The sequence below is a fragment of the Azospirillum sp. FG154 genome, assembly GCF_057809575.1.
The window spans coordinates 1-56994 of sequence record NZ_JBMDKF010000023.1 but is presented as its reverse complement, the minus strand read 5'-3'; the positions used below and the strand labels follow the sequence as shown (position 1 = coordinate 56994).

At 65.9% G+C, this 56994-nt stretch carries 52 protein-coding genes and 1 riboswitch (1 of these 53 only partly in view); of the genes, 29 read left to right on the top strand and 23 right to left on the bottom strand.

Annotation, left to right across the window (positions count from 1 at the left end; all coding sequences use genetic code 11):
* On the top strand, positions 1–292 hold the 3' end of the coding sequence (locus ACODS4_RS21860) for an amino acid ABC transporter ATP-binding protein (RefSeq protein WP_488867505.1). The gene continues 539 nt to the left of window position 1, outside the view; only the last 292 of its 831 coding nucleotides appear in the window; its start codon lies beyond the left edge, outside the window; the stop codon is at positions 290–292.
* 26 nt (positions 293–318) lie between these two features.
* Here ACODS4_RS21860 and ACODS4_RS21855 read toward each other — a convergent pair whose 3' ends face one another.
* On the bottom strand, positions 319–1602 hold the full coding sequence (locus tag ACODS4_RS21855; RefSeq protein ID WP_488867503.1) for an L-fuconate dehydratase: 1284 nt from the start codon (positions 1600–1602) through the stop codon (positions 319–321).
* Between the two features lie 110 nt (positions 1603–1712).
* Here ACODS4_RS21855 and ACODS4_RS21850 point away from each other — a divergent pair, with 110 nt between their 5' ends.
* The 3 genes from ACODS4_RS21850 to ACODS4_RS21840 all read left to right on the top strand — a co-directional run bounded on the left by ACODS4_RS21850 (position 1713) and on the right by ACODS4_RS21840 (position 4274).
* Complete coding sequence (locus ACODS4_RS21850; protein ID WP_488867501.1) at positions 1713–2531, top strand: IclR family transcriptional regulator; 819 nt, start codon at positions 1713–1715, stop codon at positions 2529–2531.
* Positions 2532–2665: 134 nt separating this feature from the next.
* Entirely contained in the window at positions 2666–3409 is a 744-nt protein-coding gene (locus ACODS4_RS21845; RefSeq protein ID WP_488867499.1) for an SDR family oxidoreductase, read from the top strand.
* A 22-nt stretch (positions 3410–3431) separates the two neighbouring features.
* Positions 3432–4274 (top strand): fumarylacetoacetate hydrolase family protein, encoded by an 843-nt coding sequence (locus ACODS4_RS21840; RefSeq protein ID WP_488867497.1) that lies wholly within the window; start codon positions 3432–3434, stop codon positions 4272–4274.
* Here the strand turns inward: ACODS4_RS21840 and ACODS4_RS21835 are convergent.
* A complete protein-coding gene (locus ACODS4_RS21835) occupies positions 4264–4956 on the bottom strand; it encodes a FadR/GntR family transcriptional regulator (protein WP_488867495.1) in 693 nt (230 codons plus the stop codon). The genes ACODS4_RS21840 and ACODS4_RS21835 overlap by 11 nt on opposite strands.
* A gap of 279 nt (positions 4957–5235) precedes the next feature.
* Here ACODS4_RS21835 and ACODS4_RS21830 point away from each other — a divergent pair, with 279 nt between their 5' ends.
* The 14 genes from ACODS4_RS21830 (at position 5236) to ACODS4_RS21765 (ending at position 19517) form a co-directional block, all read left to right on the top strand.
* Complete coding sequence (locus ACODS4_RS21830; protein ID WP_488867493.1) at positions 5236–6810, top strand: sugar ABC transporter ATP-binding protein; 1575 nt, start codon at positions 5236–5238, stop codon at positions 6808–6810.
* Entirely contained in the window at positions 6807–7865 is a 1059-nt protein-coding gene (locus ACODS4_RS21825; RefSeq protein WP_488867491.1) for an ABC transporter permease, read from the top strand. The genes ACODS4_RS21830 and ACODS4_RS21825 overlap by 4 nt, the downstream gene beginning before the upstream one ends.
* Before the next feature lie 65 nt (positions 7866–7930).
* Complete coding sequence (locus ACODS4_RS21820) at positions 7931–8875, top strand: ABC transporter substrate-binding protein (RefSeq protein ID WP_488867489.1); 945 nt, start codon at positions 7931–7933, stop codon at positions 8873–8875.
* Between the two features lie 130 nt (positions 8876–9005).
* Positions 9006–10034: an aldo/keto reductase gene (locus tag ACODS4_RS21815; protein ID WP_488867487.1), complete on the top strand. Its 1029-nt coding sequence runs from the start codon at positions 9006–9008 to the stop codon at positions 10032–10034.
* A 3-nt stretch (positions 10035–10037) separates the two neighbouring features.
* Positions 10038–10853 (top strand): amidohydrolase family protein, encoded by an 816-nt coding sequence (locus ACODS4_RS21810; RefSeq protein ID WP_488867485.1) that lies wholly within the window; start codon positions 10038–10040, stop codon positions 10851–10853.
* A gap of 11 nt (positions 10854–10864) precedes the next feature.
* On the top strand, positions 10865–11194 hold the full coding sequence (locus ACODS4_RS21805; RefSeq protein WP_488867483.1) for an L-rhamnose mutarotase: 330 nt from the start codon (positions 10865–10867) through the stop codon (positions 11192–11194).
* A 520-nt stretch (positions 11195–11714) separates the two neighbouring features.
* Positions 11715–12398, top strand: a complete 684-nt coding sequence (locus ACODS4_RS21800; protein ID WP_488867481.1) for an amino acid ABC transporter permease — start codon at positions 11715–11717, stop codon at positions 12396–12398.
* A gap of 11 nt (positions 12399–12409) precedes the next feature.
* Positions 12410–13063 carry an amino acid ABC transporter permease gene (locus ACODS4_RS21795; protein WP_488867479.1) on the top strand — a complete coding sequence of 218 codons (654 nt, stop codon included), beginning with the start codon at positions 12410–12412 and terminating at the stop codon, positions 13061–13063.
* Between the two features lie 31 nt (positions 13064–13094).
* Positions 13095–13835 (top strand): amino acid ABC transporter ATP-binding protein, encoded by a 741-nt coding sequence (locus ACODS4_RS21790; RefSeq protein ID WP_488867477.1) that lies wholly within the window; start codon positions 13095–13097, stop codon positions 13833–13835.
* Positions 13836–13891: 56 nt separating this feature from the next.
* A complete protein-coding gene (locus ACODS4_RS21785) occupies positions 13892–14677 on the top strand; it encodes a transporter substrate-binding domain-containing protein (protein ID WP_488867475.1) in 786 nt (261 codons plus the stop codon).
* Between the two features lie 79 nt (positions 14678–14756).
* Entirely contained in the window at positions 14757–15767 is a 1011-nt protein-coding gene (locus tag ACODS4_RS21780; protein WP_488867473.1) for a zinc-binding alcohol dehydrogenase family protein, read from the top strand.
* Between the two features lie 4 nt (positions 15768–15771).
* The gene (locus tag ACODS4_RS21775; RefSeq protein ID WP_488867471.1) at positions 15772–16899 is read left to right on the top strand and encodes a mannitol dehydrogenase family protein; all 1128 of its coding nucleotides are present in this window, start codon (positions 15772–15774) and stop codon (positions 16897–16899) included.
* A 15-nt stretch (positions 16900–16914) separates the two neighbouring features.
* Positions 16915–18435 carry a UxaA family hydrolase gene (locus tag ACODS4_RS21770; protein ID WP_488867469.1) on the top strand — a complete coding sequence of 507 codons (1521 nt, stop codon included), beginning with the start codon at positions 16915–16917 and terminating at the stop codon, positions 18433–18435.
* Positions 18436–18511: 76 nt separating this feature from the next.
* Positions 18512–18720: riboswitch (cobalamin riboswitch) on the top strand.
* Between the two features lie 140 nt (positions 18721–18860).
* Positions 18861–19517 carry an energy-coupling factor ABC transporter permease gene (locus ACODS4_RS21765; protein ID WP_488867467.1) on the top strand — a complete coding sequence of 219 codons (657 nt, stop codon included), beginning with the start codon at positions 18861–18863 and terminating at the stop codon, positions 19515–19517.
* Positions 19518–19576: 59 nt separating this feature from the next.
* Here the strand turns inward: ACODS4_RS21765 and ACODS4_RS21760 are convergent, their stop codons facing one another.
* Entirely contained in the window at positions 19577–20107 is a 531-nt protein-coding gene (locus tag ACODS4_RS21760) for a hypothetical protein (protein WP_488867465.1), read from the bottom strand.
* Between the two features lie 84 nt (positions 20108–20191).
* Complete coding sequence (locus ACODS4_RS21755; RefSeq protein ID WP_488867463.1) at positions 20192–21091, bottom strand: LysR substrate-binding domain-containing protein; 900 nt, start codon at positions 21089–21091, stop codon at positions 20192–20194.
* Between the two features lie 126 nt (positions 21092–21217).
* On the opposite strand from ACODS4_RS21755, the gene ACODS4_RS21750 reads away from it, so the two are divergent.
* On the top strand, positions 21218–22336 hold the full coding sequence (locus ACODS4_RS21750; RefSeq protein ID WP_488867461.1) for an S-(hydroxymethyl)glutathione dehydrogenase/class III alcohol dehydrogenase: 1119 nt from the start codon (positions 21218–21220) through the stop codon (positions 22334–22336).
* 8 nt (positions 22337–22344) lie between these two features.
* Entirely contained in the window at positions 22345–23202 is an 858-nt protein-coding gene (gene fghA / locus ACODS4_RS21745; RefSeq protein WP_488867459.1) for an S-formylglutathione hydrolase, read from the top strand.
* Positions 23203–23421: 219 nt separating this feature from the next.
* On the opposite strand, the gene ACODS4_RS21740 is transcribed toward fghA, so the two are convergent.
* From ACODS4_RS21740 to ACODS4_RS21680, 13 genes are all read right to left on the bottom strand, one after another.
* The gene (locus tag ACODS4_RS21740; protein ID WP_488867457.1) at positions 23422–24027 is read right to left on the bottom strand and encodes a hypothetical protein; all 606 of its coding nucleotides are present in this window, start codon (positions 24025–24027) and stop codon (positions 23422–23424) included.
* A gap of 19 nt (positions 24028–24046) precedes the next feature.
* Positions 24047–26641, bottom strand: a complete 2595-nt coding sequence (gene acnB, locus ACODS4_RS21735) for a bifunctional aconitate hydratase 2/2-methylisocitrate dehydratase (RefSeq protein ID WP_488867455.1) — start codon at positions 26639–26641, stop codon at positions 24047–24049.
* Between the two features lie 201 nt (positions 26642–26842).
* The gene (gene rraA / locus ACODS4_RS21730; RefSeq protein WP_488867453.1) at positions 26843–27337 is read right to left on the bottom strand and encodes a ribonuclease E activity regulator RraA; all 495 of its coding nucleotides are present in this window, start codon (positions 27335–27337) and stop codon (positions 26843–26845) included.
* A 125-nt stretch (positions 27338–27462) separates the two neighbouring features.
* Positions 27463–28374 (bottom strand): DMT family transporter, encoded by a 912-nt coding sequence (locus tag ACODS4_RS21725; RefSeq protein WP_488867451.1) that lies wholly within the window; start codon positions 28372–28374, stop codon positions 27463–27465.
* Positions 28371–29420 carry a histone deacetylase family protein gene (locus ACODS4_RS21720; protein ID WP_488867449.1) on the bottom strand — a complete coding sequence of 350 codons (1050 nt, stop codon included), beginning with the start codon at positions 29418–29420 and terminating at the stop codon, positions 28371–28373. Before ACODS4_RS21720 ends, ACODS4_RS21725 begins: the two co-directional genes overlap by 4 nt.
* Before the next feature lie 26 nt (positions 29421–29446).
* Positions 29447–30697 (bottom strand): Zn-dependent hydrolase, encoded by a 1251-nt coding sequence (locus ACODS4_RS21715; RefSeq protein ID WP_488867447.1) that lies wholly within the window; start codon positions 30695–30697, stop codon positions 29447–29449.
* 357 nt (positions 30698–31054) lie between these two features.
* On the bottom strand, positions 31055–32032 hold the full coding sequence (locus tag ACODS4_RS21710) for a ketopantoate reductase family protein (RefSeq protein WP_488867445.1): 978 nt from the start codon (positions 32030–32032) through the stop codon (positions 31055–31057).
* Positions 32029–33693 (bottom strand): ABC transporter ATP-binding protein, encoded by a 1665-nt coding sequence (locus ACODS4_RS21705; protein ID WP_488867443.1) that lies wholly within the window; start codon positions 33691–33693, stop codon positions 32029–32031. Before ACODS4_RS21705 ends, ACODS4_RS21710 begins: the two co-directional genes overlap by 4 nt.
* 46 nt (positions 33694–33739) lie before the next feature.
* On the bottom strand, positions 33740–34591 hold the full coding sequence (locus tag ACODS4_RS21700) for an ABC transporter permease (protein ID WP_488867441.1): 852 nt from the start codon (positions 34589–34591) through the stop codon (positions 33740–33742).
* Entirely contained in the window at positions 34591–35571 is a 981-nt protein-coding gene (locus ACODS4_RS21695; protein ID WP_488867439.1) for an ABC transporter permease, read from the bottom strand. Before ACODS4_RS21695 ends, ACODS4_RS21700 begins: the two co-directional genes overlap by 1 nt.
* Before the next feature lie 195 nt (positions 35572–35766).
* A complete protein-coding gene (locus ACODS4_RS21690; RefSeq protein ID WP_488867437.1) occupies positions 35767–37401 on the bottom strand; it encodes an ABC transporter substrate-binding protein in 1635 nt (544 codons plus the stop codon).
* Positions 37402–37490: 89 nt separating this feature from the next.
* Positions 37491–38267 carry a class II aldolase/adducin family protein gene (locus tag ACODS4_RS21685; RefSeq protein WP_488867435.1) on the bottom strand — a complete coding sequence of 259 codons (777 nt, stop codon included), beginning with the start codon at positions 38265–38267 and terminating at the stop codon, positions 37491–37493.
* Positions 38268–38315: 48 nt separating this feature from the next.
* Positions 38316–39665, bottom strand: coding sequence for a M20 family metallopeptidase (locus ACODS4_RS21680; RefSeq protein WP_488867433.1), 1350 nt, complete (start codon positions 39663–39665; stop codon positions 38316–38318).
* Positions 39666–39978: 313 nt separating this feature from the next.
* On the opposite strand from ACODS4_RS21680, the gene ACODS4_RS21675 reads away from it, so the two are divergent.
* From ACODS4_RS21675 to ACODS4_RS21640, 8 genes are all read left to right on the top strand, one after another.
* Complete coding sequence (locus tag ACODS4_RS21675; RefSeq protein ID WP_488867431.1) at positions 39979–40926, top strand: LysR family transcriptional regulator; 948 nt, start codon at positions 39979–39981, stop codon at positions 40924–40926.
* Positions 40927–41092: 166 nt separating this feature from the next.
* On the top strand, positions 41093–42112 hold the full coding sequence (locus tag ACODS4_RS21670; RefSeq protein ID WP_488867429.1) for an ABC transporter substrate-binding protein: 1020 nt from the start codon (positions 41093–41095) through the stop codon (positions 42110–42112).
* Positions 42113–42190: 78 nt separating this feature from the next.
* Complete coding sequence (locus tag ACODS4_RS21665) at positions 42191–42955, top strand: ABC transporter ATP-binding protein (RefSeq protein WP_488867427.1); 765 nt, start codon at positions 42191–42193, stop codon at positions 42953–42955.
* Positions 42956–42960: 5 nt separating this feature from the next.
* Entirely contained in the window at positions 42961–43839 is an 879-nt protein-coding gene (locus tag ACODS4_RS21660; protein ID WP_488867425.1) for an ABC transporter permease, read from the top strand.
* 43 nt (positions 43840–43882) lie between these two features.
* The gene (araD, locus tag ACODS4_RS21655; RefSeq protein ID WP_488867423.1) at positions 43883–45622 is read left to right on the top strand and encodes an L-arabinonate dehydratase; all 1740 of its coding nucleotides are present in this window, start codon (positions 43883–43885) and stop codon (positions 45620–45622) included.
* 27 nt (positions 45623–45649) lie between these two features.
* Entirely contained in the window at positions 45650–46366 is a 717-nt protein-coding gene (locus ACODS4_RS21650) for a ribonuclease activity regulator RraA (RefSeq protein ID WP_488867421.1), read from the top strand.
* Positions 46367–46569: 203 nt separating this feature from the next.
* Positions 46570–47268 carry a GntR family transcriptional regulator gene (locus tag ACODS4_RS21645; protein ID WP_488867419.1) on the top strand — a complete coding sequence of 233 codons (699 nt, stop codon included), beginning with the start codon at positions 46570–46572 and terminating at the stop codon, positions 47266–47268.
* Positions 47269–47804: 536 nt separating this feature from the next.
* Positions 47805–48506 carry a Crp/Fnr family transcriptional regulator gene (locus ACODS4_RS21640; RefSeq protein WP_488867417.1) on the top strand — a complete coding sequence of 234 codons (702 nt, stop codon included), beginning with the start codon at positions 47805–47807 and terminating at the stop codon, positions 48504–48506.
* A gap of 90 nt (positions 48507–48596) precedes the next feature.
* Here ACODS4_RS21640 and ACODS4_RS21635 read toward each other — a convergent pair whose 3' ends face one another.
* Positions 48597–49367 (bottom strand): DUF2076 domain-containing protein, encoded by a 771-nt coding sequence (locus ACODS4_RS21635; RefSeq protein WP_488867415.1) that lies wholly within the window; start codon positions 49365–49367, stop codon positions 48597–48599.
* Between the two features lie 285 nt (positions 49368–49652).
* Here ACODS4_RS21635 and ACODS4_RS21630 point away from each other — a divergent pair, with 285 nt between their 5' ends.
* Positions 49653–49979, top strand: coding sequence for a hypothetical protein (locus ACODS4_RS21630; protein WP_488867413.1), 327 nt, complete (start codon positions 49653–49655; stop codon positions 49977–49979).
* A gap of 409 nt (positions 49980–50388) precedes the next feature.
* Here ACODS4_RS21630 and ACODS4_RS21625 read toward each other — a convergent pair whose 3' ends face one another.
* From ACODS4_RS21625 to ACODS4_RS21605, 5 genes are all read right to left on the bottom strand, one after another.
* On the bottom strand, positions 50389–51459 hold the full coding sequence (locus ACODS4_RS21625) for a saccharopine dehydrogenase family protein (RefSeq protein WP_488867572.1): 1071 nt from the start codon (positions 51457–51459) through the stop codon (positions 50389–50391).
* A gap of 198 nt (positions 51460–51657) precedes the next feature.
* Positions 51658–53346, bottom strand: a complete 1689-nt coding sequence (locus ACODS4_RS21620; protein WP_488867411.1) for a methyl-accepting chemotaxis protein — start codon at positions 53344–53346, stop codon at positions 51658–51660.
* Positions 53347–53553: 207 nt separating this feature from the next.
* The gene (locus tag ACODS4_RS21615) at positions 53554–54684 is read right to left on the bottom strand and encodes an ABC transporter ATP-binding protein (protein ID WP_488867409.1); all 1131 of its coding nucleotides are present in this window, start codon (positions 54682–54684) and stop codon (positions 53554–53556) included.
* 6 nt (positions 54685–54690) lie between these two features.
* Entirely contained in the window at positions 54691–55542 is an 852-nt protein-coding gene (locus tag ACODS4_RS21610) for a carbohydrate ABC transporter permease (protein ID WP_488867570.1), read from the bottom strand.
* Positions 55543–55573: 31 nt separating this feature from the next.
* On the bottom strand, positions 55574–56524 hold the full coding sequence (locus ACODS4_RS21605; protein ID WP_488867407.1) for a carbohydrate ABC transporter permease: 951 nt from the start codon (positions 56522–56524) through the stop codon (positions 55574–55576).
* Between the last annotated feature and the right edge of the window lie 470 nt (positions 56525–56994).

Sequence of the window (56994 nt, the reverse complement as noted above, 5' to 3'; positions counted from 1 at the left end):
CGTCATCGCCATGGAACCGCATCTGATGCTGTTCGACGAGCCGACCTCCGCCCTTGATCCCGAATTGGTCGGCGAGGTGTTGCAGGTCATGCGCGATCTGGCCGCCGAGGGCATGACCATGGTGGTGGTGACGCACGAAATGGGCTTCGCCGCCAACGTGGCCGACCGCGTGGCCTTCCTCGACCGTGGCCGCATCGCCGCCTTCGGCCCGCCGCGTCAGGTCTTCCACGAAAGCCCGGAACCGCGTCTGACGCAGTTCCTGCAAACCTACCACGAGCGCAACAGCTTCTGACCGTCGCGCCCGTCGCGGTTTTGCCGTCACCCGCCGAACAGATGCGCGGCGATGGAGGGCGGCTTCATGGTGATGGAGAATCCCGGCGCGGTGGGCGCGCGGTAGCGGCCCTGTTCGACCACGCACGGGTCTTCAAAATGCTCGTGCAGATGATCGACGAATTCGGCGACCCGGCCGTCCCAACTGCCGGAGACGCACAGATAATCGATCATCGACAGATGTTGCACATACTCGCACAGCCCGACGCCGCCCGCGTGCGGGCAGACGGGTTTGCCGAACTTCGCCGCCATCAGCATGATCGCCAAATTCTCGTTCAGCCCGCCGACGCGGGCGGCGTCGATCTGCACCACGTCGATGGCGTCGGCTTGCAGGAACTGCTTGAACATGATGCGGTTCTGGCACATTTCGCCGGTGGCGACCTTGATCGGGGCCACGCCGTCGCGGATCGCCCGATGGCCCAGAATGTCGTCGGGGGAGGTCGGCTCCTCGATGAACCAGGGATTGAAGTCGGCGAGATCGCGGACCCAACCGATGGCCTCGTCCACCTCCCAAATCTGGTTGGCGTCGATCATCAGCACGCGATCCGGGCCGATTTCCTCGCGCACCACGCGGCAGCGGCGGATGTCGTCGGCGCGGTCGCGCCCGACCTTCAGCTTGAAATGGCTCCAACCCGCCGCCACGCCTTCGCGGCACAGACGGCGCACCTTATCGTCGTCGTAACCCAACCACCCGGCGGACGTGGTGTAACTGGGATAGCCGTCGGCCAACAGCCGCGCCCGGCGTTCCGGCTCGCCCGCCTTGGCGCGGGTCAGGATGGCCAGCGCCTCCGCCGGAGTCAGCGCGTTGGTCAGATAGCGGAAGTCGATCAGGCGGAGGATTTCCTCCGGCGTCATGTCGGCGACCAAGCGCCAGACCGGCTTGCCCGCCTGTTTGGCCCACAGATCCCAGACGGCGTTGACCACGGCGCCGGTGGCCAGATGCATCACGCCCTTGTCCGGCCCGACCCAGCGCAGATGCGAATCGCCGGTGACGTGTCGCCAGAAGGCGCCCATGTCGGCGGTGATGTCCGACAGGCTCAGCCCGATCAGGCGGGGCATCAGCAGATCGATGGCCGCCCGGCACAGATCGTTGCCGCGCCCGATGGTGAAGGTCAGGCCATGGCCTTCCAAGCCGCCCGACGTCTCCAACACCACATAGGCGGCGGAATAGTCGGGATCGGCGTTCATCGCGTCCGATCCATCCTTTTGCGAGGAGGTGGGAAAGCGAATATCGTAACTGCGGTGGCCGGTGATGCGGAGTTCGTCGGGCATGTCGCCTCCCCGTGATTTTTGATGGAGTGTTTTCTCTGTGAAATGGATAATCATATATGAAACGATCCGTCAAGACGTCATGCCCGTCAAACCATCATGAGGGTTCCCGCGTGAGCGAGTCCGACATCGACCCCATTGACCCGCCCGACCCCGCCAACCCCGAATCCGGCGACAAGGAGCGCCGTTACTCCGCCCCGGCGCTGGAAAAGGGCCTCGACATACTGGAATTCCTGTCCGAACGCCGGGATCCGCAATCGCTGCAACAGATCGGCGAGGGGGTGGGGCGGACCAAGGGCGAAATTTTCCGCATGGTCTCGGTGCTGGCCGAACGCGGCTACATCGAACGCACCGAGGGCGACGACCGTTTCCGCGTCACCGACCGGCTGTTCCGGCTGGGAATGAACCGCCCGGTCAACCGTTCGCTGGTGGAAATCGCCCTGCCGACGATGAACGCCTTCGCCGAAAGCACCGGCTACGCCTGTCATCTGGCGGTGCAATCGGGAACCCAGATCGCGGTGATCGCGCGGGTGGAAAGCACCAGCCACATCGGCTTCACCGTGCGCATCGGCTACCGCCAGCCGCTGGTGCTGACCGGATCGGGCCATTGCCTGTTGGCCTTCATGAGCGCCCGCCGCCGCCATCGCGTCTATGAGGATCTGCGCCGCGAGGATCCGTGGATTGATCTGGACGCACTGACCCAAACCCTGGACGGCGTGCGCGCCGCCGGGCATGTCCGCCGCCCCAGCGGCATTTCCGAGGCGGTGGTCGATCTGTCCCATCCGATTCTGGACAGCCATGAAGGCGGCGCGGTCGCCGCCCTGACCTGCCCCTATCTGCGCACCCGGCAGAATCCGAAGGAGCCGGACGAGCTTTTGGCGGCGCTGGGCGAAGCGGCGCGGCGCATCTCCGACGCGCTGTCCCTCGATTGAAAGTGCGGCATCAGAATGAAATGACGATTTACAGGTAAAGCAATGTTGTGTATGCAGGACCCAACGATCCGTGACGCGGATCACCGGAAGCGGCCCGGACCATCGGGCCGCGCAAGGGGAGGGGAGCGCCAGCCATGGCCGCCAGACTGCACGGCAAGACCGCCATCGTCACCGCCGCCGCCCAGGGCATGGGCCGGGCCGCCGCCCTGGCCTTCGCCGCCGAAGGCGCGCGGGTCATCGCCACCGACATCAACGACGCGCTGTTGGCCGAACTGGCCGACGTGCCGGGCGTCACGCCGCAACGGCTCGACGTCTGCGACCCGGCGGCCATCGCCGCCTTCGCCGCCGCCACGCCCGCCCCGTCGGTGCTGTTCAACTGCGCGGGCTATGTCCACGCCGGAACGATTCTGGATTGCGACGAGGACGCCTTTGACCGCTCGGTCACGCTGAACGTCCGCTCGATGTACCGGATGATCCGCGCCTTCCTGCCCGGCATGCTGAATGCTGGCGGCGGGTCGATCATCAACATGGCCTCCGTCGCCTCCTCGATCATCGGGGCGCCGAACCGCTTCATCTATGGAACGACCAAGGCCGCCGTGGTTGGCCTGACCAAATCGGTCGCCGCCGATTACGTGACGCGCGGCGTCCGCGTGAACGCCATTTGCCCCGGCACGGTGGACAGCCCGTCGCTGCACGACCGCATGCGGGCGCTGGGCGATTATGACACGGCGCGCGCCGCCTTCATCGCCCGCCAGCCGATGGGCCGTCTGGGCACCGCCGACGAGGTCGCGGCGCTGGCCGTGTTCCTGGCCGCCGACGAATCCGCCTTCATGACCGGGCAGGCCATCGCCATCGATGGCGGCTGGTCGAACACTTGATTTTGCGAACGGGAAGCAGACGATGAAACTGTTGCGTTATGGTCCGCCGGGGGCCGAGAAGCCGGGCGTTCTGGACGGCGAGGGCCGCATCCGCGACCTGTCGGCCCATGTCGCCGACATTGCGGGCGCGACCCTGTCGCCCGACGGGTTGGCCGCGCTCGCCGCGCTGCCGTTGGACGGGCTGCCCATCGTCGATCCGGCGGTGCGGTTGGGGCCTTGCGTGACCGGGACGGGGAAATTCATCTGCATCGGTCTGAATTACTCCGACCACGCGGCGGAAACCGGCGCGACCGTGCCGACGGAGCCGGTGATCTTCATGAAGGCGACCAGCGCCATCCAGGGGCCGAACGATCCGGTTGAAATCCCGCGCGACTCGGTCAAGACCGACTGGGAGGTCGAACTCGGCGTCGTCATCGGCAAGACGGCGAAATACGTCTCCGAAGAGGACGCGCTGGACCATGTCGCCGGTTATTGCGTCATCAACGACCTGTCGGAACGCGCCTTCCAGCTTGAGCATCAAGGCCAATGGACCAAGGGCAAAAGCTGCGACAGCTTCGGCCCGGTCGGCCCCTGGCTGGTGACGAAAGACGAGGTCGCGGACCCGCAGGCGCTTGACATGTGGTTGGAGGTCAACGGCCATCGCTATCAAAACGGCTCGACCCGGACGATGGTTTATGGCGTCGCCTTCGTCGTGTCCTACCTGTCGCGTTTCATGAGCCTGCGCCCCGGCGACATCATTTCCACCGGCACGCCGCCCGGCGTCGGGCTGGGGCAAAAGCCGCCGGTCTATCTGAAGGCGGGCGACCGGATGGAATTGGGCATCCAGGGCTTGGGCCAGCAGCGTCAGATTTGCGTCAACTGCTGATCCAGCGGTCGGTCGAAGCCTTCAGGTGCTGGCGCATCGCCGTTTGCGCGGCCAGCGGATCGGCGGCGTCCAGCGCCTGAAGGATCGCCTCATGCTCGTCCAGCGCCGCTTGCCAGGTTTGGGTGCTGTCGAACCGCTCGCGCAATTGGGAGGAAATCGGGCTGTGCCGTTCGTCGAACAACTCCCCCACCAGCCGCACCAGCACGCTGTTGCCGCTGAGCGCCGCGAGCGTCAAATGGAACTGCTTGTCCTGTTCCACGGGATGGCCGCCCTGCTCCATCTCCGCCCGCATGCGGGTCAGAATGTCACGCAGACGGGCCAGCCCGTCGGCGGTGACGCGGGCGCAGGCCAGAACCACCGCCGATCCTTCGATCACCGCGCGGGCCTGCATCAGCTCCGACGGGCTTTCGCCCAGCGCGGCGGTGGCCGGGGCGGGGCGTTCGGCGGGCGGGCAGACATAGACGCCCGATCCCATGCGAATCTCGACGCTGCCGTCGATCTCCAGCGCGATCAACGCCTCGCGCAGGGACGGGCGTGAGACGCCCAATTGCTGGGCCAGATCGCGTTCCGGCGGCAGGCGGGTTCCCGGCGTGATGGCGTTGCTGGCGATCAGCGCGCGGATCTGGTCGGCCACCTGCTGGTACAGGCGGCGCGTTTCGATGGGTTTGACCAGATTGGACATGCGCGCGGCTCCCGGTGAATTGGCCTTACCATATAGGCTGATTTGGCGGTCAACAAGCGCGTCATTGGCGTTTCATGCCGAAGCGATGCCAAAAATCGTATCTTTCGCTATATGGTCAAGCCAATTTAGAAATTTTGGTAAATTGGCTTGACCAAAACAATCCGTGCTCCTATCGTTTTCGCCAGGGCCGACCCCGCTGTTTTCCGGGCGGCCCTCAAACCACCGGACAGAGTGGGGCCGCGCGCAAGCTCAACCGCTTGGCGCTGATTGGGAGGAAGCATGACGCCGTCCATAGCCAGCCGGGCTTTGCCCGAATTTCACAGCGCCGCCATTGGCGCCGAAGTGTTGCGGCTGACCAACGTCAGCAAACATTTCCCCGGCGTGCGCGCGCTTGACGAGGTCTGTTTCGACCTGCGGCGCGGCGAGGTCCACGCGGTGTGCGGGGAAAATGGCGCGGGCAAATCGACCCTGATGAAGATCATCAGCGGCCAATATCAGCCCGACGGCGGCGGCATCGCCTATAAGGGCGAGGCGCGTCGCTTCGCCAATTCGCTCGACGCCGAACGGGCGGGCATCGCCATCATCCATCAGGAACTGAACCTGATTCCGCATCTGTCGGTGGCCGAAAACATCTATCTGGCGCGCGAACCCAAACGCGGCTGGTTCATCGACCGCGCGACGCTGCGGCGGAACGCGCAAGCCTGCCTGGACCGGCTGGGGGTGGACATCCGGCCCGACGCGCTGGTGAAAAACCTGTCGGTCGCCCAATGCCAGATGGTGGAAATCGCCAAGGCGCTGTCGCTGAACGCTGAAATCGTCATCATGGATGAGCCGACCTCGTCCCTGACCGAATCCGAAACGGCGCTGCTGTTCCAGGTGATTCACGAGTTGAAGCGGGAGGGGGTGGGCATCGTCTACATCTCCCACCGGCTGGACGAGATGGCGGCGATCGTCGACCGGGTGACGGTGCTGCGCGACGGGCGTTACGTCTCCACCCATGATTTCGCGGCGACCAGCGTGGACGACATCGTCGCCCGCATGGTGGGCCGCTCGCTGGAAGAGAAGTTTCCCGAACGGACCTCGGTTCCGACCGACGAGGTTTTGCTGTCGGTCAGCGGCCTGACCCGCCGGGGCGTCTTCCACGACGTCGGGTTCAAGCTGCGGCGCGGCGAGATTCTGGGTTTCGCCGGATTGATGGGGGCCGGGCGCACCGAGGTGGCGCGCGCCATTTTCGGGGCCGATCCGCTGGATGCCGGGCGCATCCGGTTGGGCGAGCGCGAGATCACCGTGCGCAGCCCGCGCGACGCCATCGACCATGGCCTCGCCTATCTGTCGGAAGACCGCAAAAGCCATGGCTTGGCGGTCAAAATGTCGGTGGTGCAGAATCTGACGCTCGCCACCATGGACGCGATGTCCAACCGCTTCGGCTTCATTGATTTCGCGGCGGAGGCCAAGGCCGCCAAAACCTACATCGATCTGCTGTCGATCCGCACGCCGTCGCCCCATCAGGTGGCGAAACTGCTGTCGGGCGGCAACCAGCAAAAGATCGTCATCGGCAAATGGCTGCTCCGCCAATCGCGCATCCTGTTCTTTGACGAACCGACGCGCGGCATCGACGTCGGCGCCAAATTCGCCATCTACCAACTGCTGGACCGGCTGGCCGCGCAAGGCATCGGCGTCGTCCTCATCAGCTCCGAATTGCCGGAGATCTTGGGCCTGACCGACCGCGTCGCCGTGTTCCACGAAGGCTGTCTGACGGCGGTGTTGAACACCCGCGAGACCAGCCAGGAAGAGATCATGCATCACGCCTCGGGCCACAGCCGCCCGACCGCGCCGGGAGCCGCAACGTCATGAGCGACATCAGCACCACCACCAACTCAGCCCCCCCATCGGCGCGCGAGCCGGGTGAGCCAAAGGCCCGCATGATGAACGATAAGAAAAAAGACCTGATCCAGAAATTCGCCGCGCTGGCCAGCCTGATGCTGCTGGTCGCCGTGTTCGCGATGACCAGCGACGCCTTTCTCAGCGTCAACAACGGCATGACCATCGCGCTTCAGGTCACGTCCATCGCCTATCTGGGCATCGGCGCGACCTGCGTCATCATCACCGGCGGCATCGACCTGTCGGTCGGTTCCGTGCTGGCGTTGGCCGGGGTGGTGGCGGCGCTGGCGGTCAAGGCCGGGGTTCCGGTGCCGTTGGGCATGGGGTTGGGCATTCTGGTTGGGGCCTTTTGCGGTTTGCTGAACGGCCTGTGCGTCACCCGGCTGAAGCTGCCGCCCTTCATCGCCACGCTGGGCATGATGCTGGTGGCGCGCGGCGTCGCCTTGCAGATCACCGGGGCGCGCGCCGTGTCGGGCCTGGGCGAGTCCTTTGGCGAACTGGGCAACGGCGCGCTGTTCCGCGTCGTCACCATCGGCGACGACGGGTTCCCGAACGTGGTGTTTCCCGGCATCCCCTACCCGGTCATTTTGATGGTCGTCGCCGCCATCGGCGTCGCCGTGATGCTCAGCCGCACCACGCTGGGCCGTCACATCTACGCCGTCGGCTCCAACGCCGAAGCGGCGCGGCTGTCGGGCGTCAACGTCGCCCGCGTCACCCTCGTCACCTACATCCTGTCGGGCAGTCTGGCCGGTCTGACCGGCTGCGTGCTGATGTCCCGCCTCGTCACCGCCCAACCGAACGAGGGCGTGATGTATGAGCTGGACGCCATCGCCAGCGCGGTCATCGGCGGCACCTCGCTGATTGGCGGGGTCGGCACCATCTCCGGCACGGCGATTGGCGCCTTCGTCATCGGCATTCTGCGCAACGGGTTGAACATGAACGGCGTGTCCGCCTTCACCCAGCAGATCATCATCGGGTTGGTCATTCTTCTGACGGTGTGGATCGACCAGATCCGCAACCGCCGCTGAGAACCGCCGGATCTCCATCACCGCCTTATCACCGAACAACCATCAAAAATCTTTGGGAGTGAAACATGCGCAAGATCGTCTCGGCCTGTCTGGTTTCTGTTCTGGCTCTGGCCGCCGGATCGGCCTTGGCCGCCGACAAGGAAATCGCCGTGGTGGTGAAGACCGTCAATTCGACCTTCTGGCAGAATGTTCAGAAGGGCGCGACCGCCGCGCAGAAGGAAGCCAGCGGCTACAGCATGACCTTCCAGGGTCCGGCTTCGGAATCCGCCATCGCCGATCAGGTGAACATGGTGGAAAACGCGGTCAACCGCAAAGTGGCGGGCATCGTGCTGGCCCCGTCCGACCCCGACGCGCTGGTTCCGGCGCTGAAAAAGGCGTGGGAAGCGAAGATCCCGGTGGTGTTGATCGACTCGCAAATCGCCGACAGCGGCAAGCAATATTACCAATCCTTCCTCGCCACCGACAACGAGAAGGCGGGCGAGCTGTGCGCCAAGGCGTTGATCGACAAGGTCGGGACCACCGGCAAGATCGCCGTCATGTCCTATGTCGCCGGGGCGGGGTCGGAGATTGGCCGGGTCGGCGGCTTCACCAAATACATCAAGGCGAATTCCCAGCTTAAGATCGTCGGTCCCTTCTATTCGCAGTCGCAGATGGCGACGGCGCTGAACCAGACCACCGACATGCTGGCCGCCAACCCGGATCTGAAGGGCGTCTTCGGCGCCAACGAGCCGACCGCCATCGGCATGGGCCGCGCGCTGGCCCAAGCGGGCAAGGCGGGCCGCGTCGTCGCCGTCGGCTTTGACGGCAACCAGGATCTGCAAGGCTTCGTCAAGGACGGCACGCTGGAGGCCATCGCCGTCCAGGGGTCCTACCAGATGGGCTATCTCGGCGTGCAGAGCGTCACGAAGCTGCTGAGCGGCGAGAAGATTCCGAAGTTCCTCGACACCGGCGTGGTGCTGGTCAACAAGGCCAACATCGAGCAGCCGGAAGCCAAGAACGTTCTGTATTGATCGCCCGTTTCCGTCTCCATCCATCCTGAACCGGGCGCGCGTCCGTCTCTCTCCCTCGCGACGCGCGCCCGTCTTTTTGCCAACCCCCGTTTTTTCCAACCCCGTTTTTTCCAACCATGGCGACAGCGACATGACATCCCTTGACGAACGGCGGTCCCTTCCGCGCTCCGGTCTGGCGATTCCGGTTCTTGGGCTGGGCTGCGCCCAGATGGGCGGGCTTTACCGGGCCAGTTCCCCGGCGGAATCCGAGGATGCCGTGGCCTGCGCCTGGGAAAACGGGATCCGCCTTTTCGACACCGCCCCCTATTACGGCTATGGCCGGTCGGAACGCCGGTTGGGCGCGGCGCTGTGCGACCGCCCGCGCGACGAATTCGTGCTCAGCACCAAGGTCGGGCGCTTGATCCGCCCGAACGCCGACGGCGCGCGGGTGGCGGGGCTGGACGCCAACGGCTGGGCCGATCCGCTTCCTTTCCATCAGGTCTATGATTATTCGCAGGACGGGATTCTGCGGTCGGTCGAAGATTCCTTGCAGCGGCTGGGGCTGGCCCGCATCGACATTCTTTATGTCCACGATATTGGCCGCGTCACCCATGGCGAACGCCACGATCATCATTGGCGGCAACTGACCGAGGGCGGCGGCTTCCGCGCGCTCGACGAGCTGCGGCGCGACGGTCGGGTGTCGGCCATTGGCCTGGGGGTGAACGAGTGGGAGGTCGTGCAGGACGCGATGCAGGAAATCGACCTGGATTGCACCATGCTGGCCGGACGCTACACCCTGTTGGAGCAAGCCAGCCTGTCGCCTTTCCTGGAGCGCTGCGTCGCGGCGGGGCACGCCATCGTCGCCGCCGGGGTTTTCAATTCCGGGATTCTGGTCGGCAACGGCAAGTTCAACTACGCCGACGCTCCGCCCGACATGATCGCGCGGGTCGAGGCGCTGGCCGCCGCCTGCCGTGATTTCAACGTCGAACTGCCCGCCGCCGCCCTGCAATTCCCGTTGGCCCATCCGGCGGTGGCGAGCTGCGTCACCGGCGCGCGCACCCGCGCCCAGTTGGAAACCAACATCACTTGGTTCCGCAGCCCAATCCCGGCGGAGTTCTGGCAAGCGTTGAAAACGCGCGGCCTGATTGACGAAGCCGCGCCGGTTCCGGCGGGGGCCTGAGCCATGGTGATCGACGCGCATCAACATTTCTGGCGGCTCGACGCCCGCGCCGGGCAATGGCCGCCGCCCGAATTAACGGCGATCCACCGCGATTTCCTGCCGCCCGACCTGTCGCCGCTGCTGGCTGAAAGCGGCGTGGGCGGCACGATCCTGGTGCAGTCGCTGCCGTCGGTGCAGGACACCCGCTTCCTGCTGGAACTGGCCGACCGCCATGGCTTCGTCCGGGGCGTCGTCGGCTGGGTCGATCTGAAGGGCGCGGACGCGCCGTCGCAGATCGCGGCGCTGGCCGCCCACCCGGCGCTCAAGGGTCTGCGCCCGATGCTTCAGGATCTGGAGCCGGAATGGCTGGATGATCCGGCGCTGGACCCGGCTGTCGCCGCGATGCTGGCGGCGGGCTTGCGTTTCGACGCGCTGGTCTTGCCGCGCCATCTGCCCGCCCTGCTGCGCTTCGCCCGGCGTTTTCCCGATCTGCCCATCGTCATCGACCATGGGGCCAAGCCGGAGATCGCGCAAGGCGGCTCGCCCGATTGGACCGCCGATCTGGTGGCGCTGGCCGCCTTGCCCAACCTGTGCTGCAAGCTGTCGGGTTTGCTGACGGAGGCTGGCGCGCGGACGGGGATCGACGACATCCGCCCCTATGCGGACACGCTGTTCACCCTGTTCGGGCCGGATCGTTTGATCTGGGGCAGCGATTGGCCGGTGCTGAAGCTCGCCGGCGCCTATGGCGGTTGGCTGGCGATGTGTCGGGCGCTGATTCCGCCCAGCGCGCACCCGGCGGTGTTCGGCGACAACGCCCGCCGTTTTTATGGTTTGGACTGAAGGAGGCGCCAATGCAGCGCATGGGCATGGTGATCGGCGTCGCGCCGGACAAGATCGACGAGTACCGCCGCCTGCACGACGCCGTCTGGCCGCAGGTTCTGGCCCGCATCGCCCAATCCAACATCCGCAATTACACGATCTTCCTGCGCGAGCCGGAAAATCTGCTGTTCGGCTGCTGGGAGTATCACGGGGAGGATTTTGAGGCCGATATGGCCGCTATCGCCGCCGACCCGGAAACCCAACGCTGGTGGAGCTTTTGCAGCCCCTGCCAAGTCCCCTTGTCCAGCCGCGCGCCGGGCGAACATTGGGCGATGATGGACGAAGTGTTCCATGTGGACTGACCGATTGGCGCGCGTTTTGCCCTGATTGGCCTTACCAAAAAGAAAATAGCTGCGTAAGGAAGTTGCGTTTCGGCGGAAAACCCCTGAAATTCCCATGGTTTTCGTCTTGGTCAAGCCAATTTAAGAAAATTGGTAAATTGGCTTGACCAAAACAATCCGTCCCCCTATCGTTTCTTCAAGGCCGCCGGAAAGGCGGATCGCGCGGGCCAAAGAGTCCGTCGCAAACAGGCTACGGCAGGCGCCCATCTTTGGCTTAGGCAACTCTTTGGAAGAAAAAGAACTTTCATCCGTCATCCCCGCGAAGGCGGGGATCCAGAGTTTTCCAGACGAACCTTATGGGTAAGTCTGGATCCCCGCCTTCGCGGGGATGACGGGAAAGCCATTTAATTTCAATTGGTTGTGGCAAGAAAAAGGATGTGTGAATGCCACGAGCCAAACAGGAGAGGGGGAGGGCCATGCAAGCCGCGTCACCGCGCGAGAATCGTCACGTCCGCGCCGGGGATCCGCTGAGGATTCCGCTGTGAGTTACCAGTTTGATTTCGCCGCGCTGCTGCCCTATTGGCCGGAATTCGCCATGGGGGTGTGGCTGACGTTGCAATTGTCGGCGCTGGCCACCGTGCTTGGCTTCGTCCTCGGCACGCTCTGCGCCATTGGTCGGGCCGATGGGCCGCCCGCCGTCAAATGGGCGGTCGCCGCCTATGTCGAAATCATCCGCAACACGCCGCTGCTGGTTCAGATCTTCCTGGTCTATTTCGGAATCGCCACGCTGGGCGTGCATGTCAGCGCCAACATGGCGGCGGTGGCGGCCCTGGTGGTCAATGTCGGCGCCTACACCAGCGAGATTGTGCGGGCCGGTCTGGAATCGGTGCACAAGGCGCAGTTGGAAGCCGCCGATTGTCTGGGGCTGAGCCGGGCGCAAACCTATTGGCACGTCATCCTGCGTCCCGCCGTGGAACGGGTCTATCCGGCGCTGACCAGCCAATATGTGCTGTTGATGCTGGCCTCCTCCATCACCTCGCAGATTTCGGCGGAGGAGTTGACGGCGGTCGCCAACCGGGTCCAGTCCGACACCTTCCGCAGCTTTGAAACCTACATCGTCGTCGGGCTTTTGTACCTGCTGCTGTCCTTTGTCGTGCGCGTCGCCTTCTGGCTGTTCGGCATGGGCGTCTTCGCGCGTCGGCGCAAACTCGGCACCGCGCTGTAAGGGGAACCGCCATGCAAAGCTTTGGTCTTATCCATGTCGAGTTTCTCGCCTGGGCGGCGTTGTGGACGGTCGGGCTGTCGTTGATCGCCTTTGTCGGCGGCGGGCTGCTGGGATTCGTCGTGGCGCTGGCCCGCGTGTCGGGCAGTCTGGCGGTGCGCGCCGCCGCCATCGTCTACATCCAGATCGTGCAGGGGACGCCGCTGCTGATCCTGCTGTTCCTGATCTATTTCGGCGTCGCCGTCGCCGGTTTCAGCGGGGTTCCCGCCATCCTCGCCGCCGGGGCCGGTTTGACCGTCTATTCCTCCGGCTTTCTCGCCGAGATCTGGCGGGGCTGCATCCAATCGGTGCCGAAAACCCAGTGGGAGGCCGCCGAATGTCTGGCCCTGACCCGCTGGCAACGGATGACGCGGGTGATCCTGCCGCAGGCGCTGCGCATGGCCACGGCGCCGACCGTCGGCTTCCTGGTGCAGATCGTCAAGAACACCTCGCTGGCTTCGGTCGTCGGCTTTGTCGAGCTGTCGCAGGCGGGCAAGCTCATCAACAACTCGATCTTCGAGCCGTTCACGATCTTCGTCACCGTCGCCCTGTTCTACTTCGTCCTCTGTTTCCCGCTCTCGACCTGGAGCCGCAGCCTGGAGAGAAAACTCAATGTCAGCCGTCGCTAAAGCCCCGCGCGCGCAATCGGAGAATTCTCCCATGTCGTCCACCCTGTCGCCTGTCGTCAGCCTGTCCAACGTCCACAAGAGCTTCGGCGCGCTGAAGGTGCTGGACGGCGTGTCCTTCGACGTCGGGGTGGGCGAGGTCGCCGCCATCATCGGTCAATCGGGTTCGGGCAAATCCACCGCGCTGCGTTGCATCAACGCGCTGGAAACCATCCAGCAGGGGACGATTCATGTCTGCGGCCACGCCATCCACGACCCGGCGCTCGACCGCCGCGCGCTGCGCCGCGACGTCGGCATCGTCTTTCAAAGCTACAACCTGTTTCCGCATCTGACGGTCGAACAGAACATCATGCTGGCCCCGACCTGCGTGAAGGCGCTGTCCAAGGCGGAGGCCCGCGATCTGGCGCGCGAGGTGCTGTCTCACGTCGGGTTGGCGGCGAAGGCCGACCAATATCCCGAACAACTCTCCGGCGGGCAGCAGCAGCGCGTCGCCATCGCCCGTTCGCTGGCCATGCGGCCCAAGCTGATGCTGTTCGACGAGGTGACGTCCGCCCTCGACCCCCAACTGACGGGGGAGGTGTTGAAGGTCATGGAGACGCTGGCGCGCGAGGGGATGACCATGATCCTCGTCACCCACGAAATGGCCTTCGCCCGCAAGGTCGCCTCGAAAGTCGTTTACATGCATCAGGGCCGCGTTTGGGAAACCGGAACCGGGGCGATGCTCGACGATCCGCAAACGCCGGAATTGCGCGCCTTCATCGGCAACGGGCTGTAAGCCGCGCGGCCCGCGCGACCCATCAACAACAAACAAACGCCACACAGGAGGATTCCATGAATCGCAGGATGTTCGTCGCCGCCGCCGGGTTCGCCCTGCTCGCCGCCTCCGCCGTTCCGGCGCTGGCCGACAGTCTGGACGCCATCAAGGCCAGCAAGACGCTGCGCATCGCCCTTGATCTCGGTTCGCCGCCCTTCGGCATGAACGACGCGGCGATGCAGCCGACCGGCTCCGACGTGGAAAGCGCCAAGCTGCTGGCCGCCGATCTCGGCTACACGCTCGACATCGTGCAAGTGACCAGCCCGAACCGCGTGCCTTTCCTGCTGACCGGCAAGACCGATCTGGTGATGGCGTCCTTCAGCATCAGCGAGGAGCGCAAGAAGGTCATCGACTTTTCCGACCCCTACGGCGTGATCCAGATCGTCATCGCCGCGCCGAAAAGCGTAACGATCAAGGATTTGAAGGACGTCGTCGGCAAGCGTCTCGGCACCACGCGCGGCTCGACCAACGACAAGGAAGTGACCGCCCAGGCGCAAGGGGCGGAGATGGTGCGTTACGACGACGACGCCACTCTCATCACCGCGCTGATTTCCGGGCAGGTCAACATCATGGCCTCCTCGCCGCAGACCATGGCCTCGGTCAACGCCCGCCGCCCGAACGACCCGTTGGAGGTCAAGCTGGTGGTCAAGACCAACCCCTACGCCATCGGCATCCGCAAGGGCGACGACGCCCTGCGCGCGGTGGTCAACGAGTGGGTCCACGCCAATTTGCGCAACGGCAAGCTGGACGCGATCTACAAGAAATACAACGGCGTCGGCCTGCCCGCCGAGATGCTGAACTGATCCAACCCGCCGCCGGGGAACGCGCCACGCGCCGCGTTCCCCGGCCCCTTCACCCCTTTTTTCTGTCGAGGTTTCCCTCATGCTGACCGTCATTTGCGACACCCCCGGCGCCCTGCGCGCGGAAACCCGAGCCAAGCCGACGCGCGGCGATGGGGAGATTCTGCTGCGGGTGAAGCGCGTCGGCGTTTGCGGCACCGATCTGCACATCTTCACCGGCAACCAGCCCTATTTGCAGTACCCCCGCGTCATGGGCCATGAGCTGTCCGGCATCGTCGAGGAGGCGCCGGACGGCAGCCGCCTGGCGGCGGGCGACCCGGTGTTCGTCATGCCCTATCTGTCCTGCGGGACCTGCCACGCCTGCCGCCAGGGCAAGACCAACTGCTGCCAGAACATCCAGGTTTTGGGCGTTCACCGCGACGGCGCCTTCACCGAATATCTCAGCCTGCCGGAAGCCTTCGTGCACAAGGCCGACGGCATCACGCTGGACCAAGCGGCGATGCTGGAATTCCTCGCCATCGGCGCGCACGCCGTGCGGCGCGGGCAGGTGGAGGCCGGGCAGCGCGTGCTGGTCGTCGGGGCCGGCCCCATCGGCATGGCCGTGGCGATCTTCGCGGGGCTGCGCGGCGCCGCCGTCACCCTGCTGGACGGGCGCGCGGATCGGCTGGCCTTTGGCCGCGCCCATCTGCCCATCGCCGCCGCCGTGCAACTCGGCCCGACGGACGAGGCCGAATTGTCGGCGCTGACCGACGGGGTGTTTTTCGACCGGGTGTTCGACGCCACCGGCAATCCCAAGGCGATGGAGCGCGGCTTCCAGTTCGTCGCCCATGGCGGGACCTATGTGCTGGTGTCCATCGTCGGCGCGACCATCGGCTTTTCCGATCCCGAATTCCACAAGCGGGAAATGACGCTGATGGGCAGCCGCAACGCGACGGTGGAGGATTTCGACACCGTGTTGACGGCGATGCGGGCTGGGCAAATCCCCGACGCGGCGCTGAACACCCACCGGATGACGCTGGCCGAGGTGCCGAACCTGTTCGCCGATCTGTTGGCCCCGTCCGCCGGGGTGGTCAAGGCGCTGGTGGAGTGCTGAGACGATGACCGACGCCACCCCGATCCTGCAATTCGGCACCAGCCGCTTCCTGCAAGCCCACGCCGACCTGTTCGTGTCCGAAGCGCTGGAGCGGGGGCAGGCGCTGGGCCGCGTCGCCGTGGTGCAGACGACCGACAGCGCCGACAGCGCGGCCCGCGTCGCCGCGCTGGCCGATGGGGCGGGTTATCCGGTGCGGGTGCGCGGGCGGCAGAACGGCGCGGTGATCGACGCCGAACAGCGCTGCCACGCCGTCGCCGCCGCCTTTCAGGCGCGACGCGATTGGCGGCGCCTCCGCGACTTGGCGGCGGGGGAGGTTCGGGTCATCCTGTCGAACACCGGCGACCGGGGTTATCAGCTTGACGATGGCGACGGCCCGGCGCTGCTCGACCAAGCCGATCAGGCGCCGCGCAGCTTTCCGGCCAAGTTGCTGGTTCTTCTGCATCACCGCTGGCGGAACGGGGCGGCGCCGCTGTCGCTGTTCCCTTGCGAATTGGTGTCGCGCAACGGCGATCAGTTGAAGCGGATCGTCGGCGATCTCGCCGCCGCCTGGGGCCTGCCCGCCGCCTTTTTGCGCTATCTGGCGGAGGATTGCCGCTGGGCCAACAGTCTGGTCGACCGCATCGTGTCGGAGCCGTTGCGCCCGGTCGGCGCGGTGGCCGAACCCTACGCCCTGTGGGCCATCGAACGGCAAGACGGGTTGATCCTGCCCTGCGTCCACCCGGCGATCCAACTGGTGGACGAACTGGCCCCGGTGGAGCGGTTGAAGCTGCATCTTCTCAACCTCGGCCACACCTGGTTGGCCGACGGCTGGCTGAGAGAGGGGCGCGCGCCGGAAGAAACCGTGTTCCAGGCGATGAACGTCCCGGCCATCCGCGACGATTTGGAAGCGCTGTGGCGGGAGGAGGTGTTGCCGGTCTTCGCCGCGCTGGGCCAGGGGTCGGAAGCCGAAACCTACCGCGACAGCGTGCGCGACCGCTTTCTCAACCCGTTCCTGGATCACCGTCTGGCCGACATCGCGCAAAACCACGCCGACAAGCTTCAACGCCGTCTGGCCCCGGTGGTGGCGCTGGCCGCCGATTTGACCCTGTCCATCCCGCAGGCGCGTTTGCGCGCCGCCTTGACCTGTCTCTAAAAGGACGCCGAACCGATGACCGCGCCCGCTCTCATCCTGCTGAACCCCGCCGATTCCGTCGCCGTCGCCACCCGCGAGATTGCGGCGGGAACGCCCGTGCAGGTCGGCGACTTCACCGGCGTGGCGCGCGACGCCATCCCCAGCGGCCACAAGATCGCGCTGCGGGCGCTCGGTGTTGGCGCGCCGGTGCTGAAATACGGGCAGGTCATCGGCAGCGTGACGCAGCCGATCGAGGCGGGCGCGCATGTCCACGTCCACAATCTGGGCATGGGCGACGCCCGGCTGGACGAGGCTGTGGGCGGCGCCTACCAACCGACGACGGTGACGGAGGACGCGAGTTTTCAAGGGATCGTCCGCTCTTCCGGCAAGGTCGGCACGCGCAATTACATCGGCGTCATCGCCAGCGTGAATTGCTCCGCCACCGTCTGCCGCTACATCGCCGAGGCGTTCAAGGGCGACGCGCTGGCCGACTTCCCGAACGTTGACGGCGTCGTCGCCATCACCCACGGCAGCGGTTGCGGCATGAGCGGCAGCGGCGAGGGGCTGGCGATCCTGCGCCGCACCCTGCGCGGCTACGCCGACCACCCGAACTTTGCCGGGATCCTGCTGATCGGGCTGGGCTGCGAGGTCAACCAACTCGCCCCGTTGGCCGACAGCCTCGCCCCGCGCGCCGAGGGACTGCTCGCCCGTTTGACCATCCAGGACGAAGGCGGCACCCGCGAAACGGTGGAGCGTGGGATTGCGCTGATTAAGGCCATGCTGCCCGTCGCCAACGCCGTCACCCGCCAGACGGTCCCGGCGCGTCATCTGACGGTCGGGCTGCAATGCGGCGGTTCCGACGGCTATTCCGGCATCACCGCCAACCCGGCCTTGGGCGCGGCGGTCGATCTGCTGGTGCGGCAGGGCGGCACCGCCATCCTGTCGGAAACGCCGGAGATTTACGGGGCCGAGCATCTGCTGACCGCGCGGGCGGCCAGCCCGGCCATCGCCGACAAGTTGCTGGGACAAATCCGTTGGTGGGAGGAGTACACCCGGATGCACAAGGGCGACATGAACAACAACCCGTCCCCCGGCAACAAGGCGGGCGGCATCACCACCATTCTGGAAAAATCGCTGGGCGCGGTCGCCAAGGCGGGCGGAACCGGGTTGATGGGCGTGGTCGATTACGCCGAACCAGCGGCGCCGCGTGGTTTGGTCTTCATGGACACGCCGGGTTACGACCCGGTGTCGGCGACTGGGCAGGTGGCGGGCGGGGCGACGTTGATCTGCTTCACCACCGGGCGCGGATCGACCTATGGCTGCAAGCCGACGCCCTCGCTGAAGCTCGCCACCAACAGCGCGCTGTTCCGCCGTATGAGCATGGACATGGATTTCAACGCCGGAATCATCCTGGACGACGGCGTCAGCGTCGCCGAAGCCGGGGCGGCGCTGTTCCAACTGATGCTCGACACCGCGTCCGGCGCGCCCACCCGCAGCGAGGCGCACGGCATGGGCGACAACGAGTTTGTGCCCTGGCAGTTGGGCGCGGTTATGTGAGGCGATTGGCGTCGTCACGCGCAACGCGGCGGGGCGCCCCACGCGCGAAAAGACTTGGATTGAGAGAGACCGCCGGGCTACCCTTCTGCCCGGTGGTGCGCGGCGTTCCAGCGACGGCCGCGTGAAAAGGGAATCCGGTGCGGTCCAACAGGGCCAAATCCGGGGCTGCCCCCGCAACTGTAAGCGGTGAGCATTGGGTCACGACGCCACTGGCCATCCAGCCGGGAAGGCGACCCAATGCGTGACGCCGCAAGCCAGGAGACCTGCCACCGTTCCAACAACCCCAGCACGCCGTCGGTGGGACGGCGGGGAGGTGGCGATGACGTTTTTCTTATCGGGCTGAGCGTTGAGTCCGTCCGACCAAGCGCGGCTTTTGGGGCGCGACTGGTCGCATTTCCGCTTTTCACCGCTCAGGACATCCGCACATGCACATTGAACCCGGCGTCCTTGACGCCGTCAAAGTCACCGCCGCGAATAGCGCGGCGGTGGCGGCGCTGGCCGTTTACAGCCCGGCGCTGATTCGCAAGCCAGTTGAACTGGTTAAAACCGCCTTTGCGGCGCTGTTCTTTTCCATCTTCATGGAGATCTTCCATCTGCCGGTCGGCCCGTCGGAACTGCATTTTATCGGCGCGTCCGCCGTCTATTTCACCTTCGGCTTCCTGCCCACTCTGTTCGGATTCGCCATCGGCCTGCTGCTGCAAGGCGTGTTGTTCGAGCCGCAGGATCTGCTGCATCTGGGCGTCAACAGCCTGTCGCTGATCGTGCCCCTGGTCACGGTTCATGAAACCGTGGGCAAGCGCTTCTTCGCTGAGGGCGCGGCCAAGGCCACCGTCACATGGCGGCGCATCATGGCCTTCGACGCCGCTTATTATTCCGGCGTGGTCGCCATGGTCGGCTTTTGGCTGTTCCTGGGCGAAGAGGCCACACCGCTGGCCGATTGGGCGCTGTTCGCCGCCTCCTATCTGCCGCTGGTGCTGTGCGAGCCGGTCTTCACCTGGGTGGCGTTGAAGGGCGTTGATCGTTTGACCGTCGCCAGCCCGCTGCGTCGCGTCACCGCGCTGGACCGCTTGGCGCTCGCTTGACGCCAACGCGGTAGAAAATCGACCGACGGCGTCGCACGGACAAGACGTCGTCGGTTCGATCAATGCACCAACCGGGAGCCGGGATCGGCGCCAACCATCCGCCGGGATTCGGGGAAGTCGATCACCCGCCCGGTCACGGGGGCGCCGTCATGCAGCGTCGGCAGATGCAAACCGGCGCGGTCCAGCGCGTGGGCCAGAATGCACAGCGGCGCCAAAGCCATGCGGACCCCCGACATCGCCAGCCAATCCGCCAGCAAAACCCCGGCGTCGCCGTGCTGGTCCTGTTGAATCAAACGAATCATGCCGAGCAACCGGGCCTCGTCGGTTCCCAGCGCCGGGCAGGTCGGGCGGTGAACGTCCAGCGGGCGCAGCGCGGCGGCGATGGTGACGCGCATCACCGTGTCAAAGGCGACCGCCGCGTCGTTGGACAGACCCGCCGCCATCAAACCATCCTGCCAATGGGGATGCGCCTTTTCGGGATCCCGCAACGGTTCGGCCCACAGGCGCAAGGTCATCACCACCAGATTTTCCGCCGTCTTGAGTTCGGCAAGACGCTTGCGGTGGTCGGAGAAGGTGGGGGTGGTCGGCATCGACGGCTCCGGTTCGGGGTGAACACGGGGCGGAGCGTAAAACCGGGGCGCTTTATTTGCAAATGATTCTTAATAGCGACTGTGTCAGCGATATTCAGGCCGCCGCGCCAACCCCGCCTTCAGATGGCGGATGGCGGCGTGAACCTTGGGCGGGGCGTGGCGCTTTTGCGGGTAGACGGCCCAGACGGCGGTGTTGGGTGGGGTGTGCTGTGGCAGCAGATGCGCAAGCCGCCCGTCGGCGATGGGGGCCTTGACGTAATAATCGGGCAGTTGGCACAGGCCAAAGCCGCGCAGCGCGGCGTCGAGCACGGAAAAGCCGCTGTTGCAACGCCAGCGCCCGCGCGGGCGGAACAACCAATCCCGCCCGCCATCGTCGAACAGCCAATGGTCGGCGGTGCCGATCAGGCAATCATGGGCGGCCAGATCGGTCAGGTTGGCGGGCGCGCCGTGTCGGGCCAGATAGGCGGGAGACGCGCACAGATGCATGACGCGCGGCGCGAGGCGGGTGGCGACCAGACTGGAATCGCCCAACCGTCCCAACCGGATCGCCAGATCGAAGCTCTCCTGCACCAAATCCAGCGGGCGGTTGGTCAGCTCGATTTCGACGCTCAGCAGGGGATGACGCTCCATCAGGTCGTTGACCAGCGGAACGATGAATTGCTCGCCATAGGCGGTGGCGCAGGTCATGCGCAGCAACCCCTTGACCGCGCCCTCGCCGCCGCCCTGAAGATCGCCGATGGCTTGCACCGCCTCGTCACGCTCGTCGATCAGGCGTTGGCAGCGGGCGAAAAAGGTCCGCCCGCTTTCGGTCAGGCTAACCTTGCGGGTGGTGCGGTAGAACAGGCGGGCCTGCAAACGATCCTCCAACCGCGCCACGCTGCGGCTGACGTGGGAGGAGGAGACGCGCAACCGTTCCGCCGCGCGGGAAAAGCTGCCGGTGTCGGCCACCGCCACAAACTCGTCGATGCCGTCCCAACCGCTCATGCCGCGCGCGCTCCATTATCCCTATGCAGCAAAAATCTATCCCTGAAATCGTCGTTTTGGCAATGACCGCCGCCGGTTTACACTGACCGCCAACGCCGTTGTTTTTGCTTTGGGAAGGAAACCCGCATGGTCCTGTCACGCGCCGCCGTCGCTTGGGAAGCCAACCGTCCGCTGGAGATCGAAGAGGTCGAGGTGGCCGCCCCCAAGGCGGGCGAGGTGATGGTCCGCATCGTCGCCACCGGCGTTTGCCACACCGACGCCTACACCCTGTCGGGCAAGGATTCCGAAGGCATTTTCCCCTGCATCCTCGGCCATGAGGGCGGCGGCGTGGTGGTGGAGGTTGGGCCGGGCGTGACCTCCGTCGCCGTCGGCGATCATGTGATTCCGCTCTACACGCCCGAATGTGGAACGTGCAAATTCTGCCTGTCGGGCAAGACCAACCTGTGCCAGGCGATCCGCGCCACCCAGGGCAAGGGCCTGATGCCCGACGGCACCAGCCGTTTTTCGCTGAAGGGCCAGCCCATCGCCCATTACATGGGCACCTCGACCTTCTCCGAATACACCGTGCTGCCGGAAATCGCGCTGGCCAAGATCAACAAGGCGGCGCCGCTGGAAAAGGTCTGCCTGTTGGGCTGTGGCGTCACCACCGGCATGGGCGCCGTCATGAACACGGCGAAGGTGGAGCCGGGATCGACCGTCGCCATCTTCGGTCTGGGCGGCATCGGCCTGTCGGCGATCATCGGCGCGACGATGGCCAAGGCCTCGCGCATCATCGGCATCGACATCAACGAATCGAAGTTTGAGATCGCCAAGCAGTTGGGCGCCACCGACGTGGTCAATCCGAAAAACTTCGACCGTCCGATCCAAGAGGTTCTGGTCGATATGACTGACGGCGGCGTCGATTACTCGTTCGAGTGCATCGGCAACGTCAACGTCATGCGCGCCGCGCTGGAATGCTGCCACAAGGGCTGGGGCGAGTCGGTCATCATCGGCGTCGCCGGGGCGGGCGAGGAGATTTCCACCCGACCCTTCCAACTCGTCACCGGGCGGGTGTGGCGCGGCTCGGCCTTTGGCGGCGTGCGCGGGCGCAGCGAGCTGCCGGGCTATGTGGATCGCTATCTGGCGGGCGAGTTTGAACTCGACACCTTCATCACCCACACCATGGGGCTGGACCGCATCAACGAGGCGTTCGATCTGATGCATGAGGGCAAGAGCATCCGGTCGGTCATCCTCTACAACCAGTGAGTCCGATCATGACCGGGGATGTCGTCCAACTGTCGGAAACCCGCGTGTTCGGCGGGCGTTTGCTGCGGCTGCGCCATGAATCGGCGACGCTGGGCTGCGCCATGACCTTCGCCCTGTTCCTGCCGCCGCAGGTCGAGGCGGCGGCGGGGGCGATGGTTCCGGCGCTCTATTGGCTGTCCGGCCTGACCTGCACCGACGAGAATTTCTGTCAAAAGGCCGGGGCCTTCCGGTTGGCGGCGGAACTCGGCCTCGCCATCGTCGCGCCCGACACCAGCCCGCGCGGGGAGGGCGTGCCGGGCGATCCCGATGGCGCGTGGGATTTCGGCCTGGGCGCCGGTTTTTATGTGGACGCGACCGAACAGCCTTGGGCGGCGCATTACCGCATGCATGATTACGTGACGCGGGAGTTGCCGGAACTGGTGGAGCGCGCCTTCCCGCTCAACGACCGGCGGTCGATCTCCGGCCATTCGATGGGCGGGCATGGCGCGCTGGTCTGCGCGCTGCGCCATCCCGGACGCTATCGCTCGGTGTCGGCCTTCGCCCCCATCGTCAACCCGGCGGCTGTGCCGTGGGGGGAAAAGGCGTTGGGGCGTTATCTCGGCCCGGATCGGGCGCGCTGGGCGGAGTGGGACGCCTGCGCCCTGATCGCCAACGCGACGGAGCGGTTGCCGATCCTGATCGACCAGGGGGCGAGCGACAGTTTTCTGGAAACCCAGTTGAAGCCGCAAAACCTCGTCGCGGCGGCGGAGGCGGTCGGCCATCCGCTGACGCTGCGCATGCAGCCGGGCTATGACCACAGCTATTTCTTCATCGCCAGCTTCATCGACGACCATCTGCGCCACCACGCGGCGGCGTTGCTGGGGTGATTCTGAGTCGATTCATTGACGGTGGGTGGGCTCTGGAGTATAGTTCTGAGTGAGGATTGCAATTGCGCATTGTTGGTTTGACCCGTCAGCGCTTGGGTTTCCACACTTTGGCAGGAAGAGAGGCTGACTCTCTTCTCAGACAGGGCTGATCCACCGGATCACTTTCCGAACCCCAGAGCTAAGGAAGGGCTGCGACTGTCCCTCACCGAAAGGCCCCCGTCAGGGGGCCTTTTGTATGTTGCCCACCAAAACGCCATGAGCTTGCCCTTTTGGATAGGCGGTGATGACCGAATATGCCAACGCCGGGTCTTGCAAGGGGCGATGTTCGGCAATCAGCAAACCCAGAGGGCTGCGCAGAACGGCAACCCGAGGGGCTTTCATCGAAGCGCCTTCGTAATAGATGGGTGTGCTGTTTTGGATGATGTCGGCGACATAGCGGGCGACGTCGCTCTCTTGGCTGTAGCCGAGCCGCATCAGGTCCTTTTGATGTTCGGCCCAAATATGGGCGACGCCAAACCCCCGGTTTTTGCTGCGGTGGACGCCCCTTTTCAGATAGATGCCGCCACCAGGAATGTGGTGCTTAGGCAAATCAGGAATTGAGCCGAAATTGAATCCACCTTTTGGGTGTTGGATCAGGGCGTTGTGAGTCAATGGAGGCTCGCGCAGGTGCAAATCCTGTCCGATTTTGATGTAATTTTGTTTTTCATTCCACCAATAAATGCTCGCCGTCTGCTGTCGCCACAGAGGCGCCTCTCTTGCTGCTTCATCGCTTTGCAGCGCAGCAAAAACCCCCGCCGGAGCGATCCGGCGGGGGTTTTCGTTCAACGGGTCATGTGGGACCGTGTCAGGCGACCTTGACCTCGACCGTGTCGGCGACGTCCTGGAACGTCGGGATTTGGTCGAAGTTCATGTAGCGGTAGACTTCGGCGGACTTGGCGTTCAGCACGCTGACCTGGGCCAGATACTCTTCGGTGGTCGGGATCTTGCCCAGCAGCGCCGCGACGGCGGCCAGTTCGGCCGACGACAGATAGACGCGGGTGTCGATGCCCAGACGGTTGGGGAAGTTGCGGGTCGAGGTGGACACGGCGGTCGAACCCTTGCGGACCTGCGCCTGGTTGCCCATGCACAAGCTGCAACCCGGCATTTCCATGCGCGCGCCCGCCTTGCCCAGCGTGGCGTAATAGCCTTCCTCGCTCAGCATCATCGCGTCCATCTTGGTCGGCGGGGCGATCCACAGGCGGGTCGGAATGTCCGACTTGCCGTTGAGGATTTTCCCGGCGGCGCGGAAATGGCCGATGTTGGTCATGCAGGAGCCGATGAACACCTCGTCGATCTTGTCGCCCGCGACCTCCGACAGCGTCTTCACGTCGTCCGGGTCGTTCGGGCAGGCCAGGATCGGTTCCTTGATGTCGGCCAGATCAATCTCAATCACCGCCGCGTAATCGGCGTCGGCGTCCGGCTGCAACAGTTGCGGATCGGCGATCCACGCCTCCATCGCCTTGATGCGGCGCTCCAGGGTGCGCTTTTCGGCGTAACCGCTGGCGATCATCCACTTCATCAGCGTGATGTTCGAGGTCATGTATTCAATGATCGGCGCCGTGTCGAGACGTACCGTGCAACCCGCCGCCGAGCGTTCCGCCGAGGCGTCGGACAGTTCAAACGCCTGCTCCACCTTCAGATCCGGCAGACCTTCGATTTCCAGGATGCGGCCGGAGAAGATGTTCTTCTTGCCCTTCTTTTCGACCGTCAGCAGGCCCGCCTTGATGGCGTAGAGCGGGATGGCGTTGACGAGGTCGCGCAGGGTGACGCCCGGTTGCATTGCGCCCTTGAAGCGGACCAGAACCGATTCCGGCATGTCGAGCGGCATGACGCCGGTGGCGGCGGCGAAGGCCACCAGACCCGAACCCGCCGGGAAGGAGATGCCGATGGGGAAACGGGTGTGGCTGTCGCCGCCGGTGCCGACGGTGTCGGGCAGCAGCAGGCGGTTCAGCCAGGAGTGGATGACGCCGTCGCCGGGGCGCAGAGCGACGCCGCCACGGGTCGAGATGAAGGCGGGCAGCTCATGGTGCGTCTGCACGTCCACCAGCTTGGGGTAAGCGGCGGTGTGGCAGAAGGACTGCATGACCAGATCGGCGGAGAAGCCCAGGCAGGCCAGATCCTTCAGCTCGTCGCGGGTCATCGGGCCGGTGGTGTCCTGCGACCCCACGGTGGTCATTTTCGGCTCGCAATAGGTTCCGGGACGAACGCCCTTGCCTTCCGGCAGGCCGCAGGCGCGACCGACCATCTTCTGCGCCAGGGTGAAGCCCTTGCCGGTGTCGGCGGGGGTCGCCGACTGGCGGAACAGGGTGGAGGCGGGCAGGCCCAGCGCCTCGCGGGCGCGACCGGTCAGGCCACGGCCAATGATGAGCGGGATGCGACCGCCAGCGCGCACCTCGTCGAAGATCACGTCCGACTTGACGGTGAATTCGGCGATGACCTCGCCGTTCTTCAGCGCCTTGCCGTCATAGGGGCGCAGTTCGATCACGTCGCCCATGTCCATCTTGCTGACGTCCAGCTCGATGGGCAGCGCGCCCGCGTCTTCCATGGTGTTGTAGAAAATCGGGGCGATCTTGGAGCCGAGGCAGACGCCGCCGAACCGCTTGTTCGGAACGAACGGGATGTCTTCGCCGGTGAACCACAGGACCGAGTTGGTCGCCGATTTGCGCGAGGAGCCGGTGCCGACCACGTCGCCGACATAGGCGACCAGATTGCCCTTTTCCTGCAACTTGGCGAGCTGCTTGACGGAGCCGCGCACGCCGGGTTCATCGGGTTCGATGCCGGGGCGCGGGTTCTTCAGCATCGCCAGGGCGTGCAGGGGGATGTCGGGGCGCGACCAGGCGTCCGGGGCGGGCGACAGGTCGTCGGTGTTGGTTTCGCCCGTCACCTTGAAGACGGTCAGCGTCAGCGATTCCGGGACTGCCGGGCGCGAGGTGAACCATTCGGCGTCGGCCCACGACTTCAGCACGGCGACCGCGTTGGCGTTGCCCGCGTCGGCCAGCGCCTTCACGTCGTGGAAAAAATCGAACACCAGCAGGGTCTTTTTCAGGCCGTCCGCCGCCGTCGCGCCGCATTCGGCGTCGGACAGCAGGTCGATCAGCGGCTGAACGTTGAAGCCGCCGAGCATGGTGCCCAGCAGTTCCGTCGCCTTGACCTTGGAGATCAGCGGGCTGCTGTCCGCGCCCTTGGCGATGGCGGCCAGGAAACCGGCCTTGACGCGGGCGGCGTCGTCCACGCCCGCCGGGACGCGGTGGGTGATGAGGTCGAGGAGGAACGCCTCCTCGCCCGCCGGGGGGGCCTTCAGCAGGTCGATCAGCTCGGCCGTCTGCTTGGCGGACAAGGGCAGAGCCGGAATTCCAAGGGCGGCGCGTTCGGCCGCATGCTGACGGTAAGCTTCGAGCACGGCTGGGTTCCTCATAATGAAAGGCCGCCCTTTGGGTGAACACCGGCAGACGGCCCGCTTGAACTCATGGCGATTATATATCCCCGCTCAAATCAAAGAGCAAGGGGCGGCGCCTGTTCCCACGCAGAGATCAGTATGAACAAAGCGTGGTTTTTCTACTGGTATTACCTGTCCGTGGTATGACCATTTCAGCCAATCGCCTTATTTCAAGCTTGCGGCTTGTTCGGCGGTCAACAGAACGACGCCATCCTCGTCGGCGAACAGCGCGTCGCCGGGATGGACCAGCGCGCCCGGCAGTTCGACCGGCACATCGACCAGCCCCTGGTCGCGCCGGGTCGAGGCGCGCGGCGTCGACGCCAGCGCCTTGATTCCCAGATCGAGTTTTTGCAGTTCGGCGACGTCGCGCACGCACCCCCAGATGACGACGCCCGCCCAGCCGTTCTTGACGGCGGACGCGGCGATCATGTCGCCCATCAGGGCGCAGCGCAGGCTGCCCGCGCCATCGACCACCAGCACCTTGCCGGCGCCCGGCGTGGCCAGCAGCTCTTTGACCCGTGAATTGTCGTCCACGCATTTGACGGTGACGACGGTCCCGGAAAAGCGCGTGACCGCGCCGAAATCCCGCAGCCCCGGCTGAAGGAAGCGGGCGGAGTCTTTGAACGTGTCGAACAGATCGCAGGTGGCGACAAACGGCATTTCGGCGGCTCCGCGCGATGAACAGCGATGCCGAACGTCTTTGCGCCAAAGCCCCGGCCAACGCAAGGGGCAGGCGTGCGGCCTATTCGACCGCCGCCCGTTCGTCACAGCCGTTTTTCAGCGGCTCAGCCCTTTTTCGATCCGGCCCCCAGCACGCAGGCCACGGCGGTCAGAATCAGCGCCAGGGCCAGCGCCAGCCGCAGGGTCAGCGGATCGCCCAGAATGACCACCGCGCCGCTGACGCCGACCACCGGGATCAACAGGGTGCTGACCGCCGCCTCCCCCACGCTCAGGCGGCGGACGGTGACGTACCACAGGGCTTGCGCCAGACAGATCGAACAGACGATGTGCCAGACGAAGCCAACCCACACCGCGCCATGCAGATCGGTCAGCGCCGGGCCGGTTTCGGTCAGGAGCGTCCCGGCGATCATCGGCGCGGCGCAGACGACATATTGCCAACCGGCGATGACGGTCGGGTGCGCCCGCCAGACCCGGCCCTTCATCACGATGGTGCCGACGGCCCAGGACACGGCGGCGAGCAGCATCAAAGCCGGACCAAGCAGGGCGGCGGGCGGGGCCGACAAGGCTTCCGGTCCCAGCAGCACGCCCAGCCCGGCCAGCCCGCAGGCCAAACCGGCGATCTGGCGCGGCCCCGGACGCTCGCCCAGCAGCGGAATCGCCAGCAGCGTCGCCCACACCGGCATGGTGAAGGCGATGATGGCGGCTTGCGAGGTCGCCATCAGGGTTTGGGCGAAAACCGAGCACAGGTTGAAGATCAACACGTTGCACAGCCCGGCCAGCAGCAGGGCCGGACGCTCCGCCCGGTCCACCGCCAGCCGATGCCCGGCCAGCTTCGCCGCTCCCAGCATCAACACCGCGCCCGCCGTAAAGCCCACGGCGCGCAGCCCCAACGGCGGAACCTGCGTCAGGATGGTTTTCACCGCTGGCCAGTTCAGCCCCCAAAACAGGCTGATCGCCACAATCAGCAGATACTTCACCGGATCGCGCGGGCTGGCGGCGGCGGAGAGCGCGGTCATGCGGTCACGCCTTCAAACCCATCCAGGAAGCTGGCGAGGTTGGCGGCGAGGTCGTCCACGGCGTAGCCGCCCTCTTGCACCAGCACGGTCGGCAGACCGGCGGCGGCGATGCGCGCGCCCATCTTTTTAAAGCCGGGCGTGGTGACGCCGAAGGCGGCCAGCGGGTCGTTGATGAAGGTGTCGAAGCCCAGCGAGATGAACAGCATGTCCGGGGCGAAGCGGGCGATCTCGTCCAGAGCGCGCCCAATGGCGGCGAGCACGGTGGCCTCGTCGCTGCCGATGGGCAGGGGGAGATTGAGGGTGTAGCCCTCGCCCCGTCCGGCCCCGCGCTCTTGCGCGTAGCCCGCCATGTGCGGGTAGAACTCCGCCGGGTCGCCATGGACCGAGACGAAAAACACGTCGTCGCGTTCGTAGAAAATATCCTGCGTGCCGTTGCCGTGGTGGACGTCCACGTCAAGGATGGCGACGCGCCCGGCGCGGCCCTGGGCGCGCAGGATCGGCAGCGCCGATTCCGCCGCGATGGCGACGTGGTTCAGGTAACAGAAGCCCCCCGCCATGTCGCGGGTGGCGTGGTGGCCGGGCGGGCGGCACAGCGCGTAGGCGGCGCGGTCATCGCCCGTGGCGACCAGCTTGGTCGCGTGGATGGCGGCGTTGGCGGCGGCGCAGGTCGCGGTCCAGGTGTGGGCGTCGATCGGGCAAGCGGTGTCGAAGGTGTGCCACCCGGCCTGTCCGACGATGCTGGTGGGGTAAGAGGGAACGCGCTGCATCCGGTGGACGTTGGGAATCACCACGTCGCCCATGCCCGGCTCGGCGATCCAACGGGCGTGCGCGGTTTCCAGAAAGGCCAGATAGGCCGGGCTGTGGACGGCGGCGCGCGGGGCCGATCCGTAATCGTCGGGCCGGATGAGGGTTTCGCCGCGCGCCTCGATCAAGGCGGCCAACGCCCCGACCCGCTCCGGCTTTTCGGGCAGGGCGCGCAGTTGGCCCTTGTTGAAATAAATCGCCGGGTGGTGCAGGGCGGCGTCGGGGTGATGAACGAATTTCATCGGGGGAACTCCGGGCAATCGAACGGTTAGGGGCGAGGGGCGAATCCCGCCGTGGCGACCAGAACCTCGAACAGAACGGCGGCGCCGCGCGCGCCGTCGGCGGGGGCGATGTTTTCAACCTCGTTGTGGCTGATGCCGTCTTCGCAGGGAATGAAGATCATCGCGGTCGGAACCTTGCCCGCGACGTAAACCGCGTCATGCCCGGCCCCCGACACAATGTCGCGGTGGCTGAAACCGAAGCCGCGCGCCGCGTCGCGCACCCGGTCCACCAGCGTCGGGTTGAAGGGGGTGGGCGGGAAACGCCAGAAATCGGCGATCTCGGCGCGCACGCCCGCAGCCTCCGCGATGGCGGCGACCGCGTCGCGGAACCGGCGGTCCATGGCGGCGAGCGTGTCGGCGTTGGGGTGGCGCAGATCGACGGTGAAAAAGACGCGGCCCGGAATGACGTTGCGCGAATGCGGGTGGACGTCGAGGATCCCGACGGTGGCGCAGGCGTCGCCCGGCGTCTCCAGCCCCAAATCCTGCACCGCCGTCACCATGCGGGCGGCGGCGACCAGCGCGTCGCGGCGCAGGCGCATCGGCGTCGGCCCGGCGTGCGCCTCAACCCCCGTCACGGTGACTTCGTACCAGCGTTGGCCCTGCGCGCCGACGACGACGCCGATTTCCTTTTCTTCGACCTCCAACACCGGACCTTGTTCGATGTGGGCCTCCAGATAGGCGTGCATCGGGTGGTCGGTCGGGGCGTCGCCCGCATAGCCGGTGCGGACCAGCTCGTCGCCCAAACGGGCGCCGTCCTGGGCGATTTTGTCGAGGATCTCGTCCAGCGCGAAAACGCCGGTGACGACGCCCGATCCCATCATCGGTGGGGAAAAGCGCGAGCCTTCCTCGTTGGTCCAGACGGCGACCTCGACCGGGTGGCGGGTGGCGACGCCCCGGTCGTTCAGCGACCGCAAGACCTCCAGACCGGCCAGCACGCCATAAACGCCGTCGAACCGCCCGCCGGTCGGTTGGGTGTCCAGATGGCTGCCCATCACCACCGGGGGCAAGGTCGGGTCGCTGCCGGGGCGGCGGGCGAAGATGTTGCCGACGCGGTCGATGGCGACCGCGCACCCGGCCTCGACGCACCAGGACACGAACAGATCGCGCCCGGCCTTGTCCTCGTCGCTGAGCGCGAGGCGGCAGCTTCCGCCCTTGGCCGTCGCGCCGATTTCGGCCATCGCGGCCAGGCTGGCCCACAGCCGTTCGGGATTGATGGGCAGGTTGGAGGGAACGGACATGGAAAAGGCTCCTGGAACGGACGGGGTGGGGTTTGCTGGCCCCCTCTCCCGCAACGCGCTACCGGATTTACACATCGTTCAGCAAGTCAAGCTATTGGAAGTCAATGACTCTAACCGTCATCCCCGCGAAGGCGGGGATCCAGAGTTCCCAAAACGAACCCTGTGATGAAGCCTGGATCCCCGCCTTCGCGGGGATGACGAACCCCAAAGTCATTCCGTTCCGCTCTTTTGCCAAACGAGGCGATGTGTGAATGCCGTAGCCGCGCGTTGCGGGAGAGGGGATTGGGGTGAAAGCGGCGTTCGGCCCCCTCTCCCGCGACGCGGGGGAGGGTCGGGGAGGGGGCAAAGGCGCGGCGATCAGCTTGGCCGTTCGCGCGCCCGCAGATCGACCAGCGCCAGGACGGCGCGCAGCAGCGGAACCTCGACCCGCGCCCGCTCGGCCAGTTCGATCACCGCGCCCAGGATGGCGTCCAGCTCCAGCCGCCGCCCGCCCTCGTAATCCTGCAACATCGAGGTTTTGAAGTCGCCGACGGCGGCGGCGTTGGCGATGCGGTCGTCGACGCTGGTGGCGAAACGGACGCCCAGCGCCTCGGCCACCGCCTTGGCCTCCAGCATCATGGCGCGCCCGACCCCGCGCGAACCGGGATCGCCGCACAGCCGCCCCAGCGTCGCGCCGGTCAGCACGCTCAACGGGTTGAAGGCCAGATTGCCCCACAGCTTGACCCAGATGGCTTCGCGGATGTCGTCGGCGCGCGCGGCCTGGAAACCGGCCTGCCCGAACAGGCTGACGATGGCGTCAACGGCGGGACGGTCGCGGTCGGCGGCGTCGCCGAAGACGAAACGCTGGTCGTTGACGTGGCGCACCCGGCACGGCCCGTCGCCCTCCACGGCGACGAAGGTGGTGGCCCCGACCACGCGGTCGGGGTCGATGGAGCGCCAGAGCAGCCCGTCGGGATCGACGCTGGTCAAGGGGCGGTCGGCCAGCGGTTCGGGTTGGCGGTGCGGGTACCACCAGGGAACGCCGTTCACCATCGGCACGATGGCGGTGTCCGGCCCCAGCAGCGGCGTGACGCTGTCCACCGTGCCGCGCAGGGCGTGCGCCTTGACGCACAGGATCACCACGTCCTGCGGCCCCAGCGACAGGGAATCGTCGGTCACGCGCGGGGCCAGCCGGACCAGCCGGTTTTGCGGGGTCAGCATGGTCAGGCCGTTTTGCCGGATGGCGGCGGCGGCGTTGGAGCGGGCGACCAGCGTCACCTCCGCCTCCGTGGCGCTCAACCGCGCGGTCAGCAGGCCGCCGACGGCGCCCGCGCCGATGATGGCGACCTTCATCATGCTGAGACCTCCACGGTCTTCGGTCCCGCCGGGCCGTGGCGCAGATCCGCCGGGATTTGCCACTCCTTGCCGGGGATGGCGTCCAGCAGGCTGCGGGTGTAGGCGTCGCGCGGGTGGGTGAAGACCTCCCGCGCGGTGCCCAGCTCGACGATTTTGCCGCGCCGCATCACGGCGATGGTGTCGCAAATTTGCGCGGCGATGCGCAGATCGTGGGTGATGAACAGCATCGCCAATCCCAGCCGCTTGCGGATGTCGTCCAGCAGTTCCAGAACCTGCCCCTGCACCGACACGTCAAGCGCCGAGACGGGTTCGTCGGCGACCAGCAGCTTCGGTTCCATCGCCAGCGCGCGGGCGATGCCGACGCGCTGGCGCTGGCCGCCGGAAAACTCGTGCGGGTAACGATCCGCCGCCGAGCCGTCCAGCCCGACCATGGCGAGCAATTCCCGCGCGCGCTTCAGGGCGGCGGCGCGGTTTTCGCCGAAGGCCACCGGCCCTTGCGCCACGATGTCGCCGATGGTGTGGCGCGGGTTGAGCGAGGCGTAAGGATCCTGAAACACCATCTGCACCGCCCGCCGATAGGGGCGGAAGCCCTTGCGGTCGAGCGACAGCAGATCGGTTCCCTCAAACAAAATCCGGCCTGAATCCGGCTTGATGAGGCCGACGATGCTGCGGCCCAGCGTGGATTTGCCCGAACCGGACTCGCCGACCAGACCAACCGTTTCGCCGGGATGGATGGTCAGGGACAGATCGTCGCCCGCCACCACCGTTTTGGATTTCTTGAACAGGCCGCCGCCGACATGAAAGACTTTGCGGACTTTTTCGGCGACCAGCAGGGCCGGGCCGGATTTGGCGTGGTCGGCGCGGTGTTCGATGTAATGCGGGACGGAGGCGATCAGTTGCCGGGTGTAGGGGTGTTGCGGGCGGTTCAGCACCTCGTCGACGGAGCCATGCTCCACCAGTTTGCCGTGCCGCATCACCGCCACCTTGTGGGCGATTTCCGCCACCACGCCGAAATCATGGGTGATGAACATCAGCCCCATGTGGCGTTCGGCCTGGATCGCGCGGATCAGGTCGAGGATTTGCTTTTGCGTGGTGACGTCCAGCGCCGTGGTCGGTTCGTCGGCGATCAGGATGTCGGGCTGGCAGGCCAGCGCCATGGCGATCATGACGCGCTGGCGCTGGCCGCCCGACAGGCGGAAGGGGTAGGCGTCGGCCAGCTCCGCCGGGTTGGGCAGGCCGACCTGATCCAGCAGCTCCACCACCCGCGCCCGGCGTCCGGCGGCGGGCAGGCTGGTGTGCTCGCGCAGGGATTCGCCGATCTGCCGCCCGACCCGCATCAACGGATTGAGCGCGGTCATCGGCTCCTGAAACACCATGGCGATCCGTCCGCCGCGCAGGGAGCGCTGCTCGGCCTCCGGCATGGTCAGCACGTCACGGCCCTTGAACAGCAGGCTGCCCGCCGACACCCGCACATGGGGGTGCGGCAGCAGCCCCATCATGGCGTGGGCGGTCATCGACTTGCCGGAGCCGGATTCGCCGACCACGCACAAGATCTCGTTGGGGTTCAGGGTGAAGGTCAGATTGTCCACCGCCAACGGGCGGTCGGCGCCGGGCGGCAACGCGATGCTCAGGCCGCGCACGTCAAGCAGAGGCGTGGTCATGGCGGGGGTCTCCGGCGAAGGGGAGGGAAAAGAGGCGTCCATCGGATCAGCCCCGCGACCGGGCGAGCTTGGGGTTCAGCGCGTCGTTCAGCCCCTCGCCCACCAGATTGAGCGCCAGCACGGTCAGAACGATGGCCAGACCGGGGAAGAAGCTCATCCACCAGGCTTGCCGGATCACGGTGCGGGCGGCGCCGATCATGTAGCCCCAGCTCATCGCGTTGGGATCGCCCAAGCCCAGAAAGCTGAGCGAGCTTTCCAGCAAAATCGCCGTCGCCACCATCAGGGAGGCCGAGACGATGATCGGCGACAGGCTGTTGGGCAGGATTTGGCGCAGGATGATCGAACTGTTGGATTGGCCGGTGGTGATGGCGGCCTGGACGAATTCGCGGTTGCGCAGGCTCATGAACTCGCCGCGCGCCAGCCGGGCCAGCGGCGGCCAACTGACGATGGCGATGGCGGCGACGATGGTGGTCAGGCTGGGGGTGAAGATCGCCACCAGAACCACCGCCAGAACGAAGTTGGGGATGGTCTGAAACAGCTCGGTGAAGCGCATGATGGCGTCGTCCACCCAACCGCCATGGAACCCGGCCAGCGCCCCCAGCGTCACCCCGATGGCCAGCGCGGCGGCGGTCGAGGTCAGGCCGATCAGCAGCGACACCCGCGCGCCATGCGCGATGCCCGCCGCGATGTCGCGGCCAAGCATGTCCGACCCCAGCGGCGCGCCGTCCGACAGCGGCGGCTGGAAGGGCGCGGTCGCCATGTCCCACGGATCGCCGGGGAAGAAGACCGAGGCGAAGACCGCCAGCGTCAGCACGCCCGCCAGAATGACGAGGCCGAGAACGGCGCCCTTGTTGCGGGCGAAGGCCCGCCAGAAGACCCAGAAGGAGTTGGCGTTCATCAGCGGGCTGCCTGAATGCGCGGATCGACAAGGCCGTAAAGGATGTCGGTCAGGATGTTGAAGAGGATCACCATCACGGACGTGACCAGGAAAATGCCGAGCAGCACTTGATAATCGCGCTGCAACACCGCCTCGAACGCCAAGCGCCCGATGCCGGGCCAGGCGAACACCGTCTCGATCAGGATGGAGCCGCCGACCAGTTGCCCGGCCTGGATGCCCGCCACGGTGATGACCGGCAGGATGGCGTTGCGCAGGATGTGGCGGGTGACGACGCGGGTCGGCGTCAGCCCCTTGGCCTTGGCGGTCTTGACGAAATCCTGCCCGCGCACCTCCAGCATCGAGGCGCGGGTCAGCCGGGCGTAACCGGCCATGTAGAACAGCGCCAGCGTGACGACCGGCAAAATCAGATGCTGCGCCACGTCGGCGGCGTGGGCCAAGCCGGTGTAACCGGCGCCGATGGTCTCGTAGCCGAAGGCGGGCAGCCACCCCAGTTGGATGGAAAACAGCAAGCTCAGCATCAGCCCGATCCAATAGATCGGCGTGGCGTAGGCCAGCAGCGCCACCACGGTGATGGCGCTGTCGGCCCAGGTGCCGACGGTGATGGCGGCCAGCGTGCCCAGCGCCACCCCGGCGGCCAGCGCCAGCGCGAAGGCGGTCAGCGTGAGGATCAGCGTCGCGGGCAGCCGTTCGGCCAGAATGCTCCACACCGGCCGTTGCTGGCGGTAGGAAAAGCCCAGATCGCCCTGCGCGATCTTGCCGACATAGGTGGCGAGCTGTTCGTAGAGCGGGCGGTTCAGGCCGAATTGCTCGCGCAACTGAGCGACGAACTTCTCATCCGCCGCCCCGGCCTCCCCCGCCATCACCATGGCCGGATCGCCGGGGGCGGCGTGGACCAGGAAGAAGTTCATCACCACGATGGCGATCAGGATCGCAAGCGCCTTGACCAGACGGCTCGCGAAGAGTTGGGCGAATCCCAGCATGGGCGTGGCTCCTGCTTGCGGCGTGCGAAAAATGCCGCGACCTTGCCCCCTCCCTCCCATGCTTGACAGCATGGGTCCCTCCCTCCCCCGCCTTTGGCGGTGGAGGGGATGGCGGCGGCAGTCCCCTCTCCCGCTGACAAGCGGGGGAGGGTTAGGGAGGGGGCAAGGCGGTATAGATGATTTGAGATTCAGGCTTTACTTCGCCGCCAGCCAAACATCCTCGTAGGTGTCGTTGACGCCGATGGCGGTCGTGTTGGCGTTTTTCACCCGCTTGTCGAGGAAGGTCGGGAACTCCATCTCCAGCAGCCAGACGACGGGCAGCTCGTCGCTCAGGATTTGCTGAACCTCGCTGTAGAGGGTTTGGCGCTTGGCCGGATCGACCTCGCGCGCGCCCTCGGCGAACAGGGCGTCCACCTTGGGGTTGGAATAGCCCATGGTGTTGGTGAACAGCACGCCTTTGCGGATGTTGTCGGAAATGTAGGTGCGGGCGACGCCCAGCGCCGGATCGCCGTACTGGTAGAGGAAGTTGGTGGTGATCTCGTAATCCCAGTTGGCCACGCGCTGGCTCCAGCCCGCCGCGTCGGTGCTTTCCAGGGTGACGGCGATCCCGACCTTGCCCAGCGCCTGCTTCAGATACTCGCCCAGCCGCGTCCAGGTCTCGCCATAGGGCATCGGCATGATCTTGACGGTGGTGCGCACGCCCTTGGCGTCCGGCTTCAGCCCCATCTCGTCCAACAGGGCCTTGGCCTTGTCGAGGTTGGGTTCGTAAATCGTCACCTTCGGGTCATAGAATTTGACCACCGAATTGATCGGCCCGGTGGGCACGCGGCCCAGGCCGAACCAAATCTTGTCGCGGATGAACTTGCGGTCGATGGCGTAGGCGATGGCCTTGCGGAACCGCTTATCGTCCAGCGGCTTGACCCGGTGGTTGATCTCCAGCCAGGACATCGGGGCGACGAACTCATAGCCCTTGGTGCTGAATTCCAGATTGGCCAGCGTCTTCATGCGGGGAACCTCGAAAGGTTCCAGATCGCTGTATTGGGTTTGCTGCACCTGCCCGCTTTCCAGCGCCAGCGAGCGGCTGGCGGCGTCGGGGATGACGCGGAAGGTGATGCCGTCGAGATAGGGCAGGCCGGGTTTGAAATAGCTCTCGTTGCGGACGAGTTGGATGTGGCTGCCCTTGACCCATTCCTTCAGCTTGAAGGGGCCGGTGCCGATGGGGGTGGCGTTGGCCGGGTTGGCGCGGAAATCGGTGCCTTCGTAGATGTGGGCCGGAACCATCGGGGCCGACGACACTTCAAAGGATTGCAGGAAGGCCGGGAAGGCCTCCTTCAGCTTGAATTCCACCGTGTAATCGTCGAGCGCGGTGATGGATTCGCAGCGGCTGAAGACGGCGCGGGCGCGTGGGTGGACCTCTTTCAAAAAGACGTTGGTGGAGAACACCACGTCCTTGGCGGTGAAGGGCTTGCCGTCGTGCCACGTCACGTTTTCAAACAGCTTGAAGCTGTAGGTCAGCCCATCGGGCGACACCGTCCAGCTTTTCGCCAGCGAGGGCATGGGGTTGAGCTTTTGATCGTAGGTCAGCAGGCTTTGATAGATCTTGCCCGCGACGGTCTGGGTCGGCCCCTGCTGGTTCAGGCCAAGCATCAGGGTCGGCGGTTCGGGCTGCACGATGCTGTTGAGGACGCCGCCCTTGACCGGCGTCTCCTGCGCGCTGGCGGGGCGGGCGGTCAGGCCGGACAGGGCTGGAATCGCCAGAACGGCGGCGAGCAGGCCAGCGGCGGCGGCCCGTTGAAAGCGCGCGGGGAGTGCGGGAAGCGGTCGTGTCATGCGGGTGTCCTCGTCTCCGGGTGAAGCGTCTGCGGTGGGGTGATGCGGCCCTGATGCTTTTCTTGTTTTTGAAACGTTGAACGCGATTCTTAACGCGGCCCGGTCGGGCCGGTCGTGCTGTCCAGCCAGCGCACCAGCGCGTCCCATTCCAGGACTCCGGCGCGCGGGTAGGCGTGTTCGTATTGGCGGGCGGTGTGTTCGCACACCTCGGGCGACGGGTGGACCAGCGGACGACCGCCCGACAGAGCCATGATCTGTTGGCGGCAGGCCTGTTCCAGGTAATACATAAGGACCGCCGCCTCCGGCACGTCCTGGCCCACGGTCAGCAGGCCGTGGTTGCGCAGGATCATGCTGTGATGGCCGCCCAAATCAGCGACCAGCCGTTCGCGCTCGGCCAGATCCAGGGCGATGCCCTCGTAATCATGGTAGGCGATGCGGTTGTGCCAGCGCAGCGAATGCTGGGTGATCGGCAACAGCCCGTCGGCCTGGGCGCTGACCGCCATTCCGGCGTCGGTGTGCAGATGGATGACCGCGCCGACGTCGGGCCGGGCGTGGTGCACGGCGCTGTGGATGGTGAAACCGGCGGGGTTGATTCCGTGGTTGCTGTCGGGATCGATCAGCTTTCCGTCGATGTCCACCTTGACCAGATTGTCCGGCGTCACCTCGTGGAACATCAAGCCATAGGGGTTGATGAGGAAATGGTCGGGGGTGTCGGGAATCCGCGCCGACATGTGGGTGTAAATCAGGTCGGTCATGCCCAGCCGGTCGAACAGGCGATAGGCGGCGGCGAGGTCGGTCCGGGCCTTCCATTCCACATCGGAACAGTTGCGGGTGGAGCGCGGGGGATGGGCGGCTGTGGCGATCATGGCGGGGTCGTCTCGTCGGTCACGGAGAGAGAAGGGTGGTCAGAGGCGTCAAACAGGCTCCAGCCCGCACCAGTGGGCGATGAACAGCGCCAGCACGCGGGTGACGTCGCGCACGCTGTCCAACGACACCGATTCGTCCAGGCCGTGGATGCGGGTCGCCTCGGGGCCGTAGCAGGTCGCCGGGGTGTCGCCATACAGCGCGAAGAACCGCGCGTCGGTGGTGCAGGTCAGGGCGACGTGGCGCGGCTCGTCCCCGCGCACCGCGCGGTGGCAATCGGCCAGCGCCGTCAGCAGCGGGTGGGCCGGGTCGATGGCGCAGCCCTCCGCCTGGAAGCCGGTCCAGATCAGTTCGGCGGCGACGCCGGACAGGGCCGGATCGTCGCGCAGGGCGCGGGTCACGGCGTCGGCCACCTCGTCGCGCACGGCGCGCGGATCTTCGTCGGGAAAGAAGCCCAGCCGCAGATCGACGACGCAGCGGGTCGGCACCGACGACGCCCATTCGCCGCCCTCGATCCGCCCCAGATTGATGTTGATCGGGTGGGCGTGGCCGCAAAAGGCGTGATGGCGGCGGCCCGGCTCGTTCCAGCGGATTTCCAACGCCTTCAGATGCCCGGCCAGCGCCCACGCCGCTTCGATGGCGTTGCGCCCGGCGCTGGTGTCCAGCACATGGGCGGGCGTGCCGGTGACGGCCAATTGCACCCACATCACCCCGACCTGCGCGATGGACAGGGTGTGGTTGAAGGGTTCGGGGATGACGGCGGCGTCGGCGCGGTAGCCGCGATGCAGGCAGGCCAGCGCGCCGTTGCCGGTGCATTCCTCTTCGATCACCGACTGGAGATAGACCGGCGCGGCGGGCTGATAACCCAGGCGGCGCAGGGCGGCGAAGGCGCTGGTGTAGGCGGCGATTCCCGCCTTCATGTCGCCCGCGCCGCGCCCATACAGCCGCCCGTCGGCGACGCGCGGTTCAAAGGGCGGGCTGGTCCACAGTTCCGCCGGGCCGGTCGGCACCACGTCGATGTGGCCGTTCAAAATCAGCGAACGTCCGGTCGGGTTGCGCGGGCGATGGACGCCGACGACGTTCTCGCGCCCCGCGTAAGCGCCGGGTTGGACGGGCGGGGAAAAGCCGGGGAGCTTGGAGAGCGCGGCCTCGTCCACCGTGAAGCGGTCAAGCTCCAGACCCAGCGTGGCGAAGCGGTCGGCCATCAGGGCTTGCGCCCCGGCCTCCGCCCCCAACAGAGAGGGTTGGCGCACCAGATTGGACAGCAGGGCGACGCAATCCGGCTGCGCGGCGTCGGCGGCGTCGAGAATGGCGGCGCGCAGGCCCGCGTCCGGCACGGCGAGATTGCCGATCTGCGGGATTTTCCCGTCTTTGGCGCGGTTGGGCTGAGTCGTGCTCATTCCTGTTCCTTTGCGGCGTCAGACCTTCGTCGCCTTTGGATCGCGGGGGAAAGATCAGGCTGAATGATCGGCCCCCTGTCTTTTGGGATAGGTCGATCATGCGAGTGAATTTTTGTTGCGCCCTGATTTCGCTTGTTTGACGGCTCAATGGAGCGATTAGGCGCTGGGGAAAGACCATCGCGCAAATAAGCATTTTTGATTTGCCCCATGAATCTGATTTATGCCGCAGTTGCTCAGTGACGCGGCATGTGCTTAGATTTTCGTCAACGCGCGGGATGGCGCGCTTTCAGGCACGGACAAGGGAAGCGCCGACGTGACGGAATCCGAGGCGGAGCGCCACGCGCTGGCCCGTTTGGGCCAACAGCTTGACTGGAATTTGCTGCGCACCTTCATGGTGATTGTGCAGGAGGGCAGCATCACCAAGGCGGGCGTCCGCCTGTTTTTGACGCAACCCGCCGTCAGTCTGGCCCTGAAACGGCTGGAGGAGCAGTTGGGCCGCCCGTTGATCGACCGGGGGCCGGGGCGCTTCGTCATCACGGCGGCGGGCGAGCAGGTCTATGACGAGGCGGTGGCGATTCACGGCACCGTGTCGCGCCTGGGCGCCCTGGTGCGCGACGTCAAGGACGAGGTCAGCGGCCATGTCCATCTTCTGATGACCAGCCGAATCCAGACCGACCGGCTCGACCGCTCCCTGCGCGAGTTTCATCACCTGTACCCGAAGGTGACGTTCCGCATCGACGTGATGGTGTCCGCCGACGCCCACATCGCCTTGCAACAGCGGGTCGGCGCGATGGCGATCTGCCTGTTGCGCGAACCGATTCCCGGCTTGGCCAGCGTGGTGTTCCTGCGCCAGACCTATCGGCTTTATTGCGGGCCGGATTTCCGCCTGTTCGGGCGGCGCGACATCGACATCGCCGAACTGCGCCACGAGAATTTCGTCTCCTTCACCTCCGACCAGATCGACGGCGCCCTGTCGCCGCTGACCCTGTTCCGCGCGCGGGAAGGATTCGCCGGGCGCGTCATCGCCTCCTCGGCCAATCTGGAGGAAGTGCGGCGGATGATAACCTGCGGTCTGGGCATCGGCCCGCTGCCCGACCACATCGCCGCCCGCGACGTCGCCGACGGGTTGTTGTGGGAATTGCCGCCCTACGAGGGCATCGCCCCGGTGAACATCCATCTGATTTGGAACGAACAAGGCAAGCTGAACCGGGCCGAACGCGCCTTCCTCGACTATTTGCGGACCGCCGCCGCGTCGGCCTGACGGGGCGCGGCGGTTCCGATCCGGCATATTTCGCACGCGTGCCAAACAATCCCCCTTCCATTCGATGCACTAATGCATTAGTGTTTTTCTCAACGGCGAACACGCCGACGGCGCCGGGGCGGGAACGCCTTGCGCCTGGAAACGCCACATGGGGAGGAACAGAGAAATGACGGGGCGCTTTGCACGGCTGTGCGTGGGGATTGCGGCGTTGACCAGCCTGTTCGGCTTGGCCGGGACGGCGCAGGCCCAGCAGAAATCCGAAATTTCGATCACCCGCCAGCCCGGCATCTTCTACATGCCGACCTACATCATGGAGAAAAACAAGCTGGTGGAGAAGCAGGCCGAAAAGCTCGGCCTGCCCAATCTGAAGGTCAATTGGGTGGCCTTTTCCGGCGGCGGGGCCGCCACCGACGCGCTGTTGTCCGGCGGCGTCGATGTGCTGAACACCGGCGTCGGCAATCTGCTGCTGCTGTGGGACCGCACCAAGGGCGGGGTCAAGGGCATCATCGGCACCTCGGCCCAGCCGGTGACGCTCATCACCCGCGATCCGAAAATCCGCTCGCTGAAGGATTACGGCCCGACCGACAAGATCGCGGTGCCGACGGTGCGGGTGTCCACCCAGGCCATCCTGTTGCAGATCGCGGCGGCCAAGCTGTTTGGGCCGGACCAATGGTCGAAGCTGGACGCCAACACGGTGCAGCTTGGCCATTCCGACGCCGCCGCCGCCATGGCCAACCCGACGCACGAGGTGAAAAGCCACTTCGCCGCCCCGCCCTTCACCTTTTACGAGATGAAGACGCTGGAAGACCCCTACGTCGTCGCCGATTCCACCGACATCATCCCCGGCGGCATCAGCCAGGCGCAGTTGTTCACCACCACCAAATTCGCCGACGCCAACCCCAAGGCGGTTCTGGCGATCAAGGCGGCGGCGCTGGAAGCCATCGACCTGCTGGTCAACGACACGGAAAAGGCGGTGGCGCAATACCGCGAGGCGTCGGGCGACAAGACGCCGTTGCCCGATCTGCTCGCCATGCTGAAACAGCCGGGCATGATGAATTTCGATCCCACGCCGCACGGCACCATGATCTTCGCCGCCCATCTGCACAAGATCGGCACGATCAAGACGATGCCGACCTCGTGGAAAGATTATTACCTGCCGACCGCGTATGACCGGAACGGAAGCTGACGCCTTCCTGTTCAGGCCGGGCGCGTCGGTTGGCGCCGCCCGGCCGCCTCTCCCGCATTTCTTCCGCAGGCTGAACGCATGTCCACGCTCCTCGACGTCAGCGCGGTGACGCTGCGCTACAAAACGCCGTCCTCCCTTGTCACCGCGACCGAGCGGGTGAGTTTCTCGGTCAACAGTTCGGACCGTTTCGTCCTGCTGGGGCCGTCGGGCTGTGGCAAATCCACCTTGCTGAAGGCGGTGGGCGGCTATCACAAACCCAGCGAAGGGACCATCCGCATCAAGGGGCGCGAGGTCACGGAACCCGGCGCCGACCGCATGATGGTGTTTCAGGAGTTCGACCAGCTCCTGCCCTGGAAGACGGTGTTGGAAAACGTGATGTTCCCGCTCTGCGTCGCCCGCAACATGGGCAAGGCGGAGGCGCGGGACCGGGCGCGGGCCTATCTCGACAAGGTGCGGCTGACCAAATTCATCGACAGCTACACGCACACCTTGTCGGGCGGCATGAAGCAGCGCGTCGCCATCGCGCGCGGCATGGCGATGGAGCCGGACATCCTGCTGATGGACGAACCCTTCGCCGCGCTGGACGCGCTGACCCGCCGCCAGATGCAGGACGAGCTTTTGCAATTGTGGGAGGGAACGCGCTTCACCGTGATGTTCGTCACCCACTCGATCGCCGAAGCCATCAAGATCGGCAACCGCATCCTGCTGCTGTCGCCCCATCCGGGCCGGGTCAAGGCCGAGGTGAGCGACGTCGATCAGGTGTCGGCCACCGACGGCAGCGCCGCGCAGTTGGAACGGCACATTCACGATCTTCTGTTCGCCGAACCCGGTCACAGGGAGTAAGCCCGATGGGCCAAGCGCGCATCCAGATGCACACGGTGGCCGACGCCGCCAGCCACACCGACAACCACGCCGCCGAAAGCGCGGTGGAACGCCAGCTCAGCCTCGCCGAACGGCTGTGGGGCAACGGCGCGGTTCGCAAGACGCTGTTGATCCTGGTTTTGGCCTTGCTGTGGCAGGTCTACGCCAGCACCCTCGACAACCCGTTGCTGTTCCCGACCCTGACCGACACGCTGACCACGATGATGGAGCGGATTCAGGACGGCACGTTGCCCGCCCGCGCGTTGACCTCGGTCAAGGTGCTGCTGATGGGCTACACGGCGGGGATTCTGCTGGCGGCGGCCCTGACCATGGTGGCGATCAACACCCAGGTCGGCACCGATTTCCTGGAAACCATGACGGCGATGTTCAACCCGCTGCCCGCCATCGCCCTGCTGCCGCTGGCGCTGATTTGGTTTGGCTTGGGCAACGGCAGTCTGGTGTTCGTGTTGATCCATTCGGTGCTGTGGGCGGTGGCGTTGAACACCCATTCCGGTTTTCTCGGCGTGTCGCGCACCTTGCGGATGGTCGGGCGGAATTACGGGCTGAAGGGCTTCCGCTACGTCGCCATGATCCTCATTCCCGCCGCCTTTCCGTCGATCCTGACCGGGTTGAAGATCGGCTGGGCCTTCGCCTGGCGCACCTTGATCGCGGCGGAACTGGTGTTCGGCGTGTCGTCGGGGCAGGGCGGCTTGGGTTGGTTCATCTTTGAAAACCGCAACCTGCTGGACATTCCCGCCGTCTTCGCCGGTCTGCTGACCGTCATCATCATCGGCCTGATCGTCGAAAACCTCGTCTTCCGCACCATCGAGCGGCGCACGCTCCAGCGTTGGGGCGTCCACAACTGATCCGCCATCTCCCCTTGACCGTCCCATCCTCCGCGAGACGACCATGACCTCGACCAAAAAGACTCCTGAGACCCTGCGCAGCGCCCGTTGGTTCGCGCCCGACGATTTGCGCAGCTCCGGCCACCGTTCCCGCGTCATGCAAATGGGCTACGCGCCCGAGGATTGGGTGGGCAAGCCGGTCATCGCCATCCTCAACACTTGGTCCGACCTCAACGCCTGCCACGCCCATTTCAAGCAGCGGGTGGAGGATGTGAAGCGCGGCGTCTTCCAGGCGGGCGGCTTCCCGGTCGAACTGCCCGCCTTGTCGCTGAGCGAAAGCGCGGTCAAGCCGACGACCATGCTCTACCGCAATCTGCTGGCGATGGATGTGGAGGAGTTGATCCGCAGCCACCCCATCGACGGCGTCGTCCTGATGGGCGGTTGCGACAAGACCACGCCCGCCCTGCTGATGGGGGCGACCAGCGCCGGTTTGCCCTGCCTGTTCGTGCCCGCCGGGCCGATGCTGCGCGGCAATTTCAACGGCAAGATTCTGGGGTCCGGCTCCGACGCCTGGAAATATTGGGACGAGCGGCGGGCCGGGACCATCACCGATCAGGAATGGCTGGGGGTGGAGCAGGGCATCGCCCGCAGTCACGGCACCTGCATGACCATGGGCACCGCCAGCACGATGACGGCGATCGCCGAATCCATCGGCATGACGCTGCCCGGCGCGTCGTCGATCCCCGCCGCCGACGCCAACCACATCCGCATGTCCGCCGCGTCGGGCCGCCGCGCGGTCGAAATGGTGTGGGAGGATTTGACCCCGGCCAAGATTCAGACGCGCGAGGCGTTTGAAAACGGCATCGCCGTCGCCATGGCGATGGGCTGTTCGACCAACGCCATCATCCACGTCATCGCCATGGCGCGCCGCGCCGGGGTGGACATCGGGTTGGATGATTTTGAAAAAGCCAGCCGCAAGGTTCCGGTGATCGCCAACGTCCGGCCCAGCGGCGAGACCTATCTGATGGAGGATTTCTTCTACGCCGGCGGCCTGCCCGCGCTGATGAATCGCTTGGGCGACCATCTGCATTTGGATTGCTTGACCGTGTCGGGCCAGACGCTGGGCGCGGACATCGCCGGGGCCAAGGTGCACAACGACGACGTCATCCGCACGCTGGACAACCCGATCTACGCCGAAGGGGCGCTGGCGGTGCTGACCGGCAACCTCGCCCCCACCGGCTGCGTCATCAAGCCCAGCGCCTGCGAGCCGCGTTTCCTCAAGCATTCCGGCCCGGCCCTGGTGTTCGACGATTACCCGTCGATGAAGGCGGCGGTCGAGGATGAGAGCCTGGACGTCACCGCCGACCATGTGCTGATCCTGCGCAACGCCGGGCCGCAGGGCGGGCCGGGGATGCCGGAATGGGGCATGCTGCCGATCCCGAAAAAGCTGGTGAAGCAGGGCGTGCGCGACATGGTCCGCCTGTCCGACGCGCGGATGAGCGGCACCAGCTATGGCGCCTGCATCCTGCACGTCTCGCCGGAATCCTACATCGGCGGGCCGCTGGCGCTGGTGCGCAACGGCGACCTCATAAGTCTGGACGTCGCCGCCCGCAGCATCCGGCTGGAGGTGTCGGACGAGGAGATGGCCGCCCGCCGCGCCGCCCTGACGCCGCCGCCGCCGCGTTACGAGCGCGGCTATGGCTGGATGTTCAACCGCCACGTCACGCAGGCCGACAAGGGTTGCGACTTCGACTATCTGCAAACCGATTTCGGCGCGCCGGTCGGCGAACCGTCCATCTATTGAGTCCTTTTGTCTGGAAAGATCCCGATCATGAGCCTGTCGCCCGAAACCCGTGCGAAGCTGAAGACCGTCAGCACCGCGACCCTGACCACCGCCCTGTTCAAGCGCGGCTTCCGCAACCAGTTCATCCAGGACGTCCGTCCGCTGAACCCCAACAGCGAAACCATGGTGGGGGAGGCGTTCACCCTGCGCTACATCCCCTCGCGCGAGGATCTCGACCCGCTCAGCGTCTTTCAGGACCGCGCCCATCCCCAGCGCAAGGCGGTGGAGGAATGCCCGCCCGGCGCCGTGATGGTCATCGACAGCCGCAAGGACGCCCGCGCCGCGTCCGCCGGGTCGATCCTGGTCACGCGGCTGATGGTGCGCGGCGCGGTCGGCATCGTCACCGACGGCGGTTTTCGGGATTCGCCGGAAATCGCCAAGCTGGCCATTCCCGCCTATCACAGCCGCCCGTCGGCCCCGACCAACCTGACCCTGCACCACGCCATTGACATCAACGTTCCCATCGGCTGCGGCGACGCCCCGGTTTATCCGGGCGACGTGATCGTCGGCGACGGCGACGGGGTGGTGGTGATCCCCGCCCATCTGGCCGATGAACTCGCGGCGGAAGCGGTGGAGATGACGGCGTTCGAGGATTTCGTCACCGAACAGGTTCTGGCCGGCCGCTCCATCCTGGGCCTTTACCCGGCGACCGACGAGCAGACCAAGGTCGATTTCGCGGCGTGGCGGTCGGCGAACGGGCGGTAGGCTTCGGACGAGACGGCCCCCTCCCCAGCCCTCCCCCGCTTCGCGGGAGAGGGAGGCTGGCCCCTTGGCGGCGCGCGGCGGAGTTTCCTCTCCCGCTGTGAAGCGGGGGAGGGTCAGGGAGGGGGCAAACGGATTTGACAGGGCGCCCCGGTCCAGACGACAACAGCGCCGCGTGCGCGATGACGACAGCGGAGTATCCGTCGATGAGTGCCGGGGCGAGCGTGCTTCCCATGCGTCTGGACCGGGGCCGACAGGCCGCCCCGCAGGTGTTCGATCATCTGCGGGAACGGATCCTGGCGCTGGATCTCAAGCCCGGCGCCGTCCTGTCCCGCGTCGAACTGATGGAACAATTCGGGCTGAGTCAGACCCCGATCCGCGACGCCCTGCTGCGGCTGGCGGAAGAGGGGCTGGTGGACATCTTCCCCCAGCACGCCACGCTGGTCAGCGCCATCGACCTGACCCACGCGCGCCAGACCCAGTTCCTGCGCCGCTCCATTGAACTGGAGGTGGTGCGGACGTTGGCGCTCGGCGCCGACGAAACGGTGATCGCGGGCCTGAAGGCGAACCTCGCCCGCCAGCACGCCATGGTGGACACTGAGGATTTTCAAAGCTTCTGGGCGCTCGATCAATCCTTTCACCGCGCGATGTACGAGGCGGCGGGGGTGCCCGATCTGTGGCGGCTGGTGCGCAGTCGCAGCGGCCATTTGGAGCGGCTGCGCAAGCTGCATCTGCCGACGCCGGGCAAGACGGTGAAGATCCACAGCGACCACAGCCTGATCGTCAGCGCCATCGCCGCCCATGATCCCGATCTGGCCCAGCGCCATTTGCGCGACCATCTGTCCGGCACGCTGGGTTTGATCGACACCATCCGCGACCGTTACCCCGGCTATTTCCGCGATTGAGGCGGGGCGATTGAGACAATGGCCCGAACGCTTCCACATCCACGAAAGCCCTTCTCCCCTTGCGGGAGAAGGGTTGGGATGAGGGGGCGACCCGGCCAGAGGCCGGGGAAGGTCGCCTCGCCACCCCCACCCCCACCCCCACCCCCGTCAAGGGCTACGGCATTCACACATCTTCGGTTTAGGCAACTCATTGGAAGAAAAAGAACTTTTCTCCGTCATTCCCGCGCAGGCGGGAATCCAGACTTACCCATAGGGTTCGTCTGGCGAACTCTGGATCCCCGCCTGCGCGGGGATGACGGAAAATCCGTTTTATTTCAATTGGTTGCAGTAAGAAAAAGATGTGTGAACGCTGTAACCCGTCAAGGGAGAGGGGCTTTATCAGCACTCGATGGTTCAAGCGATTGCCCTGATGGGCGCTTGGCGGGCTTGGAGCGGCGGCGGAAAACTGCGACACTGCGCGCCATGACGACCGCGACGACCATGATCCGCTTCATTCTTTCACCGCTCCGCTCCGCACGTTCAGGCAGGATCTCGGGGTGAAAAAGACCGACATTGGCGCGGCGTGGCAGGGCTTGGCCAACTGCAAGGGCTGCGGCATCCGCGAAACCGCCCTGTTCGCCGATTTGACCCAGAGTGATTTCAACCTCATCCATCTGCCCATCGACGAGATCGTCGTCGCGCCCGGCGCGGCGCTTTACCATGTCGGCGACGAGCCGCAGGCGCTCTACACCGTGCGCAGCGGGCTGGTGAAGCTGGTGCAGTATCTGCCCAACGGCGGCCAGCGCATCGTGCGGCTGCTGCGGGCGGGCGACACGGCGGGGCTGGAGGCCGTCTTGGGCGAGCCGTACCGTCACACCGCCATCGCGGTTCATCCGGTGCTGACCTGCCGGATCCCGCGCGCCGTCATTCAACGCCTGTCGGAGGAGACGCAGCATCTGCACCAGCAATTGCTGCGGCGTTGGCATCAGGCGGTGGAGCGCGCCGACGCCTTTCTGGTGGAGCTTGGCACCGGCAGCGCGCGGGCGCGGGTGGCGCGGCTGTTCCTGACCTTGATCGACGAGCAGGATGATTGCGATTTCTTCGGGCGCGAGGATGTCGGCGCGGTGCTGGGCATCACCACCGAAACCGCCAGCCGCGTGGTCGCCGAACTGAAGCGCCAGGGCGTTTTGGACGAATCGCGGCCCAACCGTTTCCACTGCGACCGCGCCGCCTTGCGGGAGTTGGCCGACGGGCCTTAACGGCGGCGCGCATCGGCGGGCCGGTTCGCCGCCGGCCGCGCCTGCTCACGCCGTCAAAACGCGGCTTCGGATCCTTGGATCAAATTGGGATCAGATCCAGGAATCATCCCCGCCGCCGTCCCCGCCGCCGTCGAAGGAACCCTCGTCGCTTTGGTAGTCGGCGGTTTGCTGGTCGATGGGTTGTTGGTGGGCGACCTCGCGGGTGGCCGGGGCGGCGCCCTCGCCATAGAAATTGTTGACGACGGTTTCGTTCACCACCGTTTCGCTGATCGGCGCGGCGGCTCCGGTCGCGCCGCCAAGCGGACCCGACGAATGGCTGAACAGCGAGGAAATCGCGCTGGCCGCCAACATGCCGCCCGCCACGCCGGCGGCGGTCTGCGCCGCGCCCGCCAGGAACCCGCCGCCGCGCGGCGCGTAGCCTTGCGGGGCGAAGCCCGGTTGGGGCGGGTAGGCCGGTTGCTGGCCGTAGGGGCTGGCCTGCGGCGGCGCCCCCCACGGGCTGCGCGCGGGGGCCGCCGTGGGTTGCGGGGCCGGCGCCGGGGCGTCGGACCGGGCGCCCCAAGGGCTGCGACCCAGCCCAAGCGCGTTGGACAGGAAGCTGCCGCCTGACGCGGGGGCCGGTTGGGCGGCCTTGCTCTGCGCCTCTTTCAACTGGCGTTCCAGATCCTCGATGCGGGTGTGGGCGGCGCCCAACGCCTGCTGCTGCACCAGAATGGCCTGCGCCATGTAATAGGGGGCCAAGGGCTGGCTCTGGGCCGACTGGCGGATGAAGCTTTCCGCGTCGGCGTCGCGTGGCTGCGATTCCGCCTCGCGCAGATTGCGGAACAGGTCGGTCAGAAGGGTGCGTTCCTCGGGGGTCATCCTGCATCTCCATGGCACGGGATCGGTCGTGCGTGAGGAGTATGTGGCGTCGCCCTCCCCCCCGTTGCAAGCCCCCCTTGGCGATGATCGCGGCGGATCGGGAGGTGGGCCTATGACCCTCGGCGGATCCCTTCCGAACGTCCTGCGACATTCCGTTTGTTGTGGAAATTGTGAAGACGCCGATACACTGCAAGACGCCCTGCAATTGAGGGCAAGAACCGTCGCAACGGTTCCAAATCGTCGCGCAAGACGACGAACCATCGTCACATCGAGGGAGAACGCCCAATGCCGATCCTGGATCTGCCCCGCGCGCCCGAGACGGGTTTTCTGGCGCAGGATGAAATCGCCGTCATCGCCGCCCACGAACATCTGACGATGCAAGAGGCGACCAAACGCGGCGCCGACATGATGCGCGAACCGTGGGGTCACGCCGCCTTGCGGCAAATGGTGTGGGACATGCTGTGCATCGCCCGCCGCCGGGCGGACGAGAGTGAAATCGCTCGCCTGGACGATCTCTACCGCAACGTCTGTCTGCGCTACGCCTGCCCGCATGACCGGCGCAGCGCCCCGACGCGGAAGATTCACCCCTTCCCTTACACAGGCCCGCAATAACGCGACCGCTTGAACGGTCGAGGGGGAAGAAAGCCCCTCTCCCTTGACGGGTTACTGGATGCACACATCTTCGGTTTAGGCAACTCATTGGAAGAAAAAGAACTTTTCTCCGTCATTCCCGCGAAGGCGGGAATCCAGACTTACCCATAGGGTTCGTCTGGCGAACTCTGGATCCCCGCCTGCGCGGGGATGACGGAAAATCCGTTTCATTTCAATTGGTTGTAGAAAGAAAAAGATGTGTGAATACTGTAGCCCTTGACGGGAAAGGGGTTGGGGTGAGGGTGGCGAAACGACCGCCCCGGTCTTCGACCGGAACCGCACCCCTCATCCCAACCCTTCTCCCGCAAGGGGAGAAGGGCTTCCCCTCATACCACGTCGCTGAAGACGCCGTGATGCCCGCGCGTCGTCGTCAAGCGGCGTAATGCTTGCCAAAGCGGTTGGCGAGGAAGGCGTCGAGCGGGACTTGCTCCTGCCGGATGAAGCCGGATTGCGGGATGCTTCCCTCGCGCAGCAGGTCGAGGATGGCGCAGATCCCGGCGGCGGTCGTCACCTGGATGGCGCTCCACACCCGTCCGCCGATGGTCTTGCTGTAGATCTTGGTGGCGAAGGTTTCCTGCCGCAACTCGCCGTCCTGCACGCCGGTGGCGGTGGCGACGACCAGAACCACGTCCTGCAAGGTCAACGGCACGGCGGTTTCCAGCACGTCCTTCAGCAGATGGCGGCGTTCGCCCAGACGCAGGTCGCGGATCAGCAGGCGGACGATGTCGCGGTGGCCGGGGTAGCGCACCGTCTTGTAATCCAGATTGCGCACCTTGCCCGCCAGCGTCTCGCACAGCGACCCCAGCCCGCCCGACGTGTTGAACGCCTCGTAATCCACGCCGTCCAGCGCGAAACGCTCGTCGCCTTCCAGCGGCATGACCTCGCGCGGTTTGCCGTCGACGATGGCCTCGCACGGGTTGCAATATTCGTTGATAAGCCCGTCGGTGCTCCAGGTCAGATTGTATTTCAGGGCGTTGGTCGGGTATTGCGGCAGGGCGCCGACGCGCAGATGCAGATTGTGCAATTGGTCGAACCGCCGGGCCAGATCATGCCCGACGACGGAGATGAAGCCCGGCGCCAGCCCGCATTGCGGAATCAACGCCGTCTTGGCGGTTTCCGCCAACTCCTTGACCTTGCGGGTGGCGGCGACGTCCTCGGTCAGATCCAAGTAATGGGCGCCGCAGGCGACGGCGGCGCTGGCGATCAGCGGCGTCAGCGTGAAGGGGCAGGCGCTGAGCACCGCGTTCTGACCGGCGATGGCGGCGCGCAGCGACTCCGCGTCCTGAACGTCCACGCGCTGCACCCGCAGGCCCGCCCGTTCGGCCCGCGCCAACAGCGCCTCGTCCCGGTCGCCGATGGTGACGGCGAAATCATCGGTCTGCGTCAGCAGAGTGGCGATCATCGAGCCGATCTTGCCGGCGCCCAGAACCAGAACCTTCATCGTAGCCACGGCCATCCCCTGTGTTTGCGCGGTTGCTGTGTTGTCGGTTGGCGACATCCTGTCGCAGCCCCAAGGGTGGCCCCGAAGACCGACCGGACAACAGCGGGCAAAGCGCCGGTTCCGCCCCCGATGTCCGGCGAAATGACGGATCGGGCGGCGGAATGACGGCGTGCGCGAATTGTTGAGGGGACGGCGGGTTTACGCCGCCTTCACCCGGTCGAGGAAGCCGGCCAACTCGCCGTTCAGCCGGGCGGCCCCGTTCGACACGTCGGCGGAGCGTTGACGCACCTCCGCCGCCGACCGCCCGGTGTTGGCGACGGCGCGGGCCAGCGCCTCGACATCCTCCTTCACCGCGTGGGACAGGCGTCCGGCTCCGGTGACGGCGCGGCTGATTTCGGCGGTGGCGGCGGCCTGCTGCTCGACGGCGGCGGCGACGGCGGACGCGATGCCGTTCATGTCGCCGATGATGCCGCCGATCCGGCCAATCGCCTGCACCGTGGTGGTGATGACGCCCTGGATGGCGGCGATCTGCGCCGTCACCTCGTCGGTCGCCTGGGCGGTCTGGGCGGCCAGCGCCTTGACCTCTCCGGCGACGACGGCGAATCCGCGCCCGGCCTCTCCGGCGCGGGCCGCCTCGATGGTGGCGTTCAGCGCCAACAGGTTGGTTTGCTGGGCGATGCTGGTGATGAGGCCGACCACCTCGCCGACGCGGCCCGCCGCCTGGTTCAGTTCGCGCACCGCGCCGTCGGCGTCGCCGACCGCCGCCACCGCGTTGTCCGACGCCCGGCGCGAGGAGTCCATCTGCCGCCCGATCTCGTTGATCGAGGCGGAAAGCTGATCCGCCGAGGAGGCGACGGTTTGGATGTTGACGCTGGCTTGTTCGGCGGTGCGCGCGGTGGTCAGCGAATGGCGGTCGGTTTCTTCGACGATTCCCGCCACGGCGCCGGCGGTCTCGTCCAACTGGGCCGACGCCTGCATCAGTCCGCCGATCACGGCGTGGACGTCGGCCTCAAACGCCTGCATGGCGCGCTCCAGGGCAAGGCCGCGCTCCAGCTTGGCCTGTTGCTCGCGTTCGCGTTCGGCGGCCAGATGGCGGGATTGTCGGGCGTTGTCCTTGAACACCGCCAGGGCGCGGGCCATGCCGCCCATTTCGTCGCGCCGGTTGGTGTCGGGAATGTCCACCTCCAAATCGCCGTCGGCCAGCCGGGCCATCAGGTTGGTCATCCGCCGCACCGGGCGGGCGACTCCGCGCGCCGCGACGACGCTCATCACGGCGGCCAGCAGCAGGACGACGGCGGTTCCGGCGATCAACAGGATTTGCGCGCGTTCGGCCTCGGCCTCCTGCCCGGCGGTCACTCGCTCCATGCGTTGGGATTCGGCGGCGCGCAGATCGTCGATGGCCTGCCGAATGCGCTCGATCCCGGCGCGCCCGGCCCCGGCGGCCTCCATGGCGCGGGCCTCGTCGCGGGTGGCCGGGTTGGCCATCAGGGCGATTTGCTTGGCCACCGCTTGCCCGACCCAGCCCTTCAGCGCGTCGGCCAGCGCGGTCAGGCGGGCGGTCTGGTCGGAATCGCCATCGGCCATGCGGGTCAGCTTGGCGAAGGAGCGGTCAAAAGACCGACGGCCTGTTTCAAAACTGTTCAGAAAGCGGGTGTCGCCCGCCAGCAGATAGCCGCGCACGCCCAAATGCTGTTCGGAGACGGCCTGCGCGATGGCCGACAGGGCGTCGGAGGCGTCGCGGCTGCGGTTGGCCTGTTCGGCCCCGTCGCGCACGGTGGCGAAGCTGGCGAGCGACAGGGCGGCGAGCGCCAGCGCCAAGGCGGCCAGACCGCCGAAGGCTGACGACAGGCGGCCCGTGATCCCGCCGAGACGGCTGTGGATGGACATGGTTCCTCCCGTCCCCGGCCATCGGTTGGGTCGGGGGTTTTGTTTTTGCGTTTTTTGGGGTGGCGTCGGGACTGTCTCCTCTCCCCCCCGGGGAGAGGTTAGGGTGAGGGGGCGCGGCCTGCCGGACGGTTTCGGCGGCGGATCCCCCTCACCCCGGCCCTCTCCCCGGGGGGGAGAGGGGGATGGGCGGTTGTGATGCGATCGGACTCAGATGCGCTGTTCGGTTTTGGGGTCGAACAGGTTGGCGCGGCCCATGTCGATCATGAAGTCGGCGACTTCGCCCTCCACTGGCATGTCGCTTGGCTTGATGCGGGCGACGACCTCTTGGCCGCTCAACTGGATGTAGGTGATGGTGTCGGCGCCGGTCGGCTCCAGCACGCTCACCGGGCAGCCGACCTTGACCAGCGCCGGGTTGCCCGTCGCCATGGTCGGGTCGTAGCAGGTGATCGCCTCGGGCCGGACGCCAAGGATGACCTCCTGGCCCAGCCAGCGGTCGGCCTGGGCGGGGGCCTCGTGCAGGGGCAGGAAGCGGCAGGGGCCGCCGTCGGACGCCGCGCGGTCCTGCCAGACGCTGACGCCCAGCCGGTCGCCTTCGGCGGCCAAGGTTCCCCGGATGAAGTTCATCGTCGGCGACCCGATGAAGCTCGCCACATACATGTTGGCGGGCCGCTCATACACCTCTTGCGGCGGGGCGAATTGCTGGACGATGCCCTCCTTCATGATGGCGATGCGGCTGGCCAGCGTCATCGCCTCGATCTGGTCGTGGGTGACGTAGACGACGGTGGTGCCCAGCCGCTGGTGCAGCTTTTTGATTTCCGTGCGCATGTCCACGCGCAGCTTGGCGTCCAGGTTGGACAGCGGCTCGTCGAACAGGAACACTTTGGGATCGCGGACCAGGGCGCGGCCCATGGCGACGCGCTGGCGCTGACCGCCCGACAATTGCGCGGGCTTGCGGTCCAGCAGATGTTCGATCTGCAACAGCTTGGCGACGCGCTGGATGGCGCCGTCGCGTTCCGTTTTCGACTGGCCGCGCATTTCCAGCGAGAAGCCGATGTTCCGCGCCACCGTCATGTTGGGGTACAGCGCGTAGGACTGGAACACCATGGCGATGTCGCGGTCCTTGGGATGGACGCCGTTGATGACCCGCTGGTCGATGCGGATTTCCCCGGCGCTGATGGTCTCCAACCCGGCGATCATGTTGAGCAGGGTGGATTTGCCGCAGCCGGACGGGCCAAGCAGGACCAGGAATTCGCCGTCGGTCAGGCTGAGGTCGATCCCTTTCAGGACTTCGACGCTGCCATACTGCTTGCGGACGTTGTTGATGCTGAGAGTCGCCATGTCAAATCACCCCTTGACCGAGCCAGCGGTCAAACCGCGAATGAAGTATTTTCCGGCCAGCGCGTAGACGACGAGGGTGGGCAGGCCCGCGATCATCGCGGCGGCCATGTCGACGTTGTACTGCTTGACGCCGGTGGTGGTGTTCACAAGGTTGTTCAGCGCCACCGTCACCGGCTGCGCCCCGCCCGCCGCGAAAGACGCGCCGAACAGGAAGTCGTTCCAGATCTGGGTGAACTGCCAGATGATCGTCACCACCATGATCGGCAACGACAGCGGCACCATGATCTTGGTGAAGATCTGGAAGAACCCGGCCCCGTCGATGGTCGCCGCCTTCACCAGATCGTCGGGAATGCTGACATAGTAGTTGCGAAAGAACAGGGTGGTGAAGGCCAGCCCATAGACGACATGGACCAGGATCAAGCCGCCCGCCGACCCGGCCAACCCCAGAAAGCCCAGCGTCTGCGCCATCGGCAGCAGCATGACTTGGGAAGGCAGGAAGCTGCCGAACAGGATCATCGCGAAGATCACGTTGGCCCCGCGAAAGCGCCATTTGGTCAGCGCGTAGCCGTTCAGCGCCCCGAACAGGGTGGAGATGACGACCGCCGGGATGACGATGACCAGCGAGTTCATGAAATAGGGGGCCATACCCCGGCAATCGGCGCCGATGCAGGCGCGGGTCCAGGCGTAGGTCCAGGCGTCGGTGCTGATGTCGCGCGGCAGCGACAGCAGGGATCCGGTGCGGATCTCGTCCAGGCTCTTGAAGGAGGTGGACACCATCACGACCAGCGGCAGCAGGTAATAGGCCGCGAACAGCAACAGGATGAGATACAGGCCCCAGCGGGCGACGCGCGGTCCCATCCCTTCGGCGGGCGGCAGCGCGGAGGTCAGGCTAGACACGCTTGCCCCCTTTCAGCTCGGAATAGAGGTACGGGACGATGATGGCGACGACGGTGGCGAGCATCATCATGGCGCTGGCCGAGCCGATGGAAATCTGGTTCCGCCGGAAGGTCATCTCGTACATGAAGGTCGCGGGCAGGTCCGAGGCGTAACCCGGACCGCCGCCGGTCAGCGCGACGACCAGGTCGTAACTCTTGACCGCCAGATGGGCCAGGATGACGAAGGCGCTCATGAAGACCGGGCGGACGGAGGGCAGAACGATGCCCCAATAGATGCGCGGCAGGCTGGCCCCGTCGAGATAGGCGGCTTTGATGATCTCCTGATCCACCCCGCGCAGCGCCGCCAGAAACAGCGCCATGACGAAGCCGGAGCTTTGCCAGACCGCCGCGATCACCAGCGTGTAGACGGCGGTGTCCTGTTGAACGATCCAGTCAAAGGTGAAACCGGGAAATCCCAGGTCGCGCACGAATTCCTGAATGCCGATGGTCGGGTTCAGGATCCATTTCCACGCCGTGCCGGTGACGATGAAGCTCAACGCCATCGGGTAGAGGTAGATGGTGCGCAGCACCCCTTCGCCCCGGATGCGCTGGTCCAGCATGACCGCCAGCACGATGCCGATGGCCAGACTGACGCCGATGAACAGCCCGCCGAAAATCAGCAGATTTTCAATGGCGACGTACCAGCGTTCGATCTTCCACAGCTTGGTGTAGGCGTCCATCCCGACCAGCTCGTAGCTGGGCAGCATGCGGGAGTTGGTGAAGCTGATGTAGACCGTCCACAGAATGAAGCCGTAGACGAACACCAGAATCGCCGCGAAGGACGGGGCCACCACCAGCTTCGACAGATGCCGCTGGACCAACTCGCCAAAGTTGGAACGGGCGGGGGCGTCGCCGGATTGAGCGCTGACGGCGGCGGCTTTGTAGGATGGGGTCTGCAAGGTCATGGGGCGATCCTCGCCGGAAGGGGGCCGATCATGGAGCGAAGCCATGGGCATACCCCCGCGAGGACGTCCGCGCGGTCGTCGCCGTCGGATAACGCGGGTCGCGCATTCTGGTCCCTCCCGTAACAGGTTGCTGTTGGACCGCTGTTGGTTGGTCGCGGTCGTTTGTCTGACGGTTACTGTACCCGTCCGATGATGCGCGGGGCGGACTATTTGGTAACAGGGCGCTTTCGTTGTGGGGCGGCTGTTACGTTGGCGTTACAAAGGCGGTTTTCGTAACAGGGCGAAGCGGTTGATACGCCGCTGTTACACGGAAACCGGATCCCCCGGCGCGGCGCTGGATTTAGTGTGGGCGCGAACAATGCGGGTCGTCAGCGAAGCGTCGTCTGAAACCGCTGGTTCGGCTGACCCTCCCTCTCCCCCCCGGGGCTACGGCATTCACACATCTTCGGTTTAGGCAACTCATTGGAAGA

Excerpts from the sequence above, each read along its gene's own strand:
- ACODS4_RS21805 (WP_488867483.1), top strand. The coding sequence starts at position 10,865 with ATGCAGCGCATGGGCATGGTGATCGGCGTCGCGCCGGACAAGATCGAC.
- ACODS4_RS21720 (WP_488867449.1), bottom strand. The coding sequence starts at position 29,420 with ATGAAATTCGTTCATCACCCCGACGCCGCCCTGCACCACCCGGCGATT.
- ACODS4_RS21780 (WP_488867473.1), top strand. The coding sequence starts at position 14,757 with ATGCTGACCGTCATTTGCGACACCCCCGGCGCCCTGCGCGCGGAAACC.
- ACODS4_RS21855 (WP_488867503.1), bottom strand. The coding sequence starts at position 1,602 with ATGCCCGACGAACTCCGCATCACCGGCCACCGCAGTTACGATATTCGC.
- ACODS4_RS21635 (WP_488867415.1), bottom strand. The coding sequence starts at position 49,367 with ATGACCCCCGAGGAACGCACCCTTCTGACCGACCTGTTCCGCAATCTG.
- ACODS4_RS21755 (WP_488867463.1), bottom strand. The coding sequence starts at position 21,091 with ATGAGCGGTTGGGACGGCATCGACGAGTTTGTGGCGGTGGCCGACACC.
- ACODS4_RS21785 (WP_488867475.1), top strand. The coding sequence starts at position 13,892 with ATGAATCGCAGGATGTTCGTCGCCGCCGCCGGGTTCGCCCTGCTCGCC.
- ACODS4_RS21845 (WP_488867499.1), top strand. The coding sequence starts at position 2,666 with ATGGCCGCCAGACTGCACGGCAAGACCGCCATCGTCACCGCCGCCGCC.
- ACODS4_RS21625 (WP_488867572.1), bottom strand. The coding sequence starts at position 51,459 with ATGAAGGTTCTGGTTCTGGGCGCCGGCAAGATCGGCTCGATGATCGCC.
- ACODS4_RS21810 (WP_488867485.1), top strand. The coding sequence starts at position 10,038 with ATGGTGATCGACGCGCATCAACATTTCTGGCGGCTCGACGCCCGCGCC.
- ACODS4_RS21775 (WP_488867471.1), top strand. The coding sequence starts at position 15,772 with ATGACCGACGCCACCCCGATCCTGCAATTCGGCACCAGCCGCTTCCTG.
- ACODS4_RS21680 (WP_488867433.1), bottom strand. The coding sequence starts at position 39,665 with ATGAGCACGACTCAGCCCAACCGCGCCAAAGACGGGAAAATCCCGCAG.
- ACODS4_RS21645 (WP_488867419.1), top strand. The coding sequence starts at position 46,570 with ATGAGTGCCGGGGCGAGCGTGCTTCCCATGCGTCTGGACCGGGGCCGA.
- ACODS4_RS21840 (WP_488867497.1), top strand. The coding sequence starts at position 3,432 with ATGAAACTGTTGCGTTATGGTCCGCCGGGGGCCGAGAAGCCGGGCGTT.
- ACODS4_RS21660 (WP_488867425.1), top strand. The coding sequence starts at position 42,961 with ATGGGCCAAGCGCGCATCCAGATGCACACGGTGGCCGACGCCGCCAGC.
- ACODS4_RS21750 (WP_488867461.1), top strand. The coding sequence starts at position 21,218 with ATGGTCCTGTCACGCGCCGCCGTCGCTTGGGAAGCCAACCGTCCGCTG.
- ACODS4_RS21610 (WP_488867570.1), bottom strand. The coding sequence starts at position 55,542 with ATGGGACCGCGCGTCGCCCGCTGGGGCCTGTATCTCATCCTGTTGCTG.
- ACODS4_RS21685 (WP_488867435.1), bottom strand. The coding sequence starts at position 38,267 with ATGATCGCCACAGCCGCCCATCCCCCGCGCTCCACCCGCAACTGTTCC.
- fghA (WP_488867459.1), top strand. The coding sequence starts at position 22,345 with ATGACCGGGGATGTCGTCCAACTGTCGGAAACCCGCGTGTTCGGCGGG.
- ACODS4_RS21670 (WP_488867429.1), top strand. The coding sequence starts at position 41,093 with ATGACGGGGCGCTTTGCACGGCTGTGCGTGGGGATTGCGGCGTTGACC.
- ACODS4_RS21795 (WP_488867479.1), top strand. The coding sequence starts at position 12,410 with ATGCAAAGCTTTGGTCTTATCCATGTCGAGTTTCTCGCCTGGGCGGCG.
- ACODS4_RS21690 (WP_488867437.1), bottom strand. The coding sequence starts at position 37,401 with ATGACACGACCGCTTCCCGCACTCCCCGCGCGCTTTCAACGGGCCGCC.
- ACODS4_RS21790 (WP_488867477.1), top strand. The coding sequence starts at position 13,095 with ATGTCGTCCACCCTGTCGCCTGTCGTCAGCCTGTCCAACGTCCACAAG.
- ACODS4_RS21830 (WP_488867493.1), top strand. The coding sequence starts at position 5,236 with ATGACGCCGTCCATAGCCAGCCGGGCTTTGCCCGAATTTCACAGCGCC.
- ACODS4_RS21665 (WP_488867427.1), top strand. The coding sequence starts at position 42,191 with ATGTCCACGCTCCTCGACGTCAGCGCGGTGACGCTGCGCTACAAAACG.
- ACODS4_RS21770 (WP_488867469.1), top strand. The coding sequence starts at position 16,915 with ATGACCGCGCCCGCTCTCATCCTGCTGAACCCCGCCGATTCCGTCGCC.
- ACODS4_RS21715 (WP_488867447.1), bottom strand. The coding sequence starts at position 30,697 with ATGTCCGTTCCCTCCAACCTGCCCATCAATCCCGAACGGCTGTGGGCC.
- ACODS4_RS21725 (WP_488867451.1), bottom strand. The coding sequence starts at position 28,374 with ATGACCGCGCTCTCCGCCGCCGCCAGCCCGCGCGATCCGGTGAAGTAT.
- ACODS4_RS21615 (WP_488867409.1), bottom strand. The coding sequence starts at position 54,684 with ATGGCGACTCTCAGCATCAACAACGTCCGCAAGCAGTATGGCAGCGTC.
- ACODS4_RS21765 (WP_488867467.1), top strand. The coding sequence starts at position 18,861 with ATGCACATTGAACCCGGCGTCCTTGACGCCGTCAAAGTCACCGCCGCG.
- ACODS4_RS21650 (WP_488867421.1), top strand. The coding sequence starts at position 45,650 with ATGAGCCTGTCGCCCGAAACCCGTGCGAAGCTGAAGACCGTCAGCACC.
- ACODS4_RS21630 (WP_488867413.1), top strand. The coding sequence starts at position 49,653 with ATGCCGATCCTGGATCTGCCCCGCGCGCCCGAGACGGGTTTTCTGGCG.
- ACODS4_RS21835 (WP_488867495.1), bottom strand. The coding sequence starts at position 4,956 with ATGTCCAATCTGGTCAAACCCATCGAAACGCGCCGCCTGTACCAGCAG.
- ACODS4_RS21815 (WP_488867487.1), top strand. The coding sequence starts at position 9,006 with ATGACATCCCTTGACGAACGGCGGTCCCTTCCGCGCTCCGGTCTGGCG.
- ACODS4_RS21705 (WP_488867443.1), bottom strand. The coding sequence starts at position 33,693 with ATGACCACGCCTCTGCTTGACGTGCGCGGCCTGAGCATCGCGTTGCCG.
- ACODS4_RS21710 (WP_488867445.1), bottom strand. The coding sequence starts at position 32,032 with ATGATGAAGGTCGCCATCATCGGCGCGGGCGCCGTCGGCGGCCTGCTG.
- ACODS4_RS21695 (WP_488867439.1), bottom strand. The coding sequence starts at position 35,571 with ATGCTGGGATTCGCCCAACTCTTCGCGAGCCGTCTGGTCAAGGCGCTT.
- ACODS4_RS21760 (WP_488867465.1), bottom strand. The coding sequence starts at position 20,107 with ATGCCGACCACCCCCACCTTCTCCGACCACCGCAAGCGTCTTGCCGAA.
- araD (WP_488867423.1), top strand. The coding sequence starts at position 43,883 with ATGACCTCGACCAAAAAGACTCCTGAGACCCTGCGCAGCGCCCGTTGG.
- ACODS4_RS21825 (WP_488867491.1), top strand. The coding sequence starts at position 6,807 with ATGAGCGACATCAGCACCACCACCAACTCAGCCCCCCCATCGGCGCGC.
- ACODS4_RS21605 (WP_488867407.1), bottom strand. The coding sequence starts at position 56,524 with ATGACCTTGCAGACCCCATCCTACAAAGCCGCCGCCGTCAGCGCTCAA.
- ACODS4_RS21700 (WP_488867441.1), bottom strand. The coding sequence starts at position 34,591 with ATGAACGCCAACTCCTTCTGGGTCTTCTGGCGGGCCTTCGCCCGCAAC.
- ACODS4_RS21820 (WP_488867489.1), top strand. The coding sequence starts at position 7,931 with ATGCGCAAGATCGTCTCGGCCTGTCTGGTTTCTGTTCTGGCTCTGGCC.
- ACODS4_RS21620 (WP_488867411.1), bottom strand. The coding sequence starts at position 53,346 with ATGTCCATCCACAGCCGTCTCGGCGGGATCACGGGCCGCCTGTCGTCA.
- rraA (WP_488867453.1), bottom strand. The coding sequence starts at position 27,337 with ATGCCGTTTGTCGCCACCTGCGATCTGTTCGACACGTTCAAAGACTCC.